The organism is Ralstonia sp. Ralssp135 (genome assembly GCF_047304345.1).
GTDB lineage: Bacteria > Pseudomonadota > Gammaproteobacteria > Burkholderiales > Burkholderiaceae > Ralstonia > Ralstonia chuxiongensis.
In genome coordinates, this window is sequence record NZ_JBGLYZ010000042.1 from 1 (window position 1) to 41741 (window position 41741).

The 41741-nt window shown below is 64.8% G+C and carries 36 protein-coding genes, 1 pseudogene and 1 riboswitch; of the genes and pseudogenes, 23 read left to right on the top strand and 14 right to left on the bottom strand.

All coding sequences use genetic code 11. The features are described 5' to 3' along the window. A pseudogene (locus tag ACCD03_RS21725) lies at window positions 1-214 on the top strand (hypothetical protein); the annotation flags it as partial. Window positions 215-401: 187 nt separating this feature from the next. After that, window positions 402-1781: an FAD-containing oxidoreductase gene (locus ACCD03_RS21730; RefSeq protein WP_413412863.1), complete on the top strand. Its 1380-nt coding sequence runs from the start codon at window positions 402-404 to the stop codon at window positions 1779-1781. Window positions 1782-1856: 75 nt separating this feature from the next. Here the strand turns inward: ACCD03_RS21730 and ACCD03_RS21735 are convergent, their stop codons facing one another. Both ACCD03_RS21735 and ACCD03_RS21740 read right to left on the bottom strand, forming a co-directional pair. Further along, window positions 1857-2939 (bottom strand): calcium:proton antiporter, encoded by a 1083-nt coding sequence (locus ACCD03_RS21735; RefSeq protein ID WP_413412864.1) that lies wholly within the window; start codon window positions 2937-2939, stop codon window positions 1857-1859. A 124-nt stretch (window positions 2940-3063) separates the two neighbouring features. After that, on the bottom strand, window positions 3064-3918 hold the full coding sequence (locus ACCD03_RS21740) for a spherulation-specific family 4 protein (protein ID WP_413412865.1): 855 nt from the start codon (window positions 3916-3918) through the stop codon (window positions 3064-3066). A 62-nt stretch (window positions 3919-3980) separates the two neighbouring features. Next, window positions 3981-4061: riboswitch (cyclic di-GMP riboswitch) on the bottom strand. Window positions 4062-4374: 313 nt separating this feature from the next. Here ACCD03_RS21740 and ACCD03_RS21745 point away from each other — a divergent pair. Together ACCD03_RS21745 and ACCD03_RS21750 are read left to right on the top strand one after the other, a co-directional pair. Then, window positions 4375-4830: a hypothetical protein gene (locus ACCD03_RS21745; RefSeq protein WP_092974869.1), complete on the top strand. Its 456-nt coding sequence runs from the start codon at window positions 4375-4377 to the stop codon at window positions 4828-4830. 126 nt (window positions 4831-4956) lie between these two features. Beyond that, on the top strand, window positions 4957-5595 hold the full coding sequence (locus ACCD03_RS21750) for a LysE family translocator (protein ID WP_024978243.1): 639 nt from the start codon (window positions 4957-4959) through the stop codon (window positions 5593-5595). A 31-nt stretch (window positions 5596-5626) separates the two neighbouring features. Here ACCD03_RS21750 and ACCD03_RS21755 read toward each other — a convergent pair whose 3' ends face one another. Further along, window positions 5627-6520, bottom strand: a complete 894-nt coding sequence (locus tag ACCD03_RS21755; protein ID WP_253535423.1) for a LysR family transcriptional regulator — start codon at window positions 6518-6520, stop codon at window positions 5627-5629. A gap of 86 nt (window positions 6521-6606) precedes the next feature. Between ACCD03_RS21755 and ACCD03_RS21760 the strand changes: the two genes are divergently transcribed. From ACCD03_RS21760 to ACCD03_RS21780, 5 genes are all read left to right on the top strand, one after another. Continuing rightward, the gene (locus ACCD03_RS21760; RefSeq protein ID WP_413412866.1) at window positions 6607-7383 is read left to right on the top strand and encodes an NAD(P)H-dependent oxidoreductase; all 777 of its coding nucleotides are present in this window, start codon (window positions 6607-6609) and stop codon (window positions 7381-7383) included. Window positions 7384-7491: 108 nt separating this feature from the next. Then, complete coding sequence (locus tag ACCD03_RS21765) at window positions 7492-8274, top strand: sulfite exporter TauE/SafE family protein (RefSeq protein WP_413412867.1); 783 nt, start codon at window positions 7492-7494, stop codon at window positions 8272-8274. 33 nt (window positions 8275-8307) lie between these two features. After that, window positions 8308-8703: a carboxymuconolactone decarboxylase family protein gene (locus tag ACCD03_RS21770; protein ID WP_253535419.1), complete on the top strand. Its 396-nt coding sequence runs from the start codon at window positions 8308-8310 to the stop codon at window positions 8701-8703. Window positions 8704-8849: 146 nt separating this feature from the next. After that, complete coding sequence (locus ACCD03_RS21775; RefSeq protein ID WP_413412868.1) at window positions 8850-9182, top strand: hypothetical protein; 333 nt, start codon at window positions 8850-8852, stop codon at window positions 9180-9182. Window positions 9183-9194: 12 nt separating this feature from the next. Further along, on the top strand, window positions 9195-10004 hold the full coding sequence (locus ACCD03_RS21780) for an alpha/beta fold hydrolase (RefSeq protein ID WP_413412869.1): 810 nt from the start codon (window positions 9195-9197) through the stop codon (window positions 10002-10004). A 141-nt stretch (window positions 10005-10145) separates the two neighbouring features. Here the strand turns inward: ACCD03_RS21780 and ACCD03_RS21785 are convergent, their stop codons facing one another. Next, a complete protein-coding gene (locus ACCD03_RS21785) occupies window positions 10146-10649 on the bottom strand; it encodes an acyl-CoA thioesterase (RefSeq protein ID WP_045205430.1) in 504 nt (167 codons plus the stop codon). A 172-nt stretch (window positions 10650-10821) separates the two neighbouring features. Between ACCD03_RS21785 and ACCD03_RS21790 the strand changes: the two genes are divergently transcribed. The 11 genes from ACCD03_RS21790 (at window position 10822) to ACCD03_RS21840 (ending at window position 20110) form a co-directional block, all read left to right on the top strand. Beyond that, entirely contained in the window at window positions 10822-11217 is a 396-nt protein-coding gene (locus ACCD03_RS21790; protein WP_413412887.1) for a hypothetical protein, read from the top strand. Between the two features lie 96 nt (window positions 11218-11313). Next, complete coding sequence (locus ACCD03_RS21795; RefSeq protein WP_413412870.1) at window positions 11314-11655, top strand: hypothetical protein; 342 nt, start codon at window positions 11314-11316, stop codon at window positions 11653-11655. A gap of 8 nt (window positions 11656-11663) precedes the next feature. Then, complete coding sequence (locus ACCD03_RS21800; RefSeq protein ID WP_413412871.1) at window positions 11664-13073, top strand: TolC family protein; 1410 nt, start codon at window positions 11664-11666, stop codon at window positions 13071-13073. Between the two features lie 2 nt (window positions 13074-13075). Next, entirely contained in the window at window positions 13076-14374 is a 1299-nt protein-coding gene (locus tag ACCD03_RS21805; protein ID WP_413412872.1) for a multicopper oxidase domain-containing protein, read from the top strand. Window positions 14375-14410: 36 nt separating this feature from the next. Beyond that, a complete protein-coding gene (locus tag ACCD03_RS21810) occupies window positions 14411-14899 on the top strand; it encodes a plastocyanin/azurin family copper-binding protein (RefSeq protein WP_413412873.1) in 489 nt (162 codons plus the stop codon). 33 nt (window positions 14900-14932) lie between these two features. Beyond that, window positions 14933-15253 (top strand): copper-binding protein, encoded by a 321-nt coding sequence (locus ACCD03_RS21815; protein ID WP_045205425.1) that lies wholly within the window; start codon window positions 14933-14935, stop codon window positions 15251-15253. A gap of 302 nt (window positions 15254-15555) precedes the next feature. Then, the gene (locus ACCD03_RS21820; protein WP_413412874.1) at window positions 15556-16653 is read left to right on the top strand and encodes a glycosyl transferase family 90; all 1098 of its coding nucleotides are present in this window, start codon (window positions 15556-15558) and stop codon (window positions 16651-16653) included. Window positions 16654-16789: 136 nt separating this feature from the next. Beyond that, window positions 16790-17581: a phytanoyl-CoA dioxygenase family protein gene (locus tag ACCD03_RS21825; protein WP_413412875.1), complete on the top strand. Its 792-nt coding sequence runs from the start codon at window positions 16790-16792 to the stop codon at window positions 17579-17581. A 99-nt stretch (window positions 17582-17680) separates the two neighbouring features. Next, the gene (locus ACCD03_RS21830) at window positions 17681-17902 is read left to right on the top strand and encodes a hypothetical protein (RefSeq protein ID WP_413412876.1); all 222 of its coding nucleotides are present in this window, start codon (window positions 17681-17683) and stop codon (window positions 17900-17902) included. Window positions 17903-18123: 221 nt separating this feature from the next. Further along, complete coding sequence (locus ACCD03_RS21835; RefSeq protein ID WP_045205422.1) at window positions 18124-18564, top strand: DUF2141 domain-containing protein; 441 nt, start codon at window positions 18124-18126, stop codon at window positions 18562-18564. A gap of 19 nt (window positions 18565-18583) precedes the next feature. Further along, window positions 18584-20110 (top strand): carotenoid oxygenase family protein, encoded by a 1527-nt coding sequence (locus ACCD03_RS21840; RefSeq protein ID WP_413412877.1) that lies wholly within the window; start codon window positions 18584-18586, stop codon window positions 20108-20110. 12 nt (window positions 20111-20122) lie between these two features. Here ACCD03_RS21840 and ACCD03_RS21845 read toward each other — a convergent pair whose 3' ends face one another. After that, on the bottom strand, window positions 20123-21757 hold the full coding sequence (locus ACCD03_RS21845; RefSeq protein WP_413412878.1) for a M20/M25/M40 family metallo-hydrolase: 1635 nt from the start codon (window positions 21755-21757) through the stop codon (window positions 20123-20125). Between the two features lie 66 nt (window positions 21758-21823). Here ACCD03_RS21845 and ACCD03_RS21850 point away from each other — a divergent pair, with 66 nt between their 5' ends. Further along, entirely contained in the window at window positions 21824-22741 is a 918-nt protein-coding gene (locus ACCD03_RS21850; protein WP_325653216.1) for a LysR family transcriptional regulator, read from the top strand. A 16-nt stretch (window positions 22742-22757) separates the two neighbouring features. On the opposite strand, the gene ACCD03_RS21855 is transcribed toward ACCD03_RS21850, so the two are convergent. Further along, complete coding sequence (locus ACCD03_RS21855) at window positions 22758-24239, bottom strand: AMP nucleosidase (protein WP_092975103.1); 1482 nt, start codon at window positions 24237-24239, stop codon at window positions 22758-22760. A 542-nt stretch (window positions 24240-24781) separates the two neighbouring features. Between ACCD03_RS21855 and ACCD03_RS21860 the strand changes: the two genes are divergently transcribed. Beyond that, complete coding sequence (locus tag ACCD03_RS21860) at window positions 24782-26431, top strand: diguanylate cyclase domain-containing protein (protein WP_413412879.1); 1650 nt, start codon at window positions 24782-24784, stop codon at window positions 26429-26431. A 132-nt stretch (window positions 26432-26563) separates the two neighbouring features. Continuing rightward, entirely contained in the window at window positions 26564-27070 is a 507-nt protein-coding gene (locus tag ACCD03_RS21865; RefSeq protein ID WP_253535367.1) for an acyl-CoA thioesterase, read from the top strand. Window positions 27071-27089: 19 nt separating this feature from the next. Here ACCD03_RS21865 and ACCD03_RS21870 read toward each other — a convergent pair whose 3' ends face one another. The 8 genes from ACCD03_RS21870 to glgX all read right to left on the bottom strand — a co-directional run bounded on the left by ACCD03_RS21870 (window position 27090) and on the right by glgX (window position 41197). Further along, window positions 27090-28475 carry an ATP-binding protein gene (locus ACCD03_RS21870; protein ID WP_325653210.1) on the bottom strand — a complete coding sequence of 462 codons (1386 nt, stop codon included), beginning with the start codon at window positions 28473-28475 and terminating at the stop codon, window positions 27090-27092. Between the two features lie 224 nt (window positions 28476-28699). Beyond that, window positions 28700-29452 (bottom strand): class I SAM-dependent methyltransferase, encoded by a 753-nt coding sequence (locus tag ACCD03_RS21875; protein WP_413412880.1) that lies wholly within the window; start codon window positions 29450-29452, stop codon window positions 28700-28702. 119 nt (window positions 29453-29571) lie between these two features. Further along, window positions 29572-30492 carry an amidohydrolase family protein gene (locus ACCD03_RS21880; RefSeq protein WP_413412881.1) on the bottom strand — a complete coding sequence of 307 codons (921 nt, stop codon included), beginning with the start codon at window positions 30490-30492 and terminating at the stop codon, window positions 29572-29574. A gap of 55 nt (window positions 30493-30547) precedes the next feature. After that, the gene (locus ACCD03_RS21885) at window positions 30548-31795 is read right to left on the bottom strand and encodes an MFS transporter (RefSeq protein ID WP_413412882.1); all 1248 of its coding nucleotides are present in this window, start codon (window positions 31793-31795) and stop codon (window positions 30548-30550) included. Window positions 31796-31930: 135 nt separating this feature from the next. Next, the gene (gene treY / locus ACCD03_RS21890; RefSeq protein ID WP_413412883.1) at window positions 31931-34753 is read right to left on the bottom strand and encodes a malto-oligosyltrehalose synthase; all 2823 of its coding nucleotides are present in this window, start codon (window positions 34751-34753) and stop codon (window positions 31931-31933) included. After that, a complete protein-coding gene (malQ, locus tag ACCD03_RS21895) occupies window positions 34750-37032 on the bottom strand; it encodes a 4-alpha-glucanotransferase (RefSeq protein WP_413412884.1) in 2283 nt (760 codons plus the stop codon). The genes treY and malQ overlap by 4 nt, the downstream gene beginning before the upstream one ends. A gap of 26 nt (window positions 37033-37058) precedes the next feature. Then, window positions 37059-38900, bottom strand: a complete 1842-nt coding sequence (treZ, locus tag ACCD03_RS21900) for a malto-oligosyltrehalose trehalohydrolase (protein WP_413412885.1) — start codon at window positions 38898-38900, stop codon at window positions 37059-37061. Beyond that, window positions 38897-41197 (bottom strand): glycogen debranching protein GlgX, encoded by a 2301-nt coding sequence (gene glgX / locus ACCD03_RS21905; RefSeq protein WP_413412886.1) that lies wholly within the window; start codon window positions 41195-41197, stop codon window positions 38897-38899. The genes treZ and glgX overlap by 4 nt, the downstream gene beginning before the upstream one ends. Window positions 41198-41741: the final 544 nt, after the last annotated feature.

The following is a 41741-nucleotide window of genomic DNA, read 5'->3' on the forward strand; positions in this document are numbered from 1 at the left end:
CAAGGGCGCCATCGTGGGCGGCGCACTGGGCGGCGGCGTGGGCGCGGCTGCTGGTAATGCCATGGGCGGCCGTACGGGCGGCATCGTGGGCGCGGGCCTGGGTGGCGGCGCGGGTGCAGCCCTGGGTGGCAACGTACAGCGCAATTCGTATTCCGACCGCGACGACCGCGGCCGCGGCTACCGTCGCCACGGCAAGCACCATCACCACCATTGATCTGATGCGCCGTTGCGCTCGCCACTGAGCGCAACGGCCGCCTTCTTGCTTTCCTTCCGGCGACGACGCTGTCCGCGTGCGTCGCCCGCTGCGTCGGCCAAAACAGTCGCCGCGGCTCGCTGTTGCCCCATGCGCCGCCTACCATACCGAGACGGCCGCGATTGGCCCGCACACGAAGGAGAGCGCCATGACGCAACGCTTCGACGCTATCATCATCGGCACCGGTCAGGCCGGGCCGCCGCTGGCTGCGCGCTTATCCGGCGCGGGCATGAAGGTGGCCATCATCGAGCGCGGCCGATTTGGCGGCACGTGCGTCAACACCGGCTGTATTCCCACGAAAGCGATGGTAGCCAGCGCCTATGCAGCACGCATGGCGCAGCGTGCTGCTGAATACGGCGTGGTGATCAACGGCGGCGTCACCGTCGACATGCAGCGCGTGAAGGCCCGCAAGGATGAAATTTCCGGCCGCTCCAGCCATGGCGTGGAGCAATGGGTGCGCGGCCTGGAGCACGGCACCGTCTTTCAGGGCCACGCGCGCTTCGAGAGCGCGCGCACCGTGCGCGTTGGCGACGAACTGCTAGAAGCTGAACACATTTTCATCAACGTCGGCGGCCGGGCGTTGGTGCCGCCCATGCCTGGGCTCGATCAGGTGCCGTTTCTCACCAACTCCACCATGATGGACGTGGATTTTCTGCCCGAGCACCTTGTCGTGATTGGGGGAAGTTACGTCGGGCTGGAGTTCGGCCAGATGTTTCGTCGCTTCGGATCGCGCGTGACGATTGTCGAGAAAGGGCCGCGCCTGATCGCCCGCGAAGATGAAGACGTATCGCAGGCGGTGCGCGAGATTCTCGAGGGCGAGGGCATCGACGTGCAGGTCAACGCCGATTGCCTGAGCGTGCGGCGCGATGGCGCCAACGTGGTGGTTGGCCTGGACTGCAGCAGCGGCGCGCGCGAGGTGTCGGGCTCGCATCTGCTGATGGCGGTGGGGCGGGTGCCCAATACCGATGATCTCGGCCTCGACAAGGCCGGCGTGGAAATCGACAAGCGCGGCACTATCCGCGTTGACGAGCAGTTGCGCACCAACGTGCCCGGCATCTGGGCCATGGGCGATTGCAACGGTCGTGGCGCGTTCACGCACACGGCTTACAACGATTACGAGATCGTGGCAGCGAATCTACTCGACCGCGATCCGCGCACGGTGTCGGACCGCATCCAGGCGTATGCCATGTATATCGATCCGCCGCTTGCGCGCGTCGGCATGTCGCTCTCGGAAGCCAGGCAATCGGGGCGCAGGCTGCTGGTCGGCAACCGCCCGATGACGCGCGTCGGCCGCGCGGTGGAGAAAGGCGAGAGCCAGGGCTTCATGCGCGTGGTGGTCGATGCGCAAACGCACGAGATTCTGGGTGCGTCGATCCTGGGTGTGGGCGGCGACGAGGCGGTGCATTCGATCCTCGACGTGATGTATGCCAAGGCGCCTTACATGACCATCAGCCGCGCCATGCACATTCACCCGACGGTGTCGGAGCTGATTCCGACGTTGCTGCAAAGCATGGAGCCGGTGCAGTAACGCCGGGCATGGCGCCAAAAAAAACGAGGGCGCCAATCGGCGCCCCAAACATCAACCCGCTACCGTGCGTGCCGCTCAGGGCACGATCGATAGAAACAGATACGACGCAAAGATGGCCAGATGCACGACCCCTTGCAGGATGGTTGTGCGGCCCTTGCCGAGCGTGAGCGACGACACGATCAGCGTCAGGAACAGCAGGACCATTTCCTTCGGGCCCAGACCCAGTTCGAGCGGGCGGTCGATCCAGATGAACACGGCCGCCACCGTCGGGATGGTCAGGCCGATACTCGCCAGCGCCGAGCCCAGCGCGAGGTTCAGGCTTGTCTGGATGCGGTCTGCATTGGCGGCGCGCAGGGCGGCCAGGCATTCCGGCAACAGCACCAGCGCGGCGATGACGATGCCGACCGTCGCGGGGGGCGCGCCTGCATTCAGGATGGCGGCTTCCACCGAAGGCGACAGCACCTTGGCCAGACCCACGACGGCCACCAGCGACACCATCAGCAAGACCCCGCTGAGCGCCGCCACGCGGGCGGGCGGCGGCGGGGCGTGTACGTCTTCGTTGGCGCTGTCGACGAGGAAGTAGTCGCGGTGGCGGATGGTCTGCACGATGACGAAGCAGCCGTACAGCACCAGCGATGTCACCCCGGCAAAAGCCAGCTGCGACGAGGTCATGACAGGCCCCGGCGTGGAACTCGTGTAGTTGGGCAGCACCATGGTCAGCGTGACGAGCGCGGCCAGCACGGCCAGCGCGGCGGTGGCGCCCGGCGCCTGGAAGGCTTGCTCACGATGACGCAGGCCGCCTACGAAGAGGCAAGCGCCCACGATGCCGTTGCAGATGAGCATGACCGCGGCAAACACGGTGTCGCGGGCCAATCCCGCTTTCTCTGGACCGGAAGAGAGCATCACCGAGACGATCAGCGCGACTTCGATCACCGTCACGGCAATTGCCAGGACGAGCGTGCCGAAGGGCTCGCCCACCTTGTGCGCGACGACTTCTGCATGGTGGACGGCGGCAAAGACGGCGCCGGCCAGCGCAAGCGCCATCAGCGCGATCAGCCAGCCTGGGGGCGTCATGAACGCGCCACCAACCAACACCACCCACGCCAGCAGCGGGGCAGCGATTGTCCACGGGGGCAGCTTGTTGGAAGAGAGGGCCACGGAGTTCTCCTTGTTGTTGCCTCAACGCCGGCGGGCGGCGAAGGGTAGGGATGCGATGTGGCCCGAATATAAAGCATGTGCGGAGCATCAGCCCGCACATGCGGCGCGCGTCACGCCAATGCCGTTACGGGGCAACCGCTACGGCAGATACTTCCTGGCTCCAGTAGGTTGGCAGCGCGCCGTACGGATTCGGCAGCGTCTTGTTTGTGATGAACACGGCGGCAGCGCCCTTGCTCGATGCGTTGCGAACGAAGGTTTGCATCTGCGTGGCCGACGCGGCGTAGACGATGTGCGCAAACCGCGCAGTCGGATAGTTGGCCTGCCACGCCAGGGGCGCATAGTTGGCGTAGTGCTTGGCGTTGTCTTCAAATACGACGAGCTGGTCGGCCACCGGCAGGCTGGCATAGATCTCCGGCACATTGGTGCCCGGGTTGCCCGTGACCGTGTAGTTGGGCGACAGCCCCTTGATGTAGTTGTAGACCGATTGGTAGAACTGGATGTGCGCGGTTGTGCTGTCGGCGGTCATCTCGTCGATGAAGAAGCCGTCGACCTGATACAGCGCCTGGTAGGTGTTGATGTCTTGCACCACCGCCGACAACGACCGGTTTGTGTACGAGCTGGACACGTACCCGATCACCTTGCCGCCAGCGGCATGCACCTTGGCGACGGCGGCAACGTAATTGGCATCCTGCGTCGTGCCAGGGCCGCTGTTCGGGTTGAGGATGACCGTGGTCGGCACCGACGCTGCCGCTGTGGCCAGCGAACTCCACTGCGTGGCACCCGTGCCCGACGGATAGATGTAGGACGGCACAAGCAGCCCTTCAGCGCTGGCATGCGGTGCACCCATCAGCGCGCCCGACACCAAGGCGAAAGCCGCACATGCAGCGCGCGCCAACCTGCGTTTTGCGTTGCCCAGTTGCGATGCCACGGCCAGCGTGGCGGATGCGGGCGAACGCCCCCCCGTTTGTATCGTTTTCATTATGTGCCCCCGACCGCGCGGTTCGTTGCGTGTGTCATCAGGCCCGCCCCGTTTGCGGGTTGGCGGGCAACTGGCTGACTTCGTCTAGAGAAGTCCCTGTAGCTTTGCGTCGCCGGATCACTCCGGTTTTGCCCAGACCTCTGGGTGTGAACCCATTGGGGAAAGACTCTACCGGGGCCGCGCCAGCCCGGCAAACTGAGATTGCGCAAACGGCGCGGCTGCCGCATGAAGCGTTGTCGGGACCCCACGCTGCGCACTGCCATGGCAATCAACCATCGACGCCAATGAAGCACGGACGTCTGGCCGCCATTCCTCCCATGCCGCGTTTCCCCTGACTTGCGCCAGAACCTCTGGTGCATTCCGCCGCCGTAGAGCCCGCCCGTATCGTCAGTCCACGCAGCGCTACCGGTTGCCGCTGTGTTTCTTGTTCACGTATCTGACTGAGGAGAATCTGCAATGAACATCCGCTCGAATGTGCTTGTCATCCGTATCGTGCTGTTGGCGGTGGTGTCCCTGATCGCGTCGCTGGCGGCCACGGCCGCGTTGGCTGCGCCGCCCGCGACCGTCGCAACATGCGACGGCATCAAGGATGCGTACCCAATTCTCGGCACGCAGTGCGCCAATCAGTACGCCAAGATCAACCACGCGCCCGCCACAGCCGCTGAGCGGCGCGAGACGTACGCTGCACGGATCGCGGTTTTGGAGATCTTCCGCAAGGCGCTTCTGTGCAATGGCATGTACAACGCATCGAAATCGGCGCAGCAGCGCTTTTCAAGCGGCGAGGCTGGCCACCTCCAGGCCCTGGCGCTCCTGAACGCGGCAATGACGGGTGCCGGCGACCCGAACGTGCCGGCGCTCTACACCGCCGCTGACCTGAATGACGTGTCGATCAACAAGCAGCAGTGCAAGTAAGGGCAGGGCGGGGTGGCGGCAGAGGTGCCGCCGCTGCCTTGCCACCGGGCCGACGCAGGAATCGTTGGCGTGGCAGAATCGCGGCCTGCATCTCTGAATGTCTGCGCCCACACAAGGAGACTCCTGATGACCGCATCTGCCGCCGTATTTGCCATTCTCGTTGCGCTGTTGCTGGGCGCCATGATTCCCGGGCCGAGTTTTGTGCTGGTGGCGCGCAATGCCATCGGGTTGTCGCGCCGCGACGGCCTGGCCACTGCACTTGGCATGGGCGCGGGCGCCTTGTTCTTCGGTGGCCTGGCGCTGGCGGGGCTTTACACGTTGCTGCAAGCCGTCGAGTGGCTCTACATCGGCCTCAAGATTGCCGGTGGCGCATATTTGACCTACATGGCGTGGAAGATCTGGCGCGGCGCCAAGCTGCCCATGGTGATGGACGATCGGCTGACGCAGCAAGCCGGCAGCGCGCGCAAGTCGTTCTGGACAGGCATCACCACGCAGATGAGCAATCCCAAGACGGCCATCTGGTACGGCAGTATCTTTGCCGCGCTGCTGCCGCAGCATCCGCCGGTGTGGTGCTACTTCGTGCTGCCGCCGCTGGTGTTCCTGGTCGAGTTCGGGTGGTACACCATCGTCGCGCTGTGTTTTTCGAGCCGGGTGCCGCGTGAGATGTACCTGCGTGCCAAGACCTGGGTCGATCGCGTGGCGGCCGTGGCGATCGGTGCGCTGGGGCTGCGTTTGATCTTCACTGCGCCCAAGGTCGGGCTGTAGTTTTTTCCGTGATGGCGTTGGGGGCGGCCGGCTAGACCGCTCCCGCAATCACGTCTCGTAGCCACTGGTGCCCTGGGTCTCGATGCATGCGCTCATGCCACAACATCGACATCTCGTATCCGGGCACGTCCACTGGCGGTTCAACCACCTGTAGCGCACTGGCCCCGCGCACCAGCCGCTCGGGCAGCATGGCGACCATGTCAGTGCTGGCGACCGCCGTCATCACAAAAAGGAAGTGCGGGACCGACAGCACCACGCGCCGGGTGGCACCGGCTGCCTTCAGGGCTTCGTCTGTCACGCCGAAGAAGCCACCGCCGTCGGGCGACACGATCACGTGATCCAGCATGCAGAACTGCGCCAGCGTCGGCTTGCGCTTCAGGCGCGGATGCCCAGCGCGGCCGATTAGCACATAGCGTTCAGTGAATAGCGCACGACGGCGCAGGCCGGGTGGTGCGCCGTCTGTGGTGTGGAACGCGAGATCGATCTCCCCTTGCTCGGCTTGCTTTTCGATACGCGTGGGCACCAGTTCCAGCATAGCGAGCCGTGTGCCCGGCGCGCTTGTGCGCAGGGTGTTCAGCGCCGGCAGCGCGATGGTGGATTCGCCGTAATCCGTGGCGGCCACGCGCCAGGTGTTGGTGGCTTGGGCCGGGTCGAACGGGCTGGCGGGCGCGACGGCCTGCTCCAGCGCTTCCAGCGCCAGCCGCAGCGGTTCGCGCAAGCTTTCAGCGCGGGCGGTTGGGCGCATGCCGCGCGGGCCCGGCAGCAGCAGCGGATCACCAAAGATGTCGCGCAACTTGGCCAGATGCACGCTCACAGAAGGCTGCGAGAAGTTCAGCCGCTCTGCCGCACGTGTGACGTTGTGCTCGGTCAGCAGCACATCGAGCGTCACCAGCAGGTTCAGGTCCAACCGCCTGAGATTATTCATGGCTATGCCTGGAATATTGATAATTCATTTCCAATATACCTGGACGCGCCGCATTCTTGAGCCATTCCTTATTTGGAGTTGCCACCATGAATGTCCTGATCGTCTACGCCCATCCCGAACCCAAGTCGCTCAACGGCGCCCTCAAGGACTTTGCCGTCCAGCGTCTGGAAGGCGCCGGTCACGCCGTGCAGGTATCGGACTTGTACGCCATGCAATGGAAGGCCGCGCTGGATGCGAGCGACAGCACTGTCGGGCCGATCGGTCCGCATTTCCACCCGTCGTTGGATTCCAAGCACGCGTTCGAGAATGGCCTGCAAGCCGCCGACATTGCTGCCGAGCAAGCCAAGCTGCAATGGGCCGACGCCGTGATCCTGCAGTTCCCGTTGTGGTGGTTTTCGATGCCGGCCATCCTCAAGGGCTGGGTCGAGCGTGTCTATGCATATGGCTTTGCCTATGGCGTTGGCGAGCACTCCGACACCCACTGGGGTGACCGCTACGGCGAAGGTAAGCTCGCCGGCAAACGGGCCATGCTGATCGTCACCACGGGCGGCTGGGAGTCGCACTACAGCCCGCGCGGCATCAACGGCCCGATCGACGACATCTTGTTCCCGATCCAGCACGGCATCCTGTACTACCCCGGTTTTGATGTGGTGCCGCCATTCGTGAGCTACCGCACCGGCCGCATGGACGAGGCACGCTTTGCGCGGACCACCCAGGCGCTGGGCGAGCGGCTCGACACCTTGTTCACCACAGCGCCGATCCCGTTCCGCCAGCAAAATGCCGGTGAATACGAGATCCCGGCGCTCACGCTGCGGGCCGAGATCGCTCCCGAAAAGTCAGGCTTCGCGGCGCATCTCGCCTAGACCTTGTCCGGGCGGTAAGCGCTAGAATTTCACATTCATCTCCGGCGGCGCGCTGTAGCAGATATAGCGCGCCGCCGTGTTTCTTTCTGCTTCCTTCTTCTTGTCGGCATGACGTCTCACGCGGTTCTTACGGGCCTGATCAATTTGCTGCTCGGTATGGGTCTCGGCGTGGCAGGCGGTTTGCTCGGCATCGGCGGCGGGCTGATCGCCATTCCTGTGCTCGGTTATCTGTACGGGATGGACCAGCACCTCGCGCAGGGCACTGCGCTGGTGATGATTGCGCCCAATGTGTTGATCGGCTTCTGGCGGTATCACCAGCGGCATCCGGTGCATCTGCGCTCCGTCGCGCTGATCTGCGTGTTCTCGATGGCGGCGACCTACGTTGCTGCGCGCTTTGCGGCGGGGCTGGACGCTCACCTGCTGCATACGGCGTTTGCGGTATTCCTGATCATGCTGGCGGTGTACTTTGCCTCGCAGCTCAAAGAGAAGCCGAGTGCCGCCGATGCCGCGCACGCTGCCCCACATGCCATGCCGGCCGCCGCGCTGCCATTGATGGGCATCGCCAGCGGCGCGATGTCGGGCATCTTCACGGTGGGCGGTGGGCTGGTGGTGGTGCCGGCGCTGGTAACGTTCTTCGGCATGCCGCAGGCACGCGCCCAGGGCATGGCGCTCGCACTGGTGGTGCCGGGCTCGCTGGTCGCACTTGCCACGTATGCGCATGCCGGCCATGTGGATTGGGGAACGGGCATTCCGCTGGCGGCCGGCGGTATTGTCAGCGTGTCGTGGGGTGTGGCCTTGGCGTATCGATTTTCAGCGCGACGTTTGCGGCTGGCGTTCTGCGCAGTGCTGCTGGGTACGGCGCTGATGATGTTGCTGGTCAAGCCAGCCTGATCGACGTGATTTTTCAAAACAGAGGAGAGCATCGTGTCGGAACAAGACAAGCAGGCTGGGCGCGCACGCCGCGCGCAGGTGATGGGCGACGCATTTGTTGAACGTGCGATGAGCGGATTGGATGCGTTCTCGGCACCGCTGCAGGATTGGCTCAACGAGCATGCCTGGGGCAGCACGTGGCAGCGTGACGGCATCGACCTGAAGACGCGCAGCCTGTGCACGTGCGCGATGCTCGCCGCGCTGGGCCGCAGCACTGAACTGAAGGGCCATGTGCGCGGCGCCATCAACAACGGCGCAACGGCAGTGGAGATCCGCGAAGTGCTGCTGCATAGCGCCATCTATGCCGGTGCGCCGGCGGCTATCGAGGCGTTTCGTTCGGCGCGTGAGGTGCTCAATGAACTTGGCATCCAGATCGAAGAGGCACGGTAGTCGGGGCTGGGTCTTCGGCTTGTGCTTCGGCTTGTGTTAACGGGCTTAACACAAGTTGCACGGCCTGAGCGGCTTCCCTATTCTCGCGGGGGCATGCAGGTGGCGTAGTCGCACGGCGCTGGCCAACCCATCCCTCGGAACTCCTCATGTCTCAAGACCTCAAGACCCGCCTGGGCGGTGTGCTGGTGCTCATCACTGGCGCGGTGATCGGCTGGTTCTTCATCCTCGGGCCGTTGCACCAGGCGCAGGCGGGTGCGCCTACGGTGGGCTACTCGCTCAAGGCGATGGTGCTGGTGCCGGCTTGCTTGGTTTTTGGACTGGCGTTTCTGGTGGGCGGCGACAAGCTGGCCTACCGTGATGCCGAACGCAAGCGCCTCACGCCGCTTGGCTGGGTGCTCGTGGCCATTTTTGCGGCGGCCGCGGCGCTTTGCTACGGGTGGTTCAAGCAGCAGTTTGCTGCGCTTGGCTATGGCGGCTGATACCTGATCGACATGAGCGCCTCCGACGACGATCTGACACGCTTTGCCGCCCACGGTGCTGGACCGCTGCCGGCCGCCGTTGCGCAAGGCCATGTCGAGCACGACGGCGCCCGCATCTGGTATGCGAGCTTCGGCGTCGGCAGGCCTGTGATCCTGCTGCATGGCGGGCTCGGCCATAGCGGCAATTGGGGCTATCAGGTTCCGGCACTCATGAGAGCGGGCTACAGGCCCATCGTCATTGATAGCCGTGGGCACGGCCGCAGCACCCGCGACGCACAGCCTTACGCCTACACGCGCATGGCATCCGACGTGCGGGCTGTCATGGATGCGCTGCGTATCGACCGCGCCGCCTTCATTGGTTGGAGCGACGGTGCTTGCGTTGCGCTCACCCTAGCCATGCAGACGCCGGAACGCGCGGCGGGTGTGTTCTTCTTTGGTTGCAACATGGACCCAAGCGGCGCCAAGCCCTTTGAGCCCACGCCCGTCATCGACCGCTGTTTTGCGCGCCACCGAAAGGATTACACCGCGCTGTCATCCACACCCGACGACTTTGATGCATTCGTCGCGGCCGTCACCGAAATGATGCAGACGCAGCCGAACGCAACAGCCGAAGAGCTTGCCGCCACCCGGGTGCCGGTGACCATCGTGCAGAGCGAGCACGACGAATTCATCCGGCCCGAGCACGCGCACTATCTGGCGCGGACCATTCCTGATGCGCAGTTTGTGTTGCTGCCCGGTGTGAGCCATTTCGCGCCATTGCAGCGACCGGCATTGTTCAACGACGCCGTGCTGGCGTTTCTGCACGGGCTTCCTCAGCCCTAGGTCGCGTGGAGGTCGAGCGCGTTTGCGTAACACCGGCACGGCGCGTTATCCACAGAAACAGTGGGTAAGCCTGTGGATAACGATGCCCGATCGCGATACCACGCGGTTCGCAGTCCTTTGCTGACCGCGTAGGCAGGCAGCTCAGTTGCTCGAAACTGGCGTGCTGTAGGTTGCCTTGATTGCCTTGTGCCGTGCTTCCATTTCCTGACGCAGCGTGCGGCGCTGCTGCGCGGCTTCGAAGCGTTCTTTTTCTTCGGTGTTGGCGGGCGCCAGCGGCGGCACGTCGGCCGGTCTGCCTTCATCATCCACGGCCACCATTGTGAAATAGCAGCTGTTGGTATGGCGCACGACCTGGTTGCGGATGTTCTCGGTCACAACCTTGATACCGATTTCCATCGACGTGCGGCCGGTGTAGTTGACCGACGCGAGGAACGTTACCAGCTCGCCCACGTGAATTGGCTGGCGAAACACCACCTGGTCCACCGACAGCGTCACGACATAGCGGCCGGCGTAGCGGCTCGCGCACGCATACGCAACCTGATCGAGAAACTTGAGGATGTGGCCGCCGTGTACGTTGCCGGAAAAATTGGCCATGTCGGGCGTCATCAGCACGGTCATGCTGAGCTGGTGGGATTGCGTATTCATGGGGGCGTTGATGCTGGAATGATGGGAAAGCAGTGCGCGCAGAAATGGGTACGCAGCAGGCCGTCATTGTGCCGCGCTCGACTCATCTTGTGCTGCGTTGCGCGAAATTTGATGGCATCGCGCTACACTACCGGTTTTCGCGGCAAACGATTTTCAGCCCGTCTTGTCTTCCATGCACCGATTGCTGACCCGCCTCCTGCTCTGGCTGGTTGTCCTGGCACTGCCCCTGCAAGGGTTTGCCGCGACGGCCATGATGGCGCGCGGCGGTGCAATGGACGATGCGATGGTTGCCATGGCAATGCCGGATGACGGCGCCGTCATGTCCGACGCGTGCCATGAGCACGAAGACGCCATGGCTGCCGACAGCGCGCCGAAAGCGCCGGCGCAGTCGCACTGCAAGACCTGCCCGATCTGCGCGGCCTGTTCGCTCGGTTCGGTCGTTCCCCTGGCCGCCAGCCTTGGCGTGCCGCTGATCAAGCTGCCGGCCGCTGCGCCGCGCGGCCTTGCTGTTTCCTTCCGCAGCTTCATTCCCGAAGCGCTGCAACGTCCACCCTCGATTCGCGTTTGACGCCACCAGTCCGTCCATAGAACGGGCTGGCCTCTGGTTCTGCGGCTCCGTGCACCACACGCGGCCGTACGTCATCACGCTTGATCGAGGTTTCTCATGCTTTCCACACGATGGTTCTTGGCCGCCGCACTGCTGACGCTGGCGCCGCCATGGGCTTTGGCGCAGGGCGCAGCGTCTGCGCCAGCGGCATCTCCGCCTGATCCACTGAATGCGGACGCGGCTGTGCCGGCTGTAGCCGCGCCGCGCACATTCGACAGCTACCACGCGTATCGCGATACCGGCCCCGCACCCTGGCGCGAGACCAACGCTGCCGTGAGCCCCAAGTCAGACGCTTCTGCGGAAGGCGGCCACGCGGGGCACGCCATGCCAGCGAGCGCACCAGCCGCCACCTCCAACAAGCCTGCCGGCGGGTCCATGCCCGGCATGCACCACCACTAGGAGGCGCCGTGCTCAAACCATCCACACGCAGCCTCGCCCTGTGCGCGCTGGCCGCCACGCTGCTGCTGGGCGGCTGCGCCACCATCACGCAAGACAGCGGCTTCAAGACCGTTGCCGATGTGGCGCGCGATAGGCTCGGCAAGGACGCCACGTGGCAGCGTTCACCAGAAGCACGCGACAGCGCCGCGCAGCGCACGCGCGAGCTGCTCGCCCAGCCGCTGACGATGGACAGCGCCGTGCAGATCGCGCTGCTGAACAATCGTGGCCTGCAGGCTTCATATGCGGAGTTGGGCTTGTCCGAAGCCGCGCTCGTGCAGGCCAGCCGCTTGCCGAATCCCGGCTTCAGTTTCAAACGCACGCGCAGCGGTGATGACCTGTCGATCGAGCGCACGTTCTCGCTGTCGTTCCTGAACCTGCTGACGCTGCCGATGGCCACGCGCATCGAAAGCCGTTACTTCGAGCAGACCAAGCTGCTGGTCGCCAACCAGATGCTGCAGGTGGCAGCCGATACGCGCCGCGCATACGTCAATGCCGTGGCGGCGGAGCAATCCGCGCGCTATGCGGAGCAGGTTCAGCAAGCCGCCGAAGCCGGTGCCGAATTCGCCAAGCGCTTGGCTTCCGCAGGCAACTTCAGCAAGCTTGATCGTGCTCGAGAACAAGCCTTCTATGCGGAAGCCACTGCCAACCTTGCGCGCACGCGTCAGCAGGCGCAGGCGGAGCGCGAGGCGTTGATCCGCATGCTGGGTGTGTGGGGCGCAGATACCGGTTTCAAGTTGCCGGAGCGGCTTCCCGACCTGCCGAAGGATCGCCCCGAGCTGCAACAGATTGAAGCCTACGCGCTGCGCAACCGGCTCGACATCCAGGCGGGCAAGTTGCAGGTCGAGGGCTTGGCGTCGTCGCTGGGGCTCACACAGGCAACGCGCTTCATCAACGTGCTCGACCTCGGCTACGTGCGCAACAGCAAATCCAATGAGCCACGCGAAACCGGCTATGAGATCGGCATCGAGATCCCGCTGTTCGACTGGGGCGGCGCCCGCGTGGCGCGTGCGCAGTCGATCTACATGCAGGCCGCCGATCAGCTTGCCGACACGGCGGTGCGTGCGCGTTCCGAAGTGCGCGAATCGTACGTGCGCTATCAGACGGCATATGACCTCAGCCGCCACTACCGCGACGAGGTGGTGCCGCTGCGCAAGACCATCTCCGACGAGATGCTGCTGCGCTACAACGGCATGCTCGTGAGCGTGTTCGAGCTGCTGGCCGATGCGCGCGAGCAGGTGAATGCGGTCAATGGCTATATCGACGCGCTGCGCGGCTACTGGATTGCGCAGACCGATCTGCAGATGGCGCTGGGCGGCAAGTTGCCGCCGGCCGAAGCAAACGCGACAGCGCCTGCGCCCAACTCTCCTGAAGGACATTGAACATGGTTTCCCGACGTCAATTTCTCGGCGGCACGGGCGCGGCCATGCTGGGCGCGGCGATGGTCTCGCGTGCCGGCGCTGCCTCGCTGCCTGAAGCGCCGCTGCAATCGAAGCCGGCCACTCAGCCGCCGCTCGCGCCGCCCAACGGCCGGCCCTACAACCCCGTCGTCACGCTCAACGGCTGGACGCTGCCGTGGCGCATGCGCGGCGGCTGGAAGGAGTTCCACCTCGTGGCCGAACCGGTCGAGCGCGAATTCGCGCCCGGCATGACGGGCCATCTGTGGGGCTACAACGGCCAGAGCCCTGGCCCGACGATCGAATGCGTGGAAGGCGATCGCGTGCGCATCTTCGTCACCAACAAGCTGCCCGAGCACACCACGGTGCACTGGCACGGCATGATCCTGCCCGCCGGCATGGACGGTGTGGGCGGCCTCTCGCAGCCGCACATCCCGCCAGGCAAGACCTTCGTCTACGAGTTCGAGATGAAGAAGTCCGGCACCTTCATGTACCACCCGCATTCCGACGAGATGGTGCAGATGGCGATGGGCATGATGGGCTTTATCGTCGTGCACCCGAAAGACCCGGCGCAGCATCGTGTGGACCGCGACTTTGTCTTCCTGCTCGCCGCGTACGACATCGACCCCGGGTCATACACGCCGCGCGTGGCCCAGATGACCGACTTCAACATGTGGACGTGGAACAGCCGGGTCTTCCCCGGCATCGACCCCTTGCCCGTACGCCTTGGCGATCGCGTGCGCATCCGCATGGGCAACCTCACGATGACGAACCACCCGATGCACCTGCATGGCCACACCTTCGAAGTGGCCGGCACCGACGGCGGCTGGGTGCAGCCCAGCGCGCGCTGGCCGGAGGTGACGACGGACATTGCCGTGGGCCAGATGCGTGCCATCGAGTTCATCGCCGACAACCCTGGCGATTGGGCCTTTCATTGCCACAAGTCGCACCACACGATGAACGCCATGGGGCACAACGTGCCGACCATGATCGGCGTACAGCAGAAGGATCTCGCCAAGAAGATGAACGCGCTGGTGCCCGACTACATGGGCATGGGCCAGGCCGGCATGGCCGACATGGGCGAGATGGAAATGCCGCTGCCCGACAACACGTTGCCGATGATGACGGGGCAGGGCCCATTCGGTGCCATTGAAATGGGCGGCATGTTCACGGTGATGAAGGTGCGTCGCGATCTGCCGCGCAACAGCTATGCAGACCCCGGCTGGTACAAGCACCCCAAGGGCACCGTCGCCTACGAATACACCGGCAACGGCATCGACGACTGAGCGATGCCTGAATCCATATCCAATACGAGCCCCAACATGCAACGCAATCCGATCCGCTCCACTTTCCTGGCCGCGCTGATGTCGATGGCCGCCATCGCTCACGCATCCGGCAATCACGCCGGCGGGCATGACCATGGCGATGCAGCCATCGGCGAACCCGGCGACGCTGCCCACATCACCCGCACCGTGCGCGTCGACATGGCCGACACCATGCGCTTCACGCCCGCGCAGATCACAGTGCAGCGCGGCGAGACCATCCGCTTCGAGGTCGTCAACAGCGGCCAGGTGCGGCACGAGATGACGCTGGGCACGCCGGCCGACCTCGCGGCCCACGCCGAGCAGATGCGCAGGCACCCCGAGATGGAGCACGCCGACGGCAACGCCGTCACCGTTGACCCAGGCCAGCGCGGTGAGATCGTCTGGCACTTCACGCGCACCGGCTCCGTCGATTTTGCTTGTCTGCAACCCGGACATTTCGAAGCCGGCATGCACGGCGCCGTGCAGGTGCGCGGCAACAAATCCTGATCCCCAACCCCGTCTTTGAACAAGGAGCCCAACATGTTTCGTTACGCCCTGATGCTGACCGTGCTGCTGGCCGGTGCACCGTTTGTTCACGCGGCTGAAGATGCCGCTTCCGCCCCTGCGGCTACCGCTGCCGCCCCGATGTCAGAAGGTGAGATCAAGAAGATCGACACCGCTGCGGGCAAGCTGACCATCAAGCACGGCCCGCTTGAGAACCTCGGTATGGAACCCATGACGATGGTGTTTCGAGTCCAGGATCCGGCCATGCTCACCAAAGTGCACGTTGGCAGCAAAGTGCGCTTTGTCGCCGAGAAGGTGAACGGCGCATTGACCGTGACGGCGTTGGACGTGCAGTAACGCGAGGGCCGGGCGCTTCTGTCTGCCCGCGCCGTGAATGCAGTGGACGAGGCTGACATGGTTCGTCGGCCTCGGACGACGGCAAAGTGTTACGTCATGACAACAGCCAAGCTGTGGCAAACGAGACCACGACCGAAGCGGCCGGCGCGACGCCAAGAAACGCAATGAGCGGCAAGATACTTACGGTAAAGTGAGGGCCGCCGCGAATGCGAGGGGCAAACGGGGTCGATGCGCTGTCCTGCGGTGATGGGAGATGCGCGATCGGCCGCCACGTGTGTCAGCGGCGAGCAGAAGTGGATCGTATGCCACTTGAATCTGCGTGTAGGGGGCTGGAACATTTCGCTCGAGAGGCGACACCCCGGGGTTTAAATTTTCGCGGCATCTTTTGGTTCATGCGTCATTTCAAATACCGCTTGAGCAGAGTCTCTGCAAAAAAATTCTGGTATTACTTTTCGAATGCTTCGAGCCATTTTCTGGCGGGCGCAACAAAGAACGGGAGAGCCGAGGTTCTTCTGAAAAGAAAAGGCGGCCACAGTGGCATGCAGGACGTCATCGATCGACTGAGTTATTACAACTCGGTTTCGGAGTCGTTCGACCCGAGCCGCAATGCCGTGGAGTATTCGAATTTCTTGTTGAAATCCTCGACAAGCACCGTCGTCGACAAGGATTGTGAAATAGGGAGCACCTATTTTTATGATCTTGTCGACTTGATGGACTATTTTGGTCCGGGTTACTGCTTTGACTACGACTGCGGCGACGTGACTGCCGAGCCGACCCATCCGGCATTCGTGAAAAGCCGTCCCATCAAGAGCAGCTCCCATAATGGGATTCTCTTGAAATTGGACGCCATCCGGCATTTTTCGCTGGCACGTGACAAGATCGATTTCCACGACAAGAAGCCTATGGCGGTTTTTCGGGGCCCGTGCCATCAGGAACATCGCAAAGCGTTTGTCGAGCGTTGTCACGACTTGGCAAACGTTGACATTGGCGATACTCGAAAATCGGAACTTGGGAAGGCAACCTACAAGTCACCGATGACGATTGCCGAGCAACTGCAATATAAGTTCATCGTGAGCGTCGAGGGGAACGACGTTGCCACGAACCTCAAATGGATCATGTCCTCCAACTCGCTTTGCTTCATGCGGCGGCCTCGATATGAGACATGGTTCATGGAGGGCAGGTTGATTCCGGATGTGCATTATGTTTTGCTGAAGGACGATTATTCGGACCTCCAGGAGAAAATGGAGCATTACCGGAAACACCCGGGCGATGCACTGGCGATCGTGCGCAACGCCAATCGATGGGTGGCGCAATTCATGAACCGAGACCAGGAACGCCTGCTCGGCCTGATGGTGATCGCAAAATACTTCCGGTTGTCGGGCCAACAGGCGTTTTGGTAGAGCTTTAGTGAAGCCCGACCAGGACAACGCGCATTGCGTTTGATCCTGAGCAGGCCAGCCGTGGGGCGGGTCTGCAACGCATACGGCAGCGCGTTACACTCGTTGTCTTTCGCCGTCTCCGTACGCTCTTTCCACCATGTCCGCGTCTGCCCCCACCGCCACCCACGCCCACCCGCTTTCCGACGAGCAACAAGCTTTCTTCAAGGAGCACGGCTACGTCGTGTTGCGCGGCTTCGTCAGCCAGCAGGTGAGCGCCGCGTTGCTTGCGGCCGCGCAGGACGAGCTGGCCCGCGCTGAAGCGCCGGTGGAACTGGAAACCGACGTCGGCTATGCCGGGGCACCGCTCTCGCGCGAAGCCGAGGGGGGGCAGACGGTGCGCCGCCTGCTCGATGCAGATTCACGCGGCACGCCTTATACGGAATGGGCGCGCGACCCGCGCGTGGCCGGCGCGATTGCGCAACTGATTGGCAGTCCCGTGCATCTTTCTCTCGCGCACCACAACTGCGTGATGACCAAGCACCCCGCCTTTGGCACCGCCACGCATTGGCACCGCGACAGCCGCTACTGGTCGTTCGCTCGCAACGAGCTGGTGTCGTCGTGGCTGGCCTTGGTGGAAGAGACGGTCGACAACGGCTGCCTGTGGGTGATTCCCGGCAGCCATACGCTTGACCTGCCCGCCGACCGGTTCGACGCCAAGCTGTTCCTGCGCCAGGAGTTGCCAGAAAACCGCGCGCTGATCGACAGCGCGCGCCCTGTGCCGCTGCTGCCCGGCGACGTGCTCCTCTTCCATTGCAACACCTTCCACGCAGCCCGCGCCAACCAGACGGGCGCCGTCAAGTTCTCGGCGGTGTTTACGTACTACGGTCCCGATAATCATCCGCTGCCTGGCACGCGCTCGTCTGCCCGGCCCGATCCGCTGGTCGGATGAGGTGCGCCCTCCCCCATTTGTAGGTGAGCGGCGGACAGATTTGTGTCACGGGCCTTTGTTAAGGTGGATTCCCAACGATCACGAAACGGGGGAACCACAATGGCGATTCAGGAAGTGACGCACGGCTCGCATGTCATCGTCGTTGACCCGCTGCAACGCGACGATCATCGGTGGACGGCCCGTTTCCAGGTCTGTCGCGCCGGCAACATCGTGTGTGACTGGGAAGACGTTGAGATGCCCGAGGGCTTCATCTCCGCCCAGCTTGCCTTGAGTGCGAGCGTGCTGCTGGCCGAGCACCGCTTGTCGAGCTTGCCGCATTAGCACCACCCGACCAAGCGCCCGCCGACCCCGCGGGCGTTTTAGTCAGTACGTCTGGCGTGATCCCCTCAAGCTGCTGTGATTCGCTCATCGCCCGCAAGCGACCGTTTGCGCCGCGGCGCTCGCACTTCGTCGCATTGCCGCTGACCGCTGCGAAATGTCGGCCTACATTGCCTCCTGACCGCCGGCCTGCCAACGCCTCGCCGGCCACTCAGGAGACGTTCATGACTGCCATGTTTTCTCTGCCGCGCCTTGCGCTGGCCCTGACGTTGACAGCACTTGCCGCAAGTGCCTCAGCCGCCACGCTGACGGTGGTGGTGGAAGGCGCACAAGGGCGCCAAGGCGCGGTGCGTGCGGCGATGTTCCGCGACGCCGCAGGCTGGCTCAAGCCCGATTCGGCCATCCGGGCTGACATCGCTGCGCTCGATAGCGTGTCCGGCGCAAGCGTCACCTTCGTGTATCCGGACTTGCCGGCGGGGCGCTACGCGTTGTCGGTCTTCCATGACGCGAACAACGACGCCAAGCTCGGCACCAACCCAGCCGGCATTCCCATCGAGCCTTACGGTTTTAGCCGCGATGCACGCGGCCGCTTCGGTCCGCCCGCATTTGACGATGCCGCCATCGACGTGCAGGGCGACCAGCGCGTGACGATTCACTTGCATTGATGTTGAGCGAGGCCCCGTCATGCAACGCCGATCCTTCATTGCGGCCTTGGGCGCCGCACCGTTTGGCTTGACCCTGACCGATGTAATGGCCGCCACCCCGGACCCATGGGCTGCGGGGTTTGCAGCGGCGCGCGTGCAGTACCCGTGGCTTGCGGGTTACCAGGGCGTCAGCGCCGACATGCCGACTCGCCCGCTGAAGGTGGAAGGCAGGTTCCCGCCCGCGTTGCACGGCGCGTTCTACCGAAATGGCCCCGCGCGGCATGAGATCGGCGGCGTGCGTTATCACCACCTGTTTGATGGCGACGGCATGATCCAGCGATACGACATCAGCGAGCAGGGCGTGACGCACCGCGGCGTGTTTGTGCGCACCGACAAGTTTGTCGCCGACACCGCCGCCGGCCGGCCGTTGCGCGCGACATTCGGGACCGCCAACCCCGACATGGAGCCGGTCGCTTCGCCCGACAGCATCAATGTCGCCAACACTAGCCTGGTGATGCATGGCGAAGAGATGCTCGCCCTGTGGGAAGGTGGCTCGGCCACGCGCGTCGATCCGGGTTCACTGCGCACACTGGGCGTGCAGACCTGGCGCGACGACTACAAGGGCATGCCGTTTTCCGCCCACCCGAAGGTCGAACCTGACGGCACGCTATGGAATTTTGGCGTGAGCAGCGCGGCCGGTCTGCTGACCGTCTACTGCGTGGGCGCGGACGGTGCGCTCAAGCGTGTGGAAACGCTCAAGGTGCCGGACGTGGCGATGGTGCACGACTTTGCCGTGACGCAGCGCCACCTGGTGTTTCTGCTGCCGCCGTTCGTGTACGACGTGGAACGCTCGCGCGCAGGCATGTCGTTTCTGGATTCCCATGTCTGGCGGCCAGAGCTGGGCATGCGTGTGCTCGTGCTAGACAAGGACGACGTCACACGCATGCGCTGGCTGCAGTTGCCGGCGGGCTTCGTCTTCCATCTGGGCAACGCGTGGTCGTCACCGGATGGGCTGGAGGTCCATCTCGATTACATCCGCTCGGACGATGCCGCGGTCGTCACCACGTCGCTGCGTGAATTGATGCGCGGGCAGATTCGTCCGTCGCCCGGCGCTCGCCTTACGCAAGTGCAGTTGAACCTGCGCACTGGCCGCGCCGAGCAGTTCAGCACCGAGCATGTGGCCGAATTCCCGAAGATCGACACACGCCGCACTGCGCAGCGCCATCACGCGTTGTTCATGGTGGCCCACACGGCGCGGTCGTCCAGCGGCACTCCGCAGTCGCTCAACGGCTTCGACACCGTCATGCGTATGGATACGGATTCGGGGCGGGTGCAACAGTACCGTTTTGGGCACCGCACGCTGGTGGAGGAACACGTGTTCGTGCCGGCCTCGGCCAGCGCTCGTGAAGGCCAGGGCTGGCTGATCGGCACGGTGTTCGATGTGGACGCCGGCTGCACCAGATTGACGGCGTTCGATGCACAGAATGTTTCTGCGGGGCCCGTCGCCATGGCAAGCCTGAGCGGCGTGGCGCCGCTCGGGCTGCATGGGCTGTTTCGCGCGGCTTAACCGTAGTGCGTGTCAGAGCGGGTGCGTCAGCAGGCCGTAGATCGTGCGCACGCCGCTCACGTAGTTGCCCATCCGGAGGTTCTCGTTAGCAGCGTGCTGATTGTTATCGGCATTGACGAGCGGAATGATCGCGAACGGCACCTGCAGCACGCCCACGATTTCTGCGGTGGGCACGGTCCCGCCCATCATGCGGATGCGGACGGGTGCCGGGTTGGCACCAAACGTGTCGGTCAGGGATTTGTAGGCCCATGTGCCTACTGCCGAGTCGATCGGTGAACCCGCCGCATCCGCGCCCTCGCTCTGATACGTGAAGGTGGCCAGCTTGTCGTAACGGCTGCGCTCTTCGTCGGTCGGGACGTTCTTGACGAGGTGGTAGCCCTGGCGCTCGACGTGCTGTTCGATCAGCTTGCCGAGGTAGGCCGCGCTGGAGTCTGGCGTGGTTCGCAGGTCGAGCTCTGCGACGGCCTTGTCGGGCACGATGTTCGCCACCTTGTCGCCCACGGCCGCAGAGGCCATGCCGCGCACGTTCAATGACGGGTACTGCATCGCCTCCTGGTAATTGGCGCCGACCTTGTCGGCATGCGCAATGCCCAGGCGCTTGTTGAGCGCTGCCTGGTCGTCAGGCACGGCCGCCATGATCTTGCGGTCAGCGTCGCTGATCTTCACGTGGTCGTAATAGCCCGGCACCGTCACCCGGCCCTCGTCGTTCTTCATCGATGCCAGCAGGTTGGCCAACTGCTGGGCCGGGTTGCGGGCGTAGTTGCCGTAGTGCCCGCTGTGCAGCGGTACCTTGCCGCCATAGACGGTCAACCGGGCTTCGGCCGCGCCGCGGTTGCCAAAGACCAGGGTTGGCCGGTTGCTCGCGTGCATGGGGCCGTCGTGGATGACGATGGCGTCGCAGCGCAGCAGCTCGCGGTTTGCCTGCATCACCTTGCTGATCGACGGCGAGCCCTTTTCTTCCTCGCTGTCGAGAATGATCTTGATGTTGACGGCAGGCTGAGTGCCGCTGGCCTTCAGTGCGTCAATGGCGGCCAGCATCATCATGATCGGGCCCTTGTCGTCGGCGGATGAACGGCCGAATACACGCCATTCCGGATCGAGCGGGCCGCTGAACAACTGCGCCGAGTCGATCTCTTCCCAGTTGCCCTGAGCGGTCTTGTGCTTGAGAACGGGCGTCCACGGGCTCTTCTGCGCCCACTGCGCGGGAATCACAGGCTGGCCGTCGAGGTGCATGTAGAACAGCACCGTTTTGCGGGCAGCATCCGGGTTCGGCATTTCGGCATAGAGCATCGGCTTGCCGTTGTTGGCCAATTGCTTTGTCGTGAAGCCGCGCTTGCGGAATGCCTGCTCCAGCCAGTCGACATTCTTGCGGACGTCCTCTGGCGCGATGGCGTCGTTGGGCAGGGAGAGCAGTTGAAAGTATTCGCGGTACGTTGCCTGCGCATGGCGTTCGGCGTCTGCCGCAGAGAGTTCGGCGGCACCGGCCAAGCCAGCGGCACCCAGCATGAGAGCCGGCACCAGCGCCCGAAGGCGATGGGATGCGCGGGACGGGGCAGGTTGACGGGCTGCGAGCTGAAGGGGCATCTGGACACTCCGCTGATCGAACAGTTCCGGATGAGTCTGCGCATACCACACCCTTTTGACCATTAGAATTTTCTTGGGATATCTTTGCGTTTTCTGCAAAGCAAAAGGGCTCCCGCGCCTACGTCGCTCATGTCATCTCATCGCCTGCAGGAGACGTCCCTCCGCTATTTTCTGGAGGTTGTGCGCAGCGGTTCATTGACGGAGGCGGCCGCGCGCCTGCACGTCAGCGCGTCCGCCATCAGCCGGCAAGTGGCGATGCTTGAAGAGCTGCTGGGCGTGCCGCTGTTCGAGCGGCAACCGCGCGGCATGCGGCCCAGCGCAGCAGGCGAGCTGCTTGCCGCGCACGCGCTGCGCGGGGCGCTGGAGGCTGAACGCGTGGTCTCGGATATCCAAGGCCTGCAAGGGCTGCAGCGCGGGCGCGTGCGCATTGCGTGCTCCGATGGGTTTGCGATTGAGTTTGTTCCACGCGCCATCGTGGCGTTTCGCGAGCGGCATCCGGGCATTCAGTTCGACTTGCGCGCCGAAGAGCCCATGCGCGTGACCGAGGCGGTCCTGCGTGGCGACGTTGACATTGGCTTGACGTACAGCCGTGCCGCCGTGCAGGGCATTCGCGTGGCGTATCAGCAGCGTGGTTCGGTGTTTGCCATCATGCGGCCCGACCACCCGCTGGCGAAGTTCAACAGCGTGACGCTTGCGCAGATGCACCCATTTCCGATTGCGCTCTCCGGGCCCGACAACACAGTGCGGCAGTTATTTGACATGGGTTGCAGTCAACGCGGCCTCGTGTTCGAGCCGGTGCTGGTCAGCAACCGCTTCGATGGGCTGTTGAGTTTCGTGCTGCACGGCGGCGGCTTGGGCATCGCGGGGGAAATCACGGTGCGCGAGCGCGTACAGCGCGGTGAGCTGCATGCCGCCGAGATTCGCGAGCGCGGCATGCGTGGGCGAACAGTGGAACTGCAGACCCTGGCGGGCCGAACCTTGCCCGAGGTGGTGCGGGTTTTTCTGGATTTCTTGCGCGAAGCGCTGCCGGAGCAGCGCCCGCACTAACCTGCACTAACCCGCGCTATCGGAACGCGGGCTCGTCAAAGCTGCGCAGCTTGCGCGAGTGCAGCGCTTCAACGCCGCTTTCGCGCAACAGGCGCACGGCCTCCATGCCGATGTCCAAGTGCTGGCTCACGCGCTGGCGATAGAACAGGTTGGCCATGCCGCGCAGCTTCAGCTCGCCGTGCAGCGGTTTATCCGACACGCAGAGCAGGGTGCCGTAGGGCACGCGCAGACGGAAGCCGTTGGCGGCAATGGTCGCGCTTTCCATGTCGATGGCAATCGCGCGCGACTGGTTGAAGCGGCTGTACAGCGCCTGGTACTTCAGCTCCCAGTTGCGGTCGTCGGTGGAGACCACCGTGCCGGTGCGCATGCGCGATTTCATATCGGCGCCGGACAGCCCCGTGATGCGCGCCACAGCCTCCTGCAGCGCCACCTGAATCTCGGCGATGGGCGGCACGGGCACCCAGGGCGGCAGGTCCTGGTCGAGCACATGGTCGTCGCGCACATAGGCGTGCGCGAGCACGTAGTCGCCCAACTGCTGAGAACGGCGCAGGCCGCCGCAGTGGCCGATCATCATCCAGCAGTGCGGTCGCAGCACGGCCAGATGGTCGGTGATGGTCTTCGCGTTGGACGGGCCCACGCCGATGTTCACCAGGGTCACGCCCAGGCGGTCTTCGCGCACCAGGTGGTAAGCGGGCATCTGCGGGAGGCCCTTGATGCGGTGGGAGTCGTCCGGTGCGGGCGTGCCAAGTTCGTGTTCGGTGTCGCCGGGCTCGACAAAGCGGATGTAGCCCTCGTCGTTGCCGTCTTCCATCAGCTTGCGGCCGAGGGCAGCAAACTCATCGACGTAGCGCTGGTAGTTGGTGAACAGCACGAAGCGCTGGAAGTGCTTCGGGTGCGTGGCGGTGTAGTGGTACAGGCGCTGCAGGGCGAGGTCGACCCGCTCTGCGGTGAACATCGACAGCGGCTGCGGTTCGTCGCCGATGGGGCGGTACGTGCCGTTGGCAATGGAGTCGTCAATCTGTGCGAGGTCGGGCAGCGTAAACGCACCGCCCAACGCGCGCGCCTGCTCGGGCGTGATATCCACGGTGGACGCTTCCACCACGAACGGCAGCGGGATCGGCCGGTTGCTCACGCCCACCACGACGGGGCTGTTGTGATAGTGCAGCAGCCGTTCGATCTGCACGCGGTAGTAATCACGGAAGAGGTCCGGCCGCGTGAGCGTCGTGCCGTACACGCCTGGATACGCCACCGTGCCCCAAGCCGGCCGCGCGTCGCTCACCAGCGTTTTCGGGTCGACGGTGATGCCGAGGTAGGGGTAGCAGGCGGAGAGGTCTTCGCTGCAATCCTCGCCACGCGCAAAGGCGTGGAAACGATCGCGGATCGCTTGCGCAGAGCGCTCGTAAATGGCGGTAATGCGCTCGACGGCGGTGTTGGCGTCGGTGCAGATCGCCAGGTCATGCGCGGGATAGAGATGGGCGGTGGCGCGGGTATCGGTCATGTGTTCGATGATACCGACGTTTTGTGAAGCCAAGATAGCGGTGCCGATCAAGTCACGGCATCTGAAACGGCACGTTCGCCCCTGCGCAAAAGCGTTGCGCGGTCGGACCGTGGCGGGGGTTGTCTGGAGGGGTTGACGGCACCCCTTTGGGCGACGCTCCAATCCCTCGCTGCATTGCGGGAAAGCGCAGGACGGCCATCGCCCCAATACCCAAAAACACGGTGCGCGGGACACCTCCGCGCTTTTCGGCAGTCCAGCGTGTGGGTGATCCCAAAGCCGCGCAAACGAATTCGTCGACAACTCGATACGTCCCTCTCAGCACGCGCGGGCCGCGCCATGCGCCGCAAAGCCGCACGGGCCTTCAGTTTTTACATTTCCTGCCGATGGGAGGGGGAGGTGATCGGGTGCGCACCACGCAGCCAATCACACGGCAACAGTGCCCGATACACTGCAAGAACAACGGACGAACAGGGAATACACGTGGACCAACCCGCTGGCGTCGTCATTCGCCGGCATCGCCATGCGCGTGGGGCGTGCCGATCATGCTGATCGCTGCACTGGCTTGCGCTGCACTCGTTTCGATCGCGCTGATTGGCCTTTCATGGCCACGCCGCGATGACGCGGAAGTCTCCGCCTTCATGCTGTTGGCGCTCGGTACCGCGCTCTGGAGCGGCGCGCGCCTCATGGAAGTCGTCAGCTTCGACATGCCCGTGCGCGTGGGCTGGGCCAAGGTCGCCTATCTCGGGATCATGATGGTGCCGGCCGCATGGCTGCGCATGGTCATTGGGCTCATCCGGCCAGAACTCAATGCATTGCTGCTGGTGCGCGTGGGTTGGCTGCTGGCGCTGCTCGTGGGCGCCGGATTCGTCGGGCTGGTCGCTACCAATGAATTGCATCACCTGGTATGGCTTGATGCGCGTTTCGTCGTCATCGACGGCATACGGGGTGCGGTGTTCGAGCACGGGCGCATGTTCTGGGTGGCCACCGCCTACAACTACGTGCTGCTGGCCATCAGCCTTGTGCTATTGGTATTGCCCATCGACGAAGTTGCCTCCGGGCTCTATGTGTCGTCGCGCACGCAGGTGCGGCTGGCGCTTGTCATCGGGCAACTGCTGCCGCTGGTCGCGCATCTTGCCTATCTGCAGCGCTGGACGACGGCGCTCGGCGGCGATCTCACACCCGCCACGTTTGCCGTCAGCACTTCATTGCTCGGCTGGATCGTCTTGCGGCCGCGCCTGCGCGATACCGCCGCTTATGCCCGCGGCAAGATCATCGAATCCATGCGTGATGGTTGCATCGTGCTCGCCCGCGATGGCTCCATCGCCAGCATCAACGCCGCCGCGCGCCACCTGTTGCCGACTGCCAAGGTGCATGCAATGCCGCCCGCCGTGCTGAACGTGGCCGGCATCCTGCGCGAGTTTGAGCGTACGCGCCTGCCTAACCGCCATCAGGTCTGGCTGCCCGACACGGGCCGCACGCTGGAAGTCACGCTCGAGGGCTTGAGCGACGCGCGCGGCCGGCATACCGGCGTTTTCCTGCTGCTGCGCGACGTGACGGTCGAGCAGTTGCAGCGTGCCGGCATGGCCAGCGCCCAGGATGCGCTGCGCGGCGAGCTGCAGCGCACGCGCGACCTGCTCAGCGTGCTGGAGAACGACGTCAACCGCGACGCGCTCACACACCTGTTCAACCGGCGCTTTTTTGAAACGCAGGCCCCGCGATTGTTCGACCACGCCCGCCGCGACAAGCGCCCTGTCACGCTGGCGCTGTTCGACATCGACTGCTTCAAGCAATACAACGACACCTACGGCCACCTGCGCGGCGACGATTGCCTGCGCATGGTGGCCGACACGCTGGGCATGGCGTGCCGGCACCCCGATGACTTCATTGCGCGCGTGGGCGGCGAAGAATTTGTCGCCATGCTGTTTGACCTGGACCGCGACGAGGCCAGGCAGGCGGTTGCGCGGGCCGTGGCTATGGTGGCCGAACGAGCCGAACCGCACGCGGCGTCTGTTGCCGCGCCGTACGTCACGCTGTCAGCCGGCGCCGTCACGCTCACGCCCGCCGACGAACACGTGGACGTGCTGTTCGAATGGGCCGACGCGGCGCTCTACGATGCCAAGCGCAGCGGGCGCAATACGTTCCGCTTTCATCAGAGTCCGCCGGGGCTGCGGAGTGTTGCGGGCGGGGAGTAGGCCGCCCGTTCGTAGGGCTACGCCATTGGCTTGTTACGCAACGGCAAGTGCATCGGAAGAATGGACACATGCGCGGGACCACCGCGCATGCGCGGCTGCCGCCAGCAGCCAATTCCATTCTTGGAGTATGCGATGCCGACAGGCCAATCCATTGCCACAGTCGTCAACCACTATCTGCGCAATGCCGAGCTGCCCGAAGCCATTTCCGCGCAGCAGACGTTCCAGCACGCCTTCGATGTCTATCTGAAGGATTCCAACGCCTACGCCAACACGTATTTCGCCCGGTATTTCGAGTGGCAGGGCGTGGTGCGCGAGCGGTGGTTTCACGAATGCATCGACGCAGACCTGCTCATGAGCGGGCGCGTGATCTTCGTGACCAAGCTCGCGCATCAGGAATTCGTTGAAGAGACATTCCCGTTTCAGCGCGTGGAATGCCACTTGAACACATTCCGGGTGCAGCCCTGCTCGTTCTACATGGTGTTCCGGTTTGTTTCGGGCGGACGGCTTGTGTCGCTGGGGTATCAGCAGGTGGTGTGCGCCAACGCCGAGCGCGTGATTCAGCGGTTGCCGCAACACGTGCGCCTGCGTGTGAAGGCGTACGAGCTGGACACCGTGCCGGAGTTGGCGCAGGTGTCCTGACGTTTTGAAGACGTGAACGTCAGATAGCAGGAGGTTGGGGAAACCGCATGGAGAACAGCGTGTATTCCCCAACCACCGATTCGCACTGGATGCGCCCGCCAAACGCCTGCATGACGCGGCGGCAGAACGTCAGCCCCACGCCTGAGCCTTTGCCGACGTGCTTGGTGGAGAAGAACGGGTCGAACATGCGGCGTTGCACGCTGGGCGGAATGCCGGTGGCGCTGTCGCGCACCACGAGCACATAGCTGTCTCCATCCTGGCGGGCCGAGATTTCGATGTGCCCCTTGCGCGCGATCTGGATGGCATGCAGCGCATTCTTCAGCAGATTGAACAGCACGTAGACGAGCAACGTATCGGAGCCCACGAAGCGCCAGTCGGCGTTGAACGGCTGTACGTGAACGCGTTCGCGCTCACCGGCCTGGAACGGATACTGCGCCACGGCCGTCTCCACGCATTCGTGCAGCGAATGGGCTGCGAAGGTGCGCCGGTCCAGGCGCTCCAGCGTGACGGAGGCCAGGGCCATCTCGATCACGCTGTGTGCGGACGCGACTTCCGATGTGATGGCTCCCGCCAGTTTTGACAGGCGATCCAGCATGGCAGGATGCTGCGGCGGCTGGCACAGGCCGTTGTCGATGGCGAGCTGATAGCCGCGGTAGACGTCTGGCCAGGCGCGGGCGATTTCGGCTGCCTGCAAGCGGATGGTGGTCAGCGGCGTGCGCACTTCGTGTGCAACGGTGGCTGCCAGTGCATAGGGGCGCATCAAGTCAAACTTGACCACGCCCACGGCGATGATGCCCAGCGCAATGGCCAGCGGCAGAACGCCCGGCGGGTAGAACGCAATGCCGTAGTTGACCGCGTAGTCGGCCGCCGCCAACGAAATCAGCCCCACGCCGAAGAGGCAAGTCAGCAGTCGTTTGCGCTTCTCAGCCGTGGCATGCCGCTGCTCGCGGTAGAGCACCCACATGCCGCGCGTGACCAGCGCGGCTGTCTGGACGATGTGCACGGCTTCCAGCGCGCCCGCCCTCGGATAGAACCCGAAGTGGAACTGATACACGCCGTCGATGACGAGGTTGGTGGTCAGCAGCAACGCGATCAGCACCGCGTCCAATGCATAGGCAGCCATGAGCCAGCGCCGCTCACCCGGGGCCTCGGCCACCTCCACGGCAAAGTGGTAGAGCATGGTCGGCATGACGAGGATGGCGATCCAGCCAAGTTTGGCGAGCACCTGGGCCGTGCCAACGTCTTGGGTCTGGAACAGAAACGCCCAGATGCCTTGCCATAGGCACGTGAGCGTTGTCATGCCGAGAAACGCTAGGCTCGCGCGCGTGCGGCCGCGCGTGGTCACGACGTAGACGCCGTAGAACAGGAAGAGCGACGAGACGAAGGCGGGGAACAGGGCGTACATGGAAATCGGAAGTCGGCGCAGTGGCCGTGCGCCAAGGCCGACCGGAGTCGACGGTAACCCGGAAGGCTACCGGCAACGCCGCGTTCGTACACGTGTTCCGATATCACATTTTTTTCATTCTGGATTAAGCGAAACCCTGAAAACGGCGCCGTATCGCGGCACCCCTCCGACGGGTGTGACAAAAAGGATGAGAGGGATGCAGGCGCCCAAGCCGCTCACATGGCTCAGGTGGCCTCGAGCAGCATCGCGTCGATGGCAAATGAATGGTCGGGTGCCACGGCAAAGTACGTGCGTGCTTCGTCGGCTGCACGGTCGAACAGATCGCGGATGGCATCTGCGCGCACCTGCGGCGTGCGAATGCGGGCGATCCAGCTGTCGAAAGCCATCGTCAGTTTCCACGTGCGCGGCGTGCCCGGCGAGAAGCCCGCTTCGGCCAGCATGGACAGCCATTCGGAGACACGGTAGTCGCGCACGTGCGAAGCGTCACGCAGCACCTCCGCGGTCTGCAGCAGCGTGTCGAGCAGCGGCACCTCCGGCGCGACGATATCCACGATGACGAGCTTGCCGCCGGGTTTGAGCACACGGCGTGCTTCAGCCAGGCCTTTGCGAACGTCGTACCAGTGGTGGGCAGAAAACCGCGTGGCAACGATGTCGAACGCGGCATCGTCAAAGGGCAGGCTCTCTGCGCGGCCAGCTTGCGTGTGCAACTGCGCAAGGCCGCGGCGCGCCGCTTCGGCGGCCACCACGTTCAACATGTCTTCTGACAGGTCGTACGCCACCATGGCCCCCACGTGCGGCGACATCGCAAAGCTTACGTGTCCGCCGCCGCAGCCAAGATCGAGCACCTTGGCGTGCGGCGCTGATTGCGCCAGCGTGGCCAGCGCGTCCAGATCGGCGCCCTGCGCGTGCACTGCGCTGGTCAGGTAGGCCTGGGCGACCTGGCCGAATTGCTGGTCGACGAGTCGATGCTGCTGCATGGCTGCTCCTTGCGGCTTGTGGGGATGAGGAGCGGCCAGTGTAGGAGCGCGGCCCGCGCGGCGAAATTCGTGATTCGCGAAATGGGGTATCGCGCGGGGGCGCTGCAGCAGTTGCGCGTTCAGACGAAGCGGAACAACCGCGCGGGCGTGTCGACCAGCACCTGCTTGCGGTCCGCTGCGTTGGGCAGCAGCACGCCAGCGAAGGCCCACATCTTGTCGTAGTTGATCTGCGATTCGAACTGCGTGTGCGGCCAGTCGCTGCCCCAGACGAGGCGGTCCAGGCCGAGTGCATCTTTCAGGCGCGGCATGGCGGCCTGGGCGATGGCTTCGCCGCGTTCGTTGGCGCCGTTCCGGTATGCGCCGGAAATCTTTACCCACACGCGGCGGGAGCGGCCGGCGGCAAGCAATGCGGCAAAGCCCGGGTCGTCCACACCGAGCGCGGGATCGGGGCGGCCGAAATGGTCGACCACCACGTTTACCTGCGCTTCCAGCAGAGGCTGCAGCAGCGCGGGAAGGCGGCGTGCCTCGACATGCAATTCCACATGCCAGCCGAGCGCATGCAGGCGCGCCAGCGCGGCTTGCCACACGGGCGATTTCAATTGCGGGTCTGCCGCACCGATCAGGTTCAGGCGAATGCCGACGATGCCCTCGGCGTTCATCTGCGTGAGCAAGGTCTCGGGCGCGGCCGGGTCGATCACGGCCACACCGCGCAGGCGCTGGGGCGCTTGCTTGAGCGCGGCCAGCAGGTAGCTGTTGTCGACCCCCAGGAAGCTCGGCTGGATCAGTACCCCGTGCGACACGCCATGCGCGTCGAGCTGCGCGAGGTAGGCCGACAGCGGTGCGTCATACGTGGGCGCATAGCGGCGCGCACCGGCCAGCGGCAGCCCGCGTTCGAACACATGCGCGTGCGTGTCGATGGCGGTGATGCGCGGGAGGCCCCCGCGCGAGACGTCGCTGCTGCCGGTGGCGGCGCAGCCGGCAAGGGCAGTGGAACCTAGCATGGCAAGCAACCCAGTGTTGAAGGCGCGGCGAGTGGGCATGGGGTCTCCTGGCGGCGACGGATCAAGTGCGTCGTCATGGTTTTGTGATGGGTGTTCAGACGGTGACGGCGGCGAGGTCGCGGCCCTTCGTCTCGGGCAGCATCAGCACCGCCACCGCGACGATCGAATACGCGATGGCCGCGTCGATGCCGATGGCCGTGCCGAGCGACATTGATGCGCTCATCTTGCCCACCAGCACCGGGAACGCGGCAGACACCACGCGGCCGAAGTTGTAGCAAAAGCCCACACCCGTGCCGCGCACGCCCTGCGGATACAGCTCGTTGAACAGCGCGCCCATGCTGGCCGGAATGCCCGCCGCAAAGAAGCCCAGCGGAAAGCCCAGCACCAGCATCGCGCCATCCGACAACGGCACCAGCAGATACACCAGCACCGTCACCACGCAGCAGCACGAAAACAGCAGAATGTTTCCGCGACGGCCAAGCACGTCCAGCAGCCACGCGCTGGCCACGCAGCCGCACCAGAAGGCGAAGATGATCACCGCCAGGTAGCCGCCCGTGCCGAGCACCGACAGGTGGCGCTCCGTCTTGAGATACGTCGGCAGCCACGTCATCAGCGCGTAGTAGCCCCCGTGCGCGCCCACCCCCAGCAGCCCGCCGATCAGCGTCATGCGCAGCACCTGCGGGCGGAAGATGTCGAGCAGCGGGAAGCGCGAGATCGGCATCGCATCGGCTTTCGCGCCCGGCTTGGCGGCCGGCACGGGTTCCTGTACGCCACGGCGGATGTAGATGATGAGCAGCGCCGGCAGCAACCCGGCGGCAAACATCACGCGCCAGGCGAGGTCCGGCTCGATGAAGGAATACGTGAGCGCATACAGCAGCACCGCCGCGCCCCAGCCGACGGCCCAGGCGCTCTGCACCGTGCCCATCGCCTTGCCGCGGTGGCTGGCGCGGATGCTCTCGGCCATCAGCACGGCGCCCGCCGCCCATTCACCGCCAAAGCCAAAACCTTGAATGGCCTTGAGCACCAGGAACTGCTCGAAGTTCTGCGCGAAGGCCGAGGCGAATGTGGCCAGCGAAAACCACAGCACCGTGAATTGCAGCGTGCGCACGCGGCCGAAGCGGTCGGTCAGCGCGCCGGCAATCCAGCCGCCCAGGGCCGACGCCACCAGCGTGACGCCCGACACCAGCCCGGCCTCGGTTTTGCCGATGTGCCACGCCGCAATGATCGTCGGGATGACGAGGCTGAACATCTGCACGTCCAGCGCGTCGAGCGCCCAGCCGCCAAAGCAGGCCCAGAACGTGCGCTTTTCCCCTTTTGAAATCTCTTTGAACCAGCCGAACATGCGGTCTCCTCCGGGTGACGTGAGCGACGTGTTCACCACACATTGCTCTAGTCATCTATATGAATAGAGGAATTTTAGGGCGAGCCAAGGAGCGGCGCAGTCGGTGTTAACCCGTGCGGGTGCGTAGCGTGCGGATCAGGTATGCAGCAGGGCGACCGGCAGGTGGGCGAGCACCTGGCCCAACGCCAGGCGGGGGCTGTGCAGCGTCTGGCCGTCAAAAGCGCTATGCAGCGGCGTGTGCGAAAGCGCGGCCGGCAGACAGACCGTGGTGTCCCGCCATGCGCCATCCGCAAACGTTGGTGTGGCGGCATGGCCCAGCAAGGCGGAGGCATGCAGCGGCACGATCGCGACGACCGCCTGGGCGCCATGCACACGTGCAAACGCCAGCACGTGCTGTGCGCCGCTACCGGTTACGGCCAGCGGTTGGTAGTCGCCGGATTCGAACACGGCTGGCATGGCGGCGCGCAGGGCCAGTGCACGTGCCAGTACGGCTTGCTTGATACGGCCGTCGGTCCAATGCGCGAGCAGCGACGCGAGGCTGTGCCCGGCATGCACGTGCAATGCCCGCAATGCGCGATGCCGCGCGGCGTAGTCGACGGGGCGGCGGTTGTCGGGATCAACGAGGCTGGTGTCCCAGAAATCCGCGCCCTGGTAGAGGTCGGGCACGCCAGGCAACGTGGTGCGCAGCAAGGTCTGGGCGAGGCCGTTGACGGCGGCGGCCGGCGCCATGCTTTGCACGAAAGCGGAGAGAGACGGCAGGAACGTCGCGGCCGCCTCGCCCGTCAGCAGCGTGAAGACGAAATCGCGGCTGGCGGCTTCGTAGTCCGTATCGGGCGCGAACCAGTCAGTGCGCAGCTTGGCTTCGCGCTGCGCTTTTTCCTGCCACTGCGCGACGCGCTCGGCCAGCTCGCGCACGGCATCGGCGTCATGCCAGTTGATATCCGCCGGCCAGATGCCCACCAGCGTTTGATAGAGCATCCACTGCGCGGCGGGCGAGGGGGCCGGGCCGGTGGGCAATTGGCGCACCCATGCAGCGTGTTCTGCGCGCCATTGGTGTGCGGCGGCCAGCCACTGCGTGGGACGTTCCGACAGCACGGCCAACCGCGCACGCACATCTTCGCCGCGCTTGTGGTCGTGCGTGGCGGTGGCGAGCATCGCGTGCGGCCAGGTGTGGGCGCGCGATTGCATGGCGTGATGGAACGCGTTGGCGCTCATGGAAAACGCACCCGGATCCGCGCCGACCTCGTTGCGCGACAGCAGCCGGCCGTAGCGGTAGCACGCCGTGTCTTCCACTGCCTTGGCCGCCACCGGCGACGACAACTGCTGGCACCGGCGCAATGCCAGTTGGCGCTGCTTGTCTTGCCCGGCAGGTTGGCCGCCAAGCCATGCATCCAGCCAACCGAGCACAGGTTGGTCAACGCGCCGCAGGCAGGTCGCCGCGCCGGACATGGCGGTTTGCAAGATGGCCGAATCCTGCGCATCGCGTTGTTGCGCATTCGCATAGGTGCGATACACCGGAAAGTGGACGATCACCTCGGCCAGCGAGCGGCGGATGGCGTGCCACGTCACGTCGTGGCTGCTGCGGTCTTGTTGTGCCACCGCGTGCAGCGCCGACGTGGCTGCATCGAGTTCCGCAGCAAAATGCGCATGCAGGATCTGGCGTCGTGCGGGTACTGCCGTTGCCGAGAACGGCGCCTCAGCCACCGGTGCGCCAATCCACTCAAGCCAGCCCTGGGTGAGGGCGGTCTCGCCGTGCGCATCGTGCAACAGCGCACCCACCTGGTTCATGAAATCGTAGCCACTGGTGCCGTCGACGCCCCAGTCGGTGCGCATGGCTTCATCGCCGGCGAGGATCTTTTCGACGACGATCCACGGGTGGCTCGTGAGCCGGTCGGCGGGGCGAGCGGCGTGTTCGGCTTGCAGGCGGCGGCGTAGCTGGCGGCAATAGGCGGCCGGGTCGGCCAGGCCATCAACGTGGTCGATGCGCACGCCGTCAATCCAACCCAGGCGATAGAGCCGGAACAGCAGCGCATGCGTGGCCTCAAACACCTCGGCGCGCTCCATGCGCAGGCCAGCCAGCGAGCCGATATCGAAGAAGCGGCGCCAGTTGATCTCATCGTTGGCGGTGCGCCAGTGGGCAAGGCGCCAATGCTGTCGGGCCATCAACACATCAAGCTGATCGGGCTGCGCGTTGAGCATGCGCACGGCTTCGGCGATGTGCGCGGCGCCCGCTTGCGTGGTGGCGAGGTTGCGAAGCGCGTCGCGTGCTTCGTCTGCACGTTCGCGGCGTGTGCGCAGTGAGCGGATCGTACCGAGCGCGGCAAAACGGTCGGCTACCGCGTGGGTGGCGGTGTCTGCGTTGCCGGTGCGAAGCAGTGCGGCATAGTCGGCCAGCGCGATCGGAAAACGGTGGTCGTAATACGCCATCGCCAGCCGCGCGGCCGTGTCGTCGTAGGTCAGCTGCAGTCGGCCGCCGGCCAGCGCGTCAGCGTAGTTTTCGCCCAGGAAGGGCGCGAGCACCTTGTTGCGCAGCGCCGGGTTGGGCGGCTGCCAGTCGATATCGAAGAAGTTGGCGTAGGCGCTGTCGGGGCCGGATTCGAGCACGTCCAGCCACCACCCGTTGTGTGCGCCGCCCACGCCCATGTGGTTCGGCACGATATCGACGATGAGCCCCATGCCGCGCGCATGCAGCGCATCCACCAACTGTTCGAGCGCGCGTTCGCCGCCCAGCTCGGGGTTCACGTGTGTGGGGTCAACAACGTCATAGCCATGGGTGGAGCCTGGCTGCGCCGTGGTGATCGGGGACGTGTACAGATGCGAGATGCCGAGTGCGGCGAAGTCATCCACCAACGCGCGCGCATGGTCGAACGTAAAGTCGCGGTGCAATTGCAGCCGCACCGTAGCGCGCGGTACACGCTGGAGGGCGACGGGTGTGAGGGGTGTGGTCGATTCGCTCATGGCGTGCTGATGCGCGCGTTGGCTAGTGCGGACAGACGCGCCTGCACCGTGGGCGCGTCGAGCAGCACGCCGGACGGCCCTGGCAGGCGACGCCGCCAGTTCGGGTGGGTGTCGATGGTGCTTGGCAGGTTCGGCTGCTCGACGAGGCCGAGCAGGTCTTCCAGCGGGACCAGCGCCAGCGGCGTGTTGGCCGCGCCCGTAAACACGGTAGCTGCCGTGGCAAAGTCCTGCGCGCTGGCTTGCAGGATCACTTCGGCTTGCGCCGCAGTGGCCATGCGCGCCTGTTCCAATGCCGCCAGCAAGGGCGCCACGCCGATCATCGGCACACCGCCGTCGGCCAGCACCAGGCGGTTGTGCTCGGCAAAGGCGGCGACGAGCGCGGCGCGATCGTCCATGCGGCGCGCATGCGCCTCGCTCTCGCTCATGCCGGCGGGCAACAGGCCGAGTTGCGCTTGCCAGCGCAGATCGTTGCCGATCCACCAGCTGACAAGCGTGGGCAGATCGTGCGTGCTCGTCATCGCGACGGACGCCGGCGCCCACGTGCGCGGGGCCTTAAAGGGCGCATCGTCGCGCGTGTATTCGCGTTCAAACCAGAGGATGCGCATGCCCAGCAGGCCGTCGTCGGCGAGCTTGTCCCGCAGGCCCGGCGGCACGGTGCCAAGGTCCTCGCCAATGACGATGCAGCGGTTGCGCCACGATTCCAGCGCCACCAGCCGCAGCAGATCCTGCATTGGGTAGCGCAGGTACACGCCGTCCAGCGGTCGTGCGCCATCTGGGATCACCCAAAGCCGCATCAGCCCGAGTACGTGGTCGATGCGTACCCCGCCGGGCACGGCCATCACCGCGCGCAGCATCTCGATAAAGGCGGAGAAGCCTTGCGTGCGCATGGCGCGGGGGCTGAAGGTGGTCAGGCCCCAGCCTTGGCCCTGCGCGTTGAACACGTCGGGTGGCGCCCCCACCGTCACGCCGATCAGCAAGTCGCGCTGCCGCGCCCACGCATGGCTGCCCGCGCTGTCGGTGCCCACAGCCAGATCGGCGATGAGGCCGATGGCCATGCCGGCGTTTTCCGCGGTGCGCTGCGCGAGGGCCCACTGGCGTGCCGCAGCCCATTGCAGGAAGAGGTGGAAATTCACCGCATCTTCGTGCTCGCGAGCGAAAGCCTGCACGCCCAGGTAGCTCGGATGTTGATACTGCTCGGGCCACTGCTTCCAATGCGCGGGCCCAAGGTGCGCATTCAGCGCTTCAAAGTGCGCGTGATCCCGCAGGCTGGTGCCGCCATCAATGCAGTACGCGCGAAAATCGTCCAGCAGCATCTGGGCGACGGTGTCTCCAAGCGGCGCCTGCAGCAGACGGCGATGCAACGCGCGCAGCACCGTCATGCGTGCGTTGCCGCTGCCCGGCCAGTCGATGAGCTGTGCGGCTTCAAGACGGGCGTAGTCGGCGACAAGATCGCAGTCGACCACGGCTTGCCGAACGGCTTCGTCCCCAAAGAGCGCGGCGGGGTCGATCATCCATGCGTTCAGGAACAGGCGGCTTGATGGCGAGTACGGCGAATAGCGACGCGCGTCGGCCGTGAACATGGCATGCACGGGGCTGAGCGCCAATGCATCCGCACCGCGCTGCGCGAGGTGCCGCGCCAGCGTGCCCGCGGCGGTGTAGTCGCCAAGGCCCGCGCTGCTGGCTGCGCGGTCGGCATCGCATCGCAAGCCGTAGAGCTGGGCGGACGCGCCCCACAGGCGGGTGTCGGCCGGGCGATCGCGCTGGCGCAGGGCATCGGCCACGCCATAGCAACGCGCAGGCGCAATGGCGAGCGTGGCTTCGATCACGGTGCCCGGCCCCGCGTCGATGATCAGGCGGTGGTAGCCCACGGTCTGCACCGGCGCCAGGCGCAGCGTTGCATGGCGCTCGCTTGCGCTGACGCTGATCTTGCCCTCGGTGCTGCCGTCGGATTCAAAGTCGACGCGATAGATTTGCCCGCCCAGCAATGCAGCTTGCGGTGCCGAAGTCTGCAGCACGATCGGCTGCCCGGCCACGCCGGTCACAAGCGGCGGTATGGCGACCGCTTCGGCTTCTGCGCGCAGGCGCGCCTGGCTTTCTGACACCTGAGCGGGCGTGCCGGCCGGCAGACCCAGTGTGAAGAGCACCGCGCGCAGCACTTCGTCGGCCACACGCATGGGGCGGCTGGCGGCGTCTTCCCAGTCGACCAGTAGCCCGGCATCGGTGGCCAGTTGCTGGAGTGGCGTGCGCTGCGTGCCTGAGGAGTAGGTCGTGCGGTCCATGGTGCGTTGGTACGTTGCGGTTGTCGTCAGGCGGGCGACGGCGTGTGCAGCAATGCCACACACGCGCGCTCCGGCAGGCGATGCGCGATGAGCGCTGCGGCCGCACCTTCACGCGATTCGTGCAGCAGATCGGCAGGGCTGCCCGCCAGGACCGTGGGCACCGCCACGGGTTGATCGGCCAGATTGAGCATCAGCGTGAGCACGCTGCCATCGCCCATGCGCCAGCGGGCAATGGCGCCGGCGTGGCCCAGCGCGACCGCATCAAGTGCGCGCGCATTGGGCAGGCGAGGGACGATGTGCGAATGGCGCAGCGCCAGCAGGTGGTGCGTGCGGTTTAGCGTGTTGAGCGGCCCGGGTTCGGTCAGGTTTGCCTCGCCGGGGCAGGAGGCGAGGTAGGTGCGCTCGTCATTCGGGTCGGGAATGCGCTCGCGCTGGTGCGGATCGGCAAACGCCTCGAACTTGGCAAACTCGCGGCGCCGGCCTTCCCGCACGGCTTCGGCCAGCATGCCGTGGTGGCTGGTGAAGTACTGGAACGGGCACGTGCTGCCCCATTCTTCACCCATGAAGAGCATTGGAATCTGCGGGCTCAGCAGCAACAGCACTTGCGCGGCGTGCAACGCATCAGGATGCGCAAGCTGCGTCAGTCGTTCGCCAAAGGCGCGGTTGCCGATCTGATCGTGGTTTTGCAGGAACAGCACGAATGCGGTGGGCGGCAGGTGCGCGCTCGGTTCGCCGCGCGGTGCGTTTTCATGGATGGGCGACGGCTCGCCCTGGTAGCAGAAACCGTCTTGCAGCACGCGCGCCAGGCGCTGCGCGGGCGTATCGGCGTAGGCCGCGTAATACGCTTCGCGCTCGCCGGTCAGCAGCACGTGCAGGACGTTGTGGCCGTCGTCGTTCCACTGAGCTTCGAAGTCGCCATGGGTGTCGCCATCGCGCAGCAGCGATGCCGCGTTGTGCTCGTTCTCCAGCACGAGGTGCACATGCCTGTCGGGTTCGACCGACAGCCGCACGCGAGCGGCGAGTTCGCCCAGCCAGTCGCGCTCGGTGATGGCGTGCACGGCGTCGAGCCGCAGACCATCAAAGCGGTATTCCATCAGCCACATCAACGCGTTCTGGATGAAGAACTCACGCACCTGCGGCATGCGGAAATCGATCGCCGCGCCCCAGGGCGTATGCACATCGTCGCGGAAGAAGCCGCGCGCGTAGTGTTGCAGGTAATTGCCGTCGGGCCCGAAGTGGTTGTAGACGACGTCGAGAAACACCATCATGCCCAGCCCGTGTGCGGTGTCGATCAACGCCTTGAGATCGTCCGGCGTGCCATAACTGGCGTCGGGCGCAAAGGGCAGGACGCCGTCGTAGCCCCAGTTGCGCGCGCCCGGAAACTCCGCCACCGGCATCAGCTCGACGGCCGTGATGCCCAGCCGTGCCAGTTCGGGCAGCCGCCCGCGCACACCCTTGAAGCCGCCCAGCGTGCCGACGTGCAGTTCGTATAGCACCGTCTCGTGCCAGGGCCGCCCCTGCCAGTTGGCGTGCTGCCAGCGGTAGCGCTGCGGATCGACGACGAGGCTCGGGCCGGGGATGTCCTGCCACTGTGCGCGAGCGGCCGGGTCGGGCACGGACAGCGTCACGCCGTCCCGATTGGCGATGCGGTACCGATAGCACGTGCCGGCACCCACGGGGGCCACCGCTGCGTACCAGCCATCGGGCTCGGCATCCATGCGGATGGCCTCGTCGCCCCGCGCGTCGTCGATCTCGACCCACGCGGCGGTCGCGTCAGGTGCCCACAGGCGGAAGCGGGTGTTGCCGTCGGGCAGGACCGTGGCGCCGAATGGCATGTCGTGCGCGAACCGGGGGGCGGGTGCCGTCATCGCGTGGCGTCTCCATTGTCATCGCTGGCTGCGTGGCCGGCGGTTGGGGCGGTGCGTTCGTCGTCGGTGATGGGTTGTTCGGGCCTGTCGTTCTGCGGCGCGTTCTGCGGTGCGCTGTGCGTTTCGGGAACGTGCCCGAGGGTTTCACCACTGACGTCTGCATCAGGCTGCCCGGCAATGTGGGCGATCGTGGCGAGCTGCGTGGCGAGCAGCAGCACGACGCTGCGTCCCGCCACTTTCAGGGTGCCACTGCCGTGTGGGCGGGCCTCCTGCTCTGGCGCTGCGCTATCGATGGCGATTTGCCAATCCATGGCCGGCTCGGCCAGCGTGAAGGTCAGGTCCGTTGCGGCGCCGTTGATGAGCAGCAGCGCCACATGCGGGCGCGCTTCCCCGTCGATGGTCTCGACGCATGCGCGGCGTAGCGCCAACGCACGTGCCTCGCCGTCGTTCCACGCGTCGGGTGAGAGCACCTGGCCGCGCTCATCAAACCAGGCGATGTCCTGCACGCCGGGCAGGATCTCGGTGTTGCCGTGCACGTAATGCGGCCAGCGCAGCGCCGGGCTTTCCTTGCGAAGTGCGATCAGCCGTGCCGTATAGCGCGCGAGCGCCTGCCCCGGGTCTTTCTCCAGCAACGACCAATCGAGCCATGAGAGCGCGTTGTCTTGGCAGTAGGCATTGTTGTTGCCGTCTTGCGTGCGGCCGAACTCGTCGCCCGCCAGCAGCATCGGCGTGCCGTTGGAGAAAAACACCGTGGCCAGCAGCGCGCGTGTCACGCGTTCACGCAGGGCCAGGATGGCGGTGTCCTCGGTTGGTCCTTCCGTGCCCCAATTGGCGCTGCAATTGTCGTTGTGGCCGTCGCGGTTGTCTTCGCCGTTGGCATCGTTGTGCTTGTCGGCGTAGCTCACGAGGTCGTGCAGCGTGAAGCCGTCGTGCGAGGCCACGTAGTTGACCGATGCCCATGGCCGGCGATGGCGGCGGTCGAAGAGGTCGCCACTGCCGGTCAGGCGCGCGGCAAGGTCCGGGCGCTGACCGGAATCGCCACGCCAGAAGCGGCGGATGCCATCGCGAAATCGATCGTTCCACTCGGCAAAGCCGGGCGGGTGGTTGCCGACCTGATACCCATCGGGGCCCACGTCCCAGGGCTCAGCGATGAGCTTGACGGTGGAGAGCACCGGGTCCTGGCGTATGGCATCGAAGAAGCCGGAGCCTGGATCGAAGCCGTTGCCCTCGCGCCCGAGCGTAACGCCCAGGTCAAAGCGGAAACCATCCACATGGAAGGCGTTGACCCAGTAGCGCAGCGAGTCCATCACCATCTGCAGCACGCGCGGGTGCGACAGGTTGAGCGTGTTACCGCAGCCCGTGTCGTTGATGTAATAACGCTCCTGGCCCGGCACGAGGCGGTAATAGCTCGCGTTGTCCAACCCGCGGAACGACAGCGTCGGCCCCAGTTCGCTGCCTTCACACGTGTGGTTGTAGACCACATCGAGCAACACTTCGATGCCCGCCGCATGCAGCCGCCGGATTGCCACCTTCAGCTCATGCAGCGATGGCGCCGACAGGTACGACGGCTCCGGCGCAAAGAAGCACAGCGTGTTGTAGCCCCAGTAATTGCGCAGGCCGCGCTCTACCAGGAACTGGTCTTGCAGGAAGGCGTGAATGGGCAGCAGTTCGATGGCGGTGATGCCCAGCCGCTGCAGGCGCTCGATGAAGACGCTGTCGCCGAGCGCGCTGAACGTGCCACGCTCAGGGGGCAGCAGGTCTTGGCGAAGCATCGAGAACCCGCGCACGTGTCCTTCATAGATGACCGTGCGCGACCACGGCGTGTTCGGGCGAACATCGTTGCCCCAGTTGAACGACTCGTCGGTGACAACGGCCTTGGGCATGGCGGGGGCGCTGTCGCGGCGGTCGAATGAAAGGTCGCCACGGTTGGAGTTCAGCCGATAGCCGAACAGTGCATCGGACCAGCGCAGCGCGCCCACCAGCCGGCGGGCGTAGGGGTCGAGCAGCAGCTTGTGGGGGTTGAAGCGATGGCCATGCTGCGGCTCCCACGGGCCGTAGGCGCGGTAGCCGTAGACAAGGCCGGCTTCCACGCCGGGCAGGTAGCCGTGCCAGACCTCATCGGTGCATTCGGGCAGGGCGAAACGGGTCAGTTCCTTGCGGCCGGTTGGATCAAAGATGCAGAGTTCGATCTTGCTGGCGTTGGCGGAGAAGACAGCGAAGTTGATGCCTAGGCCGTCCCATTGGGCGCCAAGGGGGAAGGGTTTGCCGGGGGCAAGGGAGCTTGGGAGACGGAGCATTGGTTGAGGCGTTTTGCGTCTTTTTGCCTTGGTGGTTCATCCCTGTTTCGTACCCTGCCGGGCACGACTTACTTTTCTTTGTCTTGCCAAAGAAAAGTAAGCAAAAGAAAGGCGCGCCCGAGATGGCGACCAATCCCTTGAATTTTTGTAACCGGGCGGAGACGGGGAAAACTCGCTTCGCTCAGACAGTTCCCCGTCCTGTTTCCGCCCGCTTACAAAAATTCAAGGCGCCATCTAGGGCAGGAGAAGCAAACAGTCGATTGCCAACGTTGCACGTCCTGTTGTTCTCCAGCCAGTTCGCCCAGTACCGCTCTGATTTCGTCGCGTACCTAAGTGCTCCGTTGGTTTGGCCGTTCCCAGCCCTAGATGGCGCCTTGAATTTCTGTTGCAGGGAGGAAAAAGGAAGGGAAACTGTCTGAGCGCAGCGAGTTTTTCCCTTCCCCTCCCTGCGACATAAATTCAAGGAGTCTTTCGCCATCTCGGGCGCGCCTTTCTTTTGCTTACTTTTCTTTGGCAAGACAAAGAAAAGTGAGTCGTGCCCGGC

Coding starts and splice junctions, on each gene's coding strand:
- ACCD03_RS21765 (WP_413412867.1), top strand. CDS start 7,492: ATGACGTCTCACGCGGTTCTTACGGGCCTGATCAATTTGCTGCTCGGT.
- treY (WP_413412883.1), bottom strand. CDS start 34,753: ATGAGCGAATCGACCACACCCCTCACACCCGTCGCCCTCCAGCGTGTA.
- ACCD03_RS21830 (WP_413412876.1), top strand. CDS start 17,681: ATGGCGATTCAGGAAGTGACGCACGGCTCGCATGTCATCGTCGTTGAC.
- ACCD03_RS21730 (WP_413412863.1), top strand. CDS start 402: ATGACGCAACGCTTCGACGCTATCATCATCGGCACCGGTCAGGCCGGG.
- ACCD03_RS21875 (WP_413412880.1), bottom strand. CDS start 29,452: ATGCAGCAGCATCGACTCGTCGACCAGCAATTCGGCCAGGTCGCCCAG.
- ACCD03_RS21880 (WP_413412881.1), bottom strand. CDS start 30,492: ATGCCCACTCGCCGCGCCTTCAACACTGGGTTGCTTGCCATGCTAGGT.
- ACCD03_RS21850 (WP_325653216.1), top strand. CDS start 21,824: ATGTCATCTCATCGCCTGCAGGAGACGTCCCTCCGCTATTTTCTGGAG.
- ACCD03_RS21825 (WP_413412875.1), top strand. CDS start 16,790: ATGTCCGCGTCTGCCCCCACCGCCACCCACGCCCACCCGCTTTCCGAC.
- treZ (WP_413412885.1), bottom strand. CDS start 38,900: ATGACGGCACCCGCCCCCCGGTTCGCGCACGACATGCCATTCGGCGCC.
- ACCD03_RS21860 (WP_413412879.1), top strand. CDS start 24,782: ATGCTGATCGCTGCACTGGCTTGCGCTGCACTCGTTTCGATCGCGCTG.
- ACCD03_RS21805 (WP_413412872.1), top strand. CDS start 13,076: ATGGTTTCCCGACGTCAATTTCTCGGCGGCACGGGCGCGGCCATGCTG.
- ACCD03_RS21780 (WP_413412869.1), top strand. CDS start 9,195: ATGAGCGCCTCCGACGACGATCTGACACGCTTTGCCGCCCACGGTGCT.
- ACCD03_RS21795 (WP_413412870.1), top strand. CDS start 11,314: ATGCTTTCCACACGATGGTTCTTGGCCGCCGCACTGCTGACGCTGGCG.
- ACCD03_RS21760 (WP_413412866.1), top strand. CDS start 6,607: ATGAATGTCCTGATCGTCTACGCCCATCCCGAACCCAAGTCGCTCAAC.
- ACCD03_RS21755 (WP_253535423.1), bottom strand. CDS start 6,520: ATGAATAATCTCAGGCGGTTGGACCTGAACCTGCTGGTGACGCTCGAT.
- ACCD03_RS21750 (WP_024978243.1), top strand. CDS start 4,957: ATGACCGCATCTGCCGCCGTATTTGCCATTCTCGTTGCGCTGTTGCTG.
- ACCD03_RS21810 (WP_413412873.1), top strand. CDS start 14,411: ATGCAACGCAATCCGATCCGCTCCACTTTCCTGGCCGCGCTGATGTCG.
- ACCD03_RS21835 (WP_045205422.1), top strand. CDS start 18,124: ATGACTGCCATGTTTTCTCTGCCGCGCCTTGCGCTGGCCCTGACGTTG.
- ACCD03_RS21745 (WP_092974869.1), top strand. CDS start 4,375: ATGAACATCCGCTCGAATGTGCTTGTCATCCGTATCGTGCTGTTGGCG.
- ACCD03_RS21785 (WP_045205430.1), bottom strand. CDS start 10,649: ATGAATACGCAATCCCACCAGCTCAGCATGACCGTGCTGATGACGCCC.
- ACCD03_RS21820 (WP_413412874.1), top strand. CDS start 15,556: ATGCCACTTGAATCTGCGTGTAGGGGGCTGGAACATTTCGCTCGAGAG.
- malQ (WP_413412884.1), bottom strand. CDS start 37,032: ATGGACCGCACGACCTACTCCTCAGGCACGCAGCGCACGCCACTCCAG.
- ACCD03_RS21845 (WP_413412878.1), bottom strand. CDS start 21,757: ATGGTCAAAAGGGTGTGGTATGCGCAGACTCATCCGGAACTGTTCGAT.
- ACCD03_RS21840 (WP_413412877.1), top strand. CDS start 18,584: ATGCAACGCCGATCCTTCATTGCGGCCTTGGGCGCCGCACCGTTTGGC.
- ACCD03_RS21870 (WP_325653210.1), bottom strand. CDS start 28,475: ATGTACGCCCTGTTCCCCGCCTTCGTCTCGTCGCTCTTCCTGTTCTAC.
- glgX (WP_413412886.1), bottom strand. CDS start 41,197: ATGCTCCGTCTCCCAAGCTCCCTTGCCCCCGGCAAACCCTTCCCCCTT.
- ACCD03_RS21865 (WP_253535367.1), top strand. CDS start 26,564: ATGCCGACAGGCCAATCCATTGCCACAGTCGTCAACCACTATCTGCGC.
- ACCD03_RS21790 (WP_413412887.1), top strand. CDS start 10,822: ATGCACCGATTGCTGACCCGCCTCCTGCTCTGGCTGGTTGTCCTGGCA.
- ACCD03_RS21740 (WP_413412865.1), bottom strand. CDS start 3,918: ATGAAAACGATACAAACGGGGGGGCGTTCGCCCGCATCCGCCACGCTG.
- ACCD03_RS21775 (WP_413412868.1), top strand. CDS start 8,850: ATGTCTCAAGACCTCAAGACCCGCCTGGGCGGTGTGCTGGTGCTCATC.
- ACCD03_RS21885 (WP_413412882.1), bottom strand. CDS start 31,795: ATGTTCGGCTGGTTCAAAGAGATTTCAAAAGGGGAAAAGCGCACGTTC.
- ACCD03_RS21815 (WP_045205425.1), top strand. CDS start 14,933: ATGTTTCGTTACGCCCTGATGCTGACCGTGCTGCTGGCCGGTGCACCG.
- ACCD03_RS21855 (WP_092975103.1), bottom strand. CDS start 24,239: ATGACCGATACCCGCGCCACCGCCCATCTCTATCCCGCGCATGACCTG.